Consider the following 57,671-nt stretch of genomic DNA (forward strand, 5'->3'; position numbering starts at 1 on the left):
TACGAGTGCGCCTGTTCCGATTTGGCTTCGGCGACGACGTCGCCATGCCAATCCTCGGTGAAGCGGTAGATCATCACGCGGTCGAAGCCGGTGATCATCCTTACCTGCTCGGCGGTGCGCTGGCACAGGTCAAGCAGGCTGCTCGCGGCGAATACCACGTGAACGGCGCTGCGGATCGAACGTTGCAGCGAGGTGGACAGCGCCTCCTGCGGCGCCAGGGCCTCGCACTCGAGGATCAGCACGCCGTGCCGCAGGTGGGCCGTCAGCTCCCATTCCCGCTCGCATTGCGTGGCCAGATCGAGAATGGGAATGACCAGGGGCGCCGCCTCGACCAGATCGTCGGCGCTGATATACGCCCGCAACGAGGCCAGCGCGGTGGCCGACAGATGCTCGGCCAGCGAACGGTTGACCAGCGAAACGGCATTGACGCCAAAGACCTCGGCGCAGTTGACGCTGGCGTTGGTGATCTTCAGTGAAGGAATGTCGATACTGACCAGGATGCCGAACGGCTGGATCGCGCCCGGGATGTGGATCGGTTCGTTCTCGCACTCGACCAGGGTGGCTTGCGAAATCGTCTGGCTCATGTGTATCAGATACTCGGGATGTTGCGGGATGTTGAGAAAACCCGCTTCCACTCGATACTAAAGCCAAACGATTAAATACGCGGAGTCGAAAGTCGGGCACGACTTCACATTCTATCGCCGGCATTCAAGCAAATTTTCACTTGCCAATAATTTAGACGATCGGCAATTTTTTCAAGGCGCAAGAGCAAGTCTTAACCATTGACTTCGATGCGCTTACCTGGCCAGGTCGACCAGGACGGCCGTGTACATCTGCAGGTTCAGCAACAGCTGCTTGGTGGTGATGAATTCGTGTTCCGAGTGACCGGTGTACTTCTGGCCCGGCATCGATGGACCGAAGCTGACCGCGTTCGGGAACAGGCGCGAATTGGTGCCGCCGCCGATCGCCACCGGTTTGGCGTCCTTCATGCCGGTGAAATAGGAGAACGTCGACAGCAGGGTCGGCACCTGCGGCGCATTCTCGAGAATCCAGGGGTCGCGTACGCCGACCCTGACGTTCGCCAGCGGCAGGCGGCGCGCCTGCCACTCGGCCAGGGCGGCGTCGATCTCGGACGTCAGCTGCTCGGTCGTCTTGCCGCGCGGCCGGCGCACATTGATCGCGACCTCGATGCCTTCGTCCAGCTGGCGGATCACGGTCGGCTTGAAGGTCATCGGGCCCATGAAGCTGTCGCGGTAGGCGATCTTGCCGAACTTCTCGCCGTAATAACCGGTGCCGACCAGGTCGTTCAGGTAGTTCACCACGCCGCCGGCCACCGTGTTCGGCCAGTCGCGCACCGCCAGCGCGTCGGCCAGCATGCTGACCGCGTTCACGCCTTCCTGCGGCTTGGACGAGTGGGCCGACACGCCTTTCGCGACCACCTTCAGGTTCGCGCCCTGGCGCTCGAAGGTGTAGCGCATGTCGTCCTGCGCCGCGGCGCGCGCGCGGATCTGCCGCTCGATCTCCGGCGTGGCATTGGCCACCAGCGCCTCGGCGTCTTCGGGAATCTGGGTATTGAAGGAGCCGCCCCTGAATTCGGCGATATGGGCGTCGCCGGCCGCCGGGAGCGCGGCGCCCGCCTTCGGGATCGTCACGGCCACGGTGCCGCCGCCCTTCTCCGCCGTCACCACCGGATACTCGGCGTCGAGCGTGATGCTCATTTGCGGCGGCACGTGGGTCTTGAGGAATTCGGTCAAGGGTTCCCAGTCCGACTCCTCGCCCATGTACACATACAGTTCGATGCGCTTGTTCAAGGGGATCTGGCGGTCGCGGATCGTCTTCATCGCATACAGCGCGGTGGCGATCGGTCCCTTGTCGTCCTCGGCGCCGCGCGCGATCAGCTTGCCCGGCTCGCTGGTGCGGTCCAGCACGAAGGGCGACTTCTTCCATTTGCCCGGGTCGACCGGCTGCACGTCGCCATGGGTCACGATGCCGACCCGCTCGCTGCCCTTGCCGAGACCGACGATGACGGTCCAGCCATGGTCCTCGTAATCGAGGCCGAGACGCTCGGCCTCCTCTTTCAACGCGGCCTTGAACGCGATATGGACCGGATTCAGGTCGGACGGGTAGCGCGCATCGACCACCGTATTGAAGCTGACCAGCCTGGCCAGGGTATCGACCACGTCGTTGCGGTAGGTCTGGACCGCATACTTGGCGGCGCTGACGGCGGCGTCGCTCGGCGCCGTCGCCGGCGCGGAAGATGCGGCAGGCGCTGCTGTTGCAGTGGCGGCGCCGGTGGCGGCGGTCCACGCCAGCACCAGGCTGGCAATCAAGGCTTTCTTGTACATACAACTCCAGGAAACGGCGCAGGAATACGGCGCGGGATTGCAAATGCGCAAGGAGTCTAGCACAGGCATGTGTGCACCCGATCCGCGTTTTCCGCGTATCGTTAGGCGCTTCGCACCAAGAGAAAACGCCCATGACCGACAAGACCATCCGCCGCCTGCACCCCGCCCTGCGCGACGACATCGGCGACCTGCTGACGCAGCGCCCCGTGCCCTCGCACCACCTCGAGCAGATCGACCCGTTCCTGTTCCTGAACCATCACGGCCCGCAGGTCTACGGACCGCACAACCGCGGCCTGCCGTTCGGACCGCATCCGCACCGCGGCTTCGAGACCGTCACCTTCATCGTCGACGGCATGCTGGCGCATCGCGACAGCGCCGGCCACGAGAGCGTGATCCACGCCGGCGGCATCCAGTGGATGACGGCCGGCAGCGGCATCGTGCACGCCGAGGTCTCGCCGCGCGATTTTCTGGAACGCGGCGGCCCGCTCGAGATCCTGCAGCTGTGGGTGAACCTGCCGTCGCGCCTGAAGATGAGCGCGCCCGCCTATACCGGCCTGCAGCGCGACCAGATCCCCGCCCTGCCGCTCGATGGCGGCAAGGTGACGCTGCACCTGATCGCCGGCGAGTGGGAGACGAGCACGGGACCGGTGCAGTCATTGACCGGCGTGTTCATGAGCACGGTCGCGATGCAGGCCGGAGGACGCTTGAAGGTCGCCGGCCTGCAGGGACGCAACGTGCTGCTGTACGTGGTGCGTGGACGTATCGGCGTGGGCGACCCCGGCGATCTCGTCGACGCTTACCAACTCGTGGAACTGGACGACGACGGCGACGCCCTGCACATCCGGGCCGAGGCCGATTCGCTGCTGCTGTTCGGCCATGCCGAACCGATCCGCGAACCGGTGGTGGCGCACGGTCCCTTCGTCATGACCACCCGCGAAGAGATCGTGCAGGCAATCGCCGACTACCAGGCCGGGCGCTTCGGTTCGACGCAGGCTTGAGACCACCCGAGGTTCGCGCCGGGTTCAGCGCTGGGTCGACGCCACGGCGCGCCTGTCGCCCTCGCGCACGAAGACGGTTTCCGGAATCCGGTCGCCCTGGAAGCGCAGGCTCAGCTCCCTGTCCACGGCGACAAAGCGCTTGCTGCCGACGTGGACCAGTTCGACCGGCCCGTCGCCCAGGTCGGCATACAGGGCCCGCTGACTGCCATTGAGCTTGCCGCTCACCTGCAGCACGCGGCCGTCCTCGAGCGCATATTCACCCTGCACACGGTCATACATGAACGGCGCCATCCTTACCTGCTTGACGTTGGGGGCGCGGACTTTGACCACTTCGTTGTCGGTCGTTTGCGGCGCCGCGCCGCTGGAGAACGAAACGGCGGCGACGGCGGCGAACAGGGCGATGTGCTTGATGCGCATGATGCTTTTCCTTTCAGGTCGAATGCGAGAGAAGAACCTGTGCGGCAAGCGTTCGGTCGCTCGTGAAGAGGCCGCATGGTCCACGTGTTTCGTCGTCGCCAGGGCTGCTGTTTTTGTCTGGCGATGAAGCCAGTCTAGCCAGACTTCGCGAACGCTCAAGCGGCAGTGGGATGAAGCGCCGAAACGCGCGATGAAACGCTGAAAACGTGAGGTGAATGGGAGGTGCATATGGGCCCCGTTCGAGCACGTCTGCACCCCGTCTGCATGCCTGTTTCCTCCTGCGGCGCAGGCGCTGTCAAGCGTGTGTCTGCATTGCGTGCAGATGCCGTACATTAGCGCCATCGACAACGAAACAGACCCAACCCATGCAAGCGATTCCCCTCGTCGCGACCACGCGCGGCTATCCCGACTCCGGCAATGTGATCGAAAACGTCCACTGGGGTTCGGTCGCCGTGGTCGACACCCGCGGCCGGCTGTTGTGGTCGGCGGGCGACCCGGACTATCCGACCTTCACCCGCTCCGCCCTGAAACCCTTCCAGGCCCTGCCCTTCATCCTGTCCGACGGTCCGGCGCGCTTCGGCCTCACGCAGGACGAAGTGGCGCTGCTGTGCGCCAGCCATTCGGGCGAGGACATCCACCTCGAGGGCGTGCGCGCCATCCTGGACAAGATCGGCCTCGAACCCGGCCATCTCGAATGCGGTTGCGCGCAGCCGCTGCACTACGAGTTCACCGGAACGAAGCCGCCGCAGGATGCGCAGTGGACGCCGCTGCACCACAACTGTTCCGGCAAGCACAGCGGCTTCCTGGCCTGGTGCAGGCTGCACGACGTGCCGACCGCCAACTACGTCGAGCGCGGCCACCCGCTGCAGCAGGCGATCCGCGCCACGCTGGCCGACACGGCCGGCGTGCCGGCGAACGCCATGCCGACCGGGATCGACGGTTGCTCGGCGCCGAACTATGCGCTGCCGCTGTCGCGCCTGGCGCACCTGTATGCGCGCCTGGCGCATGGTCCCAACGACCCGCAGCTGGGCGGCGCGATGGGCGTCCTGTGTGACGCCATGACGGCTCGGCCCGACATGGTCTCGGGCTTGGCGCGCACCGACCTGCACTGGATGACGGCCGGCGGCGGCGACTGGGTGGCCAAGATCGGCGCCGACGCGGTGCAGGCGATCGGCGTGCGCTCGGCCGGGATCGGCATCGCGATCAAGATTGCGGACGGCAACAGCCGCGCGCTGCATCCGGCCGTGTACGCCGTGCTCGACCAGCTCGGCCTGCTCGACGCCGAGCGCAAGGCCGCGCTCGAGCGCTACCGCCAGCCCGCCATCAAGAATGCGCGCGGCGCGGTGGCGGGCGACATCCGTCCCATCTTCACGCTGGAGGGGCGGCCGGTGAACGGGTGACTTCACCGAAATAACACGCGATGCGTCCATACAACAGCCAGCACATCGGGAGATTTCATTTTAGGTTTAAACAGGTGATACTTTCCTGGCGGAATTTTCCGTTTCTACGGGTTACTGACATCGTGTTAAAAAATCTACGCATCGGCTCGCGCCTGACGCTCGCGTTCGCCACGATCCTCGTTCTCTCCCTGGCCGGCACCGCTTTCGCGCTGTATACCACGCGCAGCAGTGCCGAAGCCACCCACCAGATGATGCAGAAGCCCCTGACCAAGGAACGCCTGGTCTCGGACTGGTATGTCATGACGTATTCGGCGATTGCCCGCACCTCGCTGATCGCGCGCAGCACCGACAGCACCTTGTCGACCGTGTTCGCCAAGCCGATCAAGGACAGCGTCGCCGACACCACCGCGATCCTCAAGAAGGTCGAAGTCCTGCTCGACTCACCCGAAGAAAAACAGACGCTGCAAGAGATCCTGGGCCTGCGCAAACAATACCAGGCGGCCAAGGAAGTGGTGATGAACGCCCGCACCGCAGGCGACGCCGCCGGCGCGGAGCAAGCCTATGAGACGGTCTTTTCCCCGGCCGCTGCGGCCTATGGCGCGCGGGTGCTGAGCCTGCTGCAGATCCAGCGCAAGTCGATCGACCAGATCGCGCTCGACATCGAGGTCGCGAACGAGCGCAGCACGCGCCTGGTGATCCTGCTGACCGTGCTGGCCACGGCGCTCGGCTCGGTCGCCGCCGTCATGATCACGCGCAGCATCACCCGGCCGCTCGACACCGCGGTGGACGTGGCCAGGACGGTGGCGGCGGGCAACCTCGGCAATACCTTCGCCACCTACCCGAAGGACGAAGTGGGCGACCTGATGCGGGCCCTGGAAACCATGAACGGCGCCCTGGCCCGGGTCGTGGCCGAAGTCCAGCAAGGCACCACCGCCATCTCCACCGCGTCGAGCGAGATCGCGGCCGGCAACCTCGACCTGTCGAGCCGCACCGAGCAGCAGGCCAGCTCGCTCGAGGAGACGGCGGCCTCGATGGAAGAACTGACGGCGACCGTGCGCCAGAACGCCGACAATGCGGTGCAGGCCAATGGCCTGGCGCAGGCGGCGTCCGAGGTGGCGGCGCGCGGCGGCGCCATCGTCGGCCAGGTGGTCGACACCATGGGCTCGATCGACGCCTCGGCACGCAAGATCGTCGACATCATCGGCGTGATCGACGGCATCGCCTTCCAGACCAATATCCTGGCGCTCAACGCCGCCGTGGAAGCGGCGCGCGCCGGCGAACAGGGCCGCGGCTTCGCCGTGGTGGCGAGCGAAGTGCGCAACCTGGCGCAGCGCTCGGCCAGCGCGGCCAGGGAAATCAAGGGCCTGATCGGCGACTCGATGACCCAGGTGAATGCCGGCACCGCCCTGGTGCAGCAGGCCGGCACCACCATGCACGACGTGGTGAGCAGCGTGGCGCGCGTGACCGACATGATGTCCGAGATCACCTCGGCCACCCAGGAACAGCGCACCGGCATCCACCAGGTGAACGAGGCGATCACGCAGATGGACCAGGTGACGCAGCAGAACGCGGCGCTGGTGGAACAGGCCGCCGCGGCCGCGGCCAGCATGCAGGAACAGGCGGCGCGCCTGGCCGAGGTGGCGGCCGGCTTCAGGTTGGGCGATGCGGATGCCCGGCCGCGCCTGGCGCTGCGCAAGAGTCCGGCGCTGGCGATGTAAGCGATGCCGGCGGCGGCAGGCCGAAACTCAGGCCGCCAGCCGGCGCAGCATGGCGGCGATCGCGTCCAGCACCGCGGCGTCTTCCCAATAGCTCTCGTGCGACAGCGGGTTCCAGCTGCGCGCCAGCAGGCTGCCAATGCCGCCGCTGGCATTGATCGCGCGGTCCTCGACCAGCGCCCGGTAACCGCCCGACAGCGGCTGCAGCGGCCAGCCCAGCACGTCGTCCGGATCGTAGAAATTGATCCACTTGAACAGCGAAGTGGGCGGCGCGATCGGGATGATGTCCATCTCCTTGTGCGCGGCGACGAAGATCGGGATATTGCAGCCGGTGGTGACCAGGCCGGCGCAGGTGCCGCCGCCCAGGAACACGCGCTCGCTCGCGGTCAATGGCCGGCCCAGCGCGCTGGAGGCCCAGGCGTCGATATTGCGCCAGACGCCGGCGCCCACCGGCCGCCCGGCGGCCGCCTTCTGGGCGTCGTACAGATAGCTCGACAGCACCTGGCCGCCCAGCGACTGGGCCACGAACACCACCGGCATGTCGGGACGCACCGCATGGGCCGACAACAAGGCGCCCGCGATTTCTCCTTGGGCCAGCTCATAGACCGAGCCGGGGATTTCCTTGCGGTTTTCCAGTCCGGCGGCGTCGCCCAGCCCGTACAGCACGAATTTGCGCAAGGCGTCGTAGCGCACCTTGCCGGCGGCGGCGGTGCGCTCCCAGACCTGGCGCTGGTTCTCGTGCAAGATGCCCTGATAATAGACCGAGCGCATCGTCACCTGGCCCGCCAGCCCGCCCAGGCGGCTGCGCAGCTGCGCCATCAGGCCGTCCGCATACGCGGGCAGCGTCTCTCCCATGCCGTGCACGGCGATCAATGCAACTTGCGACATGAAAACCTCCGCTCGATCTGGCGCAAAGTGCGTCGTTATCGCTAGCGTATCAGTTCATGCGCACTGACGCATCTCAATGCATTGAGCAGGACATGGGTATATAGGCCGGGCCCGTGTTGGCTCAGCGGGCGGCACTCCTGGCGGTCAGGAAATCGTCGATCAGCTCGACGGTGGCGTCCGGATTTTCTTCCATCATCCAGTGACCGGCGCCGGGCACGACGGCTTGCCGCACATCGAGCGCGGCATTGCGCATCACCGTGGCCATCATCGGGCCGAACGATTTTTCGCCGCCCACCGCGAGCACCGGCATCGTGAGCTTGACCTTCGATGCGGCGCGGTTGTCGGCCACGTCGTGCGTGGCGATCGTGTTGAATTGCGCGAACGAGGCCCGCATGGCGCCGGGTTGCGCATACAGCCTGGTGTAGTAGGCCCGGGTGGCCTCGTCGACCTTCGCCGGGTCGGCGGCGAACTGGTTCCACAGGCGGTCCAGGAAGATGCGTTCGCGCCCGGCCACCAGGCGTTCGGCCTCCTTGCCGCCGAAATTGAAGTGCCACAGGCGCGGGTCGAGCACCAGTTCGTCCCACGGCGCCACCCCGGGCACGGGGGCATCCATCACGACCAGCCGCGTCACCTTGTCCGGATAGCGCACCGCGTAGGCATAGGCCACCATGGTGCCGATATCGTGGCCGACCACGTCGGCCCGGTCCTGGCCGAAGCGCTCGAGCACGGCGCGGATGTCGGCCGCCTGTGATTTCTTGTCATAGCCCGCGGGCGCCTTCGACGACAGGCCCAGGCCGCGCAGGTCGGGCACGATGACGGTGTGGCGCCTGACCAGGCGCGCGGCCAGCGGACCCCACATGTCGCCGGTGTCGCCGAAGCCGTGGATCAGCACGACCGCCGGCCCCTTGCCGCCGCTGCGTACATGGATGGTGGCGCCGTCGGCGGTCTGGACACTAGCCGTCTTGAAGCCCGCGGGCATCGACGGCTCGGCGGCCTGGGCCGCCAGCGCCGCCAGCGCCAGAAGGCAGCCGGCAACGGTGACTGAGCGGTACATTTTCATGATCGGCTCCTCGTATGCGACACCGCCAGCGTAGCGCATTTATCCCGGCTTCACGCCTCCCGAAAGACTGGCACAATGCCCAGCTCGTCGCATTCGCACAACCTGTCTCATGGAAATTCTTTTCGACCACTACGCCGACGCCATTGCCCGACTGGACCTGGATGCCGTCGCCGCGCCAGCCGGCATTCCAGAACACTTCCTGTTGGCACATGAAGGGCGTTACCGCAGCTATTACATCCCGTTCGAGTCGGTGAACCGCGCGGCGCGCGTGGTGGTGGTCGGCATCTCGCCCGGTTTCGTGCAGTGGAAGAATGCGATGCGCGAGGCGCAGCACCAGATGGCCACGGGCGCGTCACGCGACGCGGTGCTGGTGGCGGCGCGCCAGGCCGGCGCCTTCAGCGGCGCGATCCGGCCCAACTTCGTGGCCCTGCTCGATGCGATCGGGGTGCAGCGCTGGCTCGGCATCGCCAGCTGCGCCACGCTGTTCGGCCCGGATGCCGGGTTGGTCCATATCGGCGCCATCCTGCGCCATCCTGTGTTCGTCGACGGCAAGAACTACAGCGGCACGCCCGCCATGCCGCGCCACGCTTTTCTGCGCGAGGAAACACTGCGCTACTTCGCGCATGAAGCGGCGATGCTGCCCGATGCCGTGTACATCCCGATGGGGGCCAGCGTCGGCGCAGGTCTGGACTGGCTGGCGGCGCAAGGCGTGCTGACGGCGAGCCGCATCCTGCACGGCCTGCCCCACCCTTCCGGCGCGAACGCCGAGCGGGTCGCCTACTTCCTGGGCCGCAAGGAGCGTGCCGCGCTATCGGCCAAGACCAATGGCGCGCAGCTCGACGCGGCGCGCCAGGCCTTGCAGGCGCAGATGGCGGGGTTGATGGAAGGTCAGCGGATCTCGAGTTCGAAGGTGTCGACGCCGTCGACGCCGCCGCGCACGCGGTCGCCGGGCTTGAGCGCCGCCACGCCCGACGGCGTGCCCGAGTAAATCAGGTCGCCCGGCGCCAGCGTCACGAAGCGCGACAGGTAGGCGATCACGTCGGCGATCGGCCAGATCAGCTCATTGAGGTTGCCTTCCTGGCGCAGGGCGCCGTTCACCTCCAGCCAGATACGGCCTTCGGCCGGATGGCCCACCGCGCTCACCGGATGCAGGGCGCTGCAGGGCGCCGAGGCGTCGAAGCCCTTGGCCATGTCCCAGGGACGGCCGGTGTCCTTGGCTGCCGCCTGCAGGTCGCGCCGGGTCAGGTCCAGGCCCACGCCATAGCCCCATACCAGGTCGAGCGCATTGGCCGGGTCGATGTCGGCGCCGCCCGCGCCCAGCGCCACCACCAGTTCGATCTCGTGGTGCAGGTCACCGGTCGACGGCGGATACGGCACCGCGCCGCCGGCGGGCACCACGGCATCGGCCGGCTTGGAGAAGAAGAACGGCGGTTCGCGGTTCGGATCGCTCCCCATCTCGCGCGCGTGCGAGGCATAGTTGCGGCCGACGCAGAACACGCGGCGCACCGGGAAACGGCTGCTCGAACCGCTGACGGCCACCGAAGGCGTGGCGGGAGCGGTGAAGACGAATTCGGACATGCTCATCCTTTCATTGAGGGAAGCATGATCATACTACCGCCATCGCTGGCCGTGGCCCCAGGAAACACTCAGGCCGGCGCCATCGTCTCTTCGGATTCGGACGCCGAAGCCGGCTTGGGCGTCACCGGAGTCGATGCCGCCTCCGCCACCGCCGCGAGCGCCGCGCTCGATTCCAGGATGCGCACCAGCGCCGTCATGTCGACCGGCTTGACCAGGTGGTGGGCGAAGCCCGCCTGCAGCGCCCGCTCGCGGTCCTTGGCCTGGCCGTAGCCGGTCACCGCGACCGGCACCGTGGCCGCCGTCTCGGGCAGGGACCGCAGCGCCGAGGCCAGCTGGTAGCCGTCGACGTCGGGCAACCCGATATCGATCAGCATCACGTCGGGCCGCTCGGCGCGCGCGCGGCGCAGGGCCGATTCGGCGTCGTACTCGACCGAGGTGGCGTGGCCCTGCACCTGCAGCAGGTTGGCCAGGCTGTCGGCGGCGTCGCTGTTGTCGTCCACGATCAGCACCCGCAGCTTGCGCTGCAGGACCGCGCGCGCGGCCTCGGGGTCGCCCGGCTGCATGTCGCCGCCGTCGCAGGCGCCCGTCACGCAGGGCAAGGTGAGCGTGAAGGTGCTGCCCAAGCCGACGCCGTCGCTGTGCGCGGCCACCTCGCCCTCGTGCAGGTCGATCAGGCGCTTGACCAGGGTCAGGCCCAGCCCGAGCCCGCCCTGCGAGCGCGCCAGCGTGCGCGCGCCCTGCGTGAACAGGTCGAACACGCTCGGCACCAGGTCGGGCGGCATGCCGGAGCCGTTGTCGCGCACGCGCAAGACCATGCGGCCATCGACCGCCTCGAGGGCGAGCACGAGCTGGCCGCCTTTTTGCGTGTACTTGGCGGCGTTGTTGACGATATTGGCCACGCTCTGCACCAGGCGTGTCTGGTCGCCGCGCACCCAGACCGGGGTCTCCGGCAGCTCCACCCGCACCTGGTGCGCTTTTTCCAGCACCAGCGGACGGGTCTGGTCGAGCGCCCCGGTCACCACCTCGCGGAAGTCGACCGTCGCCAGCTTGAGCTTGACCAGGCCGCGCGTCACGCGCGAGACGTCCAGCAGGTCGTCGATCAGGCGGCTCATGTGCTTGACCTGGCGGCTGATGATGGAACTGGTCTGGCAGATGCGCGGCTCGCTGGAGAACTGCATGCTCAGCAGGCTGGCCGAGCTGCTGATCGGCGCCAGGGGATTGCGCAGCTCGTGCGCCAGCATGGCCAGGAATTCGTCCTTGGCGTGGCTGAGGCGCTCGGCCTGCACCCGCGCCGCGCGCTCGCTCTGCAGCAGCGCATCGCGCTCGAGCGCCGACTTCTGGGCGACTTCGTACAGCTGGGCGTTGTCCATCGCCACCGCGGCCTGGGCCGCGACGCCGGACACGATGCGTTCGGTGCGCTCGCTGAACACGCCGGCGTCGGGGTGGCCGAAGAACAGGCCGCCCAGCACCCGGCCCGAATGCGAGACCACCGGCACCGCCAGGAAGCTGCGCACCTTGAGGTGGCCCGGCTGCATGCCGTAGGCCACCAGGGCGGCATAGCGCGGGTCCTGGCCGATATCGCTGCTGCGCAGCGAACCCTGCCCCTGCATCACCAGGCGGAAGATCTCGGCCGACGGCGGCGGCCCGATCTGCTCGAAATGCTCGCGCGCGGCGCCCGACAGCGCGTACAGGCGCATGCGTTCGCGCTCGCCGTCGGCATTGTGGAAGAAAGCGCCGTAGCGCGCGCCGCTCAGCTCCGTGCCGGCGTCGGTGATCGCCTGCGACAGCGTTGCCAGGTCGAGCGTCGAGGCCAGCACCTGGCCGGTGCGATTCACCGCCTCGAGCACCCGCGACTCGTCGCGCAGGGTTTCCTCGAGGCGCGAGCGGCGCACCACTTCGCGCGTGTGGCGCGCCACGTCCTCGGCCATCGCCGTTTCTTGCTCGGTCCAGTGGCGCGCGGACGGCTCGTGCAGGTAGAACACGGCCGACAGGCGCGCTTCCTCGATGATCGGCACGATCACCACCGCGCGCGCGCCGATGCCGGCATACGCCGCAGCGCACGGCGCCGAGCGGGGGTCGGCCGCGACGTCGTCGATGCGCACGGTGCGGCCCTGGCGCAGCATGGCGGCGATCTCGGGCCCGAAATCGTCCAGCACATGCGACATGCCGCCCAGGCTGGCCATGCGGCCGTCGGTCCAGTCGCGGTCGACGTTCACGGTGCGGCCGGCGGGATCGATCTCGCCATAGCCGACGCGCGCCGCGCCCAGGGTCTGCCCGGTCATGGCGCTGGTGGCCTTGATGATGTGGATGGCGTCGTCCAGGCCTTCGAGGGTCTCGCCCAGCTTCTGGTGAAAAGCGTGGCGGTGCTCGGACAATACGTCGGACGTGGTCTCGGTGAGCACGCAATAGACGCCGGCCACCTGCCCCGCATGGCGCACCGGCGACAGCGAGACGGAAAAGAAACGCCGCTCGCGCTTGCCGTTGCGCTCGAACTCCATCAGGGCGTGCTGGAGCTGGGTCGCTTCGCCGGCCAGCACGAGGTCGAAATACGGACGCATGCGCTCCCACAGCTCGGGCCGGACGCTGGCGTACGGCGCGCCATGCGCGCCAGGGTGCTTGTCGCCCAGCAGGTCGGAATAGGCGTCGTTGTAGAACAGGCGCAGGTCGTGGCCCATGGCCAGGAACATCGGAAAGCGCGATGCCAGGATCAGGTCGAAGATGGCGCGCAGGCCTTCGGGCCAGGAGTTTGGCTCCAACTGCGCAGGCTCGGACTGCGCTGGATCGGACTGCGCCGGCTCTCCCAGCGCCAAGCCGCCGACGGCCGCCGGCGGGAAACTGCTCAGATTGCTCATCAGGATTGCCCAGTATGGTTCTCGCGAAGCTGGCTGGGCTTAATACATTGGAACGTTTCCCCTCACGTTCTTATTGCCCCGCCGCCAACATTTTCTTATTGTCGGCGATTATAACGAGCAAACAGAATGGGCTGCGCCCGTTACACATCCGTGACTTTTGGTGGTTGCATCTACGACACAATTCAATAGATCTCGGCGGCGGCGGCCCGCACGGCCGTCAAGAGCAGGTCGGCGCCCGGCGACAGCAGGTGGTCTTGCTGGCGGATGATGCCGAAAGCATCCATCTTGCATGGCAGCTCGATGGGCAGGATGCGCATCACGTTCAGCGAGGCGTAGTACTGCGCCACCTCCTGCGGCATCACGTGCAGGGCGTCGGTCTGCTGCAGCAGCGCCGTCACCACCAGGATCGCGGTGGTGTCGACCACGTTGCCGGGCGGCGGCAACCCAACGCGCCGGAACATCATGTCGAAGCGGTGGCGCAGGATGCTGCCGGGCGACGGCAGGATCCACGGCCGGGCGGCGATGTCCTCGAGCGTCAGGCCGCGCCGCTCCAGCAGCGGATGGCCGGGGCGGACGACGGCGCAGGCCGGCTCCTCGCTCAGCTCCTCGTAGATCAGGCCCGTCGACTCCTCCTTGTCCAGGATGCGGCCGATCATGAAGTCGAGGGCGCCGTGCTTGAGCTTGTCGAGCAATACGTTACTGGATTCGAGCTGCACGCCAATGCGCAGCAATGGCGCCTGCTCCTTGATGCGCGCGATCGCGCGCGGCAGCAGCGCCATCGCCGGCGCCATGATCACGCCCACCTCGACCTGCCCCGCCAGCCCGGCCTTGAGCGCGACGATGTCGTCGTGCGCCAGCGCCAGGCTGGTGAGCGCCATGCGCGCGTGGCGGATCATGGTCTCGCCGTAGATGGTCGGCTCCATCCCGCGCGGCAGGCGCTCGAACAGGCGCACGTCGAGCATCTCTTCCAGGTCCTTGACCTGCTTGGACGCCGCCGGCTGCGTCATGTGCAGTTCCTCGGCCGCGCGGTGGATATTGCGGTAATCGTCCAGCGCGATCAGCAGCAGCAGCTGGCGCGTCTTGAGGCGCGCCTTCAGGAACCAGTTCGGGTTTGTCGTATCCATCAGGAAATCATATCAGCGTGCTCACTTGCAGCCCGGCGCAGGATTCGCGGCCGGGCCTTCTGCCGTCTGCGGCACGGGCAGAATGGCGCCGTCCGGGCCGTAGCGCAGCTCTTCGACCGCGACCGAGCGCCGGTATTCGCCGCCCGTGGGTAGCTTGCCGTTATGGTAGAAGATGTACGACTTGTTGTTGAACTCGACGATGGCCTGGTGGATCGTGTTGACGTTGGTGTTCTTTTCCATGATCACCCCGCCCATGGTCCAGGGCCCGGTGGCCGTGGGGCCGGTCATGGCCACCGTCTCTTCCGGGAAGTGGCGCGAGTAGGTCAGGTAATAGGTGCCCTTGCGCTTGTGCAGGTAGGCCGCCTCGACGAAGTGTTCGAGGCCGACGGTGTGGATCGGGCCATCCAGTTCGATCATATTGGCTTTCAGCTTCGCGTACTTCATGACGGTGTTGCCCCAGTACAGATAGGCCTGGCCGTCGTCGTCGATGAACACGGCCGGGTCGATGTCGTCCCACAGGATCTTCGTCTGTTTCGTCATGTCGTTCGAGACCAGGGCCTTGCCGAGGGCGTCGACGAAAGGACCGGTCGGGCTGTCGGAGACGGCGACGCCGATCGCCTTGCCGGGGATGGTGGCGTGATCGACGGTCGAATAGAAATAGTACTTGCCGTCGCGCTTGACGATGTCCGAGGCCCAGGCATCGCGCCCGGCCCACTTGAAGGTCGAGTAGCGCAGCGGCGAGCCGTGATCAAGCCAGCGCTTCATGTCGCAGCTCGAATACACACGCCACTCGTTCATCACGTAGTCCTTGCCGCCGACCGGTGCTTCGTCCTTGCCGACGTAGACGTAGACGCGGCCGTTATCGACCAGCGCCGCGGGATCGGCGGTGAAGATGTCCTTCACGATCGGGTTGCTGGCGTGCGCGCAACTGGCGGCGCACAGCGCCGCGGCAAGGATGGTGTTCATCAACATGGTGTCTCCTTGATTCTTATTTTGATTTGAACGCCATCACGCGCTGCACCACGCAGAACACGAACAGCAGGCCGCCGATCACGATCCTGGTCCACCACGAGCTGAGCGTGCCGTCGAAGGCGATCAGGGTCTGGATCGTGCCCAGCACCAGCACGCCCGACAGCGCGCCCAGGATGTAGCCGTAGCCGCCGGTGAGCAGCGTGCCGCCGATGACGACGGCGGCGATCGCATCGAGTTCCGTGCCCTGCGCATGCAGGCCGTAGCCGGACAGCATGTAGAAGGCGAACAGCAGGCCCGCCAGCGAGGCGCAGAAGCCGCTGAAGGCATACACCAGGATCTTGGTGCGGCCGACCGACAGGCCCATCATCGCGGCCGACTGCTCGTTGCCGCCGACCGCATACACGGCGCGCCCGAAGCCGCTGTAGTGGGCCAGCCAGACGGCGAAGCCCAGCATGGCGAGCGCGATCAGGGCGCCGGGAGAAAGAAAGCCGCCGAAGAACGGGATTTGCGTCTGCGACATCGCCACGAACAGCGGATCCTCGATCGTGATCGACTCGATGCTGATCAGGTAGCACAGGCCGCGCGCCAGGAACATGCCGGCCAGGGTGACGATGAAGGGCTGCAGGCGGAAATAGTGAATGACGGCCCCCATGCCGCCGCCGAACAGGAAGCCCAGCGCCAGCACGGTGGCGACCACCGCCAGCGGCGGCCAATGCGCCACCTGCAGCAGCCAGGCCGCGATCATGGTCGACAGCGCCAGCACGGCCCCGACCGACAGGTCGATCCCGCCCGAGAGGATGACGAAGCCCATGCCGATCGCGATCAACAGCAGGAAGGCGTTGTCGATCAGGAGGTTGAGCATCACCTGCAGCGACAGAAATCCTTCGTACAAGGCGCCGCCGATCAGCAGCATCGCGGCCAGCAGGACCACCGTGACCAGCGAGGTGAAGGACGGCGCTTTCGTCAGCTGCCGCATATTGCCGAGGACCGCGTTCATGCCGCCCTCCGCTTCCACAGGCGCTTGAACTGGTCCGACTGCGACATACAGACCAGGAACACGACGACCGACTTGACGACCATATTGACCTCGGGCGGCACGCCCAGCGAATAGATGGTGTAGGTGAGCGTCTGGATGATCAGCGCACCGATGATGGAGCCGGCCAGGCTGAACTTGCCGCCGGCAAGCGAGGTGCCGCCCAGGGTCACGGCCAGGATGGCGTCGAGTTCGAGCATCAGGCCGGCGTTGTTGGCGTCCGCGCTCTTGACGTTGGAGCTGATCATTAGCCCCGCCATGCCGGCGCAGGCGGCGGCGAACACGTAGACGAACACGATCAGGGCCGCGGTGCGGATGCCGGCCAGGCGTGCGGCCACCGGATTGATGCCGACCGCCTGGATGAACAGCCCGAGCGCGGTATGGCGCAGCAGCAGCGCGGTGATGCCGGCTACCGCAGCCACCACGAACAGCGCGAACGGCAGGCCGAAGAGGTAGCCGCTGCCGAGGAAGAAGAACGGCTGATAGTAGACGGTGACGATCTGGCCGTCGGTCAGCAACTGCGCCAGGCCGCGGCCCGCCACCATCAGGATCAGGGTCGCGACGATGGGCTGCAGCCCCAGGCCGGCGACGAGCAGACCATTCCACAGGCCGCACAGCAGCGCGACGCCGAGGGCGGCGGCCATCGCCAGCAGCATCGGCGTCTCGGCCACATAGACCGGCACGCCGTCCTGGATCACCATCGTCCCGCCAATCAGCATCGATGCCACGGTGCCGGACAAGGCCACCACGGCGCCGACCGAGATGTCGATGCCGCGCGTGGCGATCACCAAGGTCATGCCGATCGCCGCCAGCATCAACGGTGCGGCGCGGTTGACGATGTCGACCAGGGAACCGTACAGGTGACCGTCCTTGATCTCCAGGCGGAAGAAACCGGGGATGAGAAGAAAATCGATCAGCAGCAGCGCGGCCAGCGCGGCCAGGGGGCGGAACAGGTGGTGCGCCAGCGCCCGGGCGAGCAGCGAGGCGCGCACCGGCGGTACTGGCTTTGCAGCTGGCGTGGCCGCCGCCACGGACGCTTGTTCCTTGACGATCATCGGCAGCCCTCCCCTGCAATCACGTGCAGCACCGAGCTCTCGTCCAGCTCGCCACGGCGGTACTCGCCGCAGGCCTTGCGGTCGCGCATGACGACGATGCGGTCGGAGACGCGCAGCACCTCGGGCAGCTCGGACGAGATGAACAGGATGGCCATGCCCTTGCGGCACAGCGTGGTGACGTAATCCATGATTTCCTGCTTTGCCCGCACATCGATGCCGCGGGTTGGTTCGTCGAGGATCATCAGCCTGGGCTCAGTGGCCAGCCAGCGCGCCAGCAACACTTTTTGCTGGTTGCCGCCCGAGAGCGTGCCGATCGGCGTCTCGATACTCGCCGTCTTGATCCCCAGTTGTTTGACGTAATAGTCGGCCAGCGCCTGCTGGCGACGCAGCGGGATCGCGCGCAGCAATCCCTGGCGCGCCTGCAGGGCCAGGATCAGGTTTTCGCGCACCGACAGGTCGAGGATCGCGCCCTCGTGCTTGCGGTCTTCGGAGCAGAAGCCGATGCCCTCGCGGATCGCGTCGCGCGGGGTGGCGAAGGTGGTCGAACGGCCGCCGATCTCGATCGCGCCATCGTCCGCCTTGTCGGCGCCGAACAGCAGGCGCGCGGTCTCGGTGCGGCCGGAACCCAGCAGGCCGGCAAGGCCCAGCAGTTCGCCCTGCTTGATGGTCAGGTCGAGCGGGGCCAGCACGCCGCGGCGTGCGAGTTCTTTTGTGCGCAGCAGGGTCGGGCCGGCCTGGTGGCCCTCTTCGATGCAGGTCTGCGGCTGCTCCCTGGTGTCGGCGGCCACGCCGATCATCTTGTTCACCAGCGCCAGGCGCGACAGCTCGCTGCACAGGTACTCGCCTTCGCGCTCGCCATTGCGCATTACCGTGATGCGGTCCGAGATCGCATAGGTCTGGTCGAGGAAGTGGGTGACGAACAGGATCGCCATGCCCTGCGCGCGCAGGTTTTTCAGCACCGAGAACAGCAACTGCACCTCGGCCTCGTCGAGGCTGGACGTGGGTTCGTCGAGGATCAGCACCTTGGCCGAGATGTTCAGGGCACGGGCAATGGCCACCATCTGCTGGATCGCCAGCGGATAGCTGGCCAGCGGCTGCTTGACGTCGACGTTCACCTGCAAACGCGCCAGCAGCTCGGCGGCGTCGCGGCGCATGCGGCGCCAGTCGATCATGCCGAAGCGGCGCGGATAGCGGCCGATGAAGATGTTCTCTGCGACCGACAGGTTCGGGCACAGGTTCACTTCCTGGTACACCGTGCTGATGCCGAGTTCCTGGGCGTGCTGGGTCGAGCGCGGCTCGATGCGCTCGCCACCGAGCACGATACTGCCGCGCTCCGGCTGGTAGACGCCCGTCAGCACCTTGATCAGGGTGGACTTGCCGGCCCCGTTCTGGCCCATCAGGGTATGGACTTCGCCCGGATACAGGCGCAGGCCCGCATCCGACAGCGCTTTCACGCCCGGGAACTGTTTGTGGATGCCGGTGACGTCGAGCACCGGCAGCGCCGCGGTCGAGGCGAGCATGGCCGCCTCAATACTTACGGTTCGGGAATTCCTTGGCTGCGACTTCGGCCGGGAAGACGCCTTCTTGCACCACGATGCGCTTCGGCACCGGCTTGCCGGCCTTGACCGCCTTGGCCGCTTCCATCAGCTGCGGACCGAGCAGCGGGTTGCATTCGACGGTGACGTTCAGCTTGCCCTGCAACATGGCCTCGAACGCGCCGCGCACGCCGTCGATCGACACGACCAGGATGTCCTTGCCCGGCTTGAAGCCCGCTTCCTCGATCGCCTGGATGGCGCCGATCGCCATGTCGTCGTTGTGCGCGTACAGCACGGTGATGTTCTTGCCCTCGGACTTGAGGAAGGCTTCCATCACCTCCTTGCCCTTGGCGCGGGTGAAGTCGCCGGTCTGGGAGCGGATGATCTTCAGCCGTGGCTCGGTCTTCATGATTTCCGCGAAGCCGGCCTTGCGGTCGATGGCCGGCGCCGAACCCACGGTGCCCTGCAGCTCGACGATGTTATAGGCGCGGTTCGGGTTCTTCTTCGCGTGCTCGACCAGCCAGCGCGCGGCGCGGCGGCCCTCTTCCACGAAGTCGGAACCGAGAAAGGTGACGTACAGCGACTCGTCGCTGACCTTGACGCCGCGGTCGGTCAGGATGACGGGGATATTGGCGCGCTTGGCTTCGCGCAGCACGGTGTCCCAGCCGGATTCCACGACCGGGGAGAAGGCGATGACGTCGACGCGCTGGGCGATGAAGGAGCGGATCGCTTTCACCTGGTTTTCCTGGCGTTGCTGGGCGTCGGCGAACTTGAGGTTGATGCCGGCCTTTTTGGCGGCGTCCTTGATGGAGGCGGTGTTGGCGGTGCGCCATTCGCTTTCGGCGCCGACTTGCGAGAAGCCGATGGTGAGGGGCTTGGCGGCGAAGGCGGTGGCTGGCGCGATTGCGGTAGCCACGGCCACGCCCAGGAGGTTCCTGCGGGTGAGTCTCATCACTTTGTCTCCGGTATTGTTGTTCTGCAATCCTAGGCCAAAGCGAGATACTGATCCAATCAATTTTTTGAGAGTTGCGATATGTTTTTGAATATCGTTCGTGACCTGCCCCCTTCACCGGCAGGCAGGTCCTCCGATCGCCGCTCAGGAATATGCCGAGCTCATATTCAACACCCCATTCGCCCCGCGCGGGAAGAACCCGCCCATGGTAACGGACTCCCTGGTCAGATAAACGATATTGAGCACATCGCCCGGCGTGCGGCTGAAGGCGATGCCGTCCTTGTCCAGCGGTACGATGTTCGACACGGTCGCATCCGACGCGTGGACGATGCCCTGGTCCACATCGCTCGTCCCATCGAGGCTGTCGCGCGCATCCGAGATCGCACCGGCCGCGGTGCGCAGCGACGGCGTGCTCAATCCTTTCGAGTACAGCACCGTGCGCACCAGCCCCGCGTGATAAGCCTCAGCCGCCAGGATGCCGGCCGCCGCCTCCAGGAAGGTCTTGTTCTGGATGAGCGGCGAAGCGCCCTTGTAGGCGGTCACGCCGACGTCTTCGAAGATGAAGGCGCCGAGCAGGAAGTTTTCGTCGCTGGCATACGGGTCGAAAGCGACGCCCGGGCCGACCAGGCCGGCGGCGCGCGCCGCGCTCGAGAACGCGCCGTTCGGATCGGTGCCGCCGATGTCCAGCGTCGGCTGGGCTACCGCCGCAGCGCCGAGCGCGCCGCGCAGAAAGGCGACGTGAGCGATCTCGTCTTGCGCGATTTCCTTCGCATACTGGGCCACCAGTGGATCCTTGAACTGCACCTGGCGGCCGCCGGTCACAGCGCCTTGCGTGCCGGCGCCGGTCAGCAGATTGGCCGGAAGGCCGACGCCCAGCGCCGCATAAGAATAGAACTGTGCTTCCAGGTATTCGAGATTGAGCGCGAAATTGAGGATGTCGACGTCGGTCGGCGCCGCAGCCTGGGCGATGGCGTCCTTGACCGAGCCGCCGCAGGCGCTCAGGAAGGTACCGCCCACCATGCCGACGCTGATGCCGCCGACGTTCTTGAAGAAGGAACGCCGTTTTTCGAGCTTCTGCTTGCGTGATTCGAGTAGCGCCAAGGTCACATTCGTATCTGTCATGGTAGTTCTCCTGTTGGAATAGCATCAAGAAACCGGGCCAGCGCATGCTCGAAAGTTTCAACCGGGAAAGTTACCTGAAACCGGCGACACAGCGCATGCAGCTTGTACTCGCGCCGGCCGCGTTCGGTTTCAACTATTTGACGACGCGCGCGGCCGCTCGCGTGCGCGTGCTCGGCGATATCGCGTGATATTGTCGAAACAAGCAGATTTCTTTCCCACGCGCTAACGTCAAGGTGCCCGGTGCCAGACTTCCACCCGATCGATCCCGAACAGCTGAGGGCCTGGCTGCAAGCGGCAGCGCGGCACGACGCGCCCGCGTTTCGCCTGCTCTACGACGCCACATCGCCAAAACTGTTTGGCTTCGCGCTGCGTATACTGGGTAAACGCGAACTGGCGGAGGAAGCCCTGCAGGATGGTTTCGTCGCGATCTGGCACGGCGCCGCCAGTTACCAGGCCCAGCTGGCCGCACCCATGACGTGGATGACGACCATCGTGCGCAACAAGGCGCTCGATCTGCTGCGCAGGCATGCGCACGACGCCGTTATCGACGGTCCGGTGTTCGACGAGCGCATCATGGCCGCGCTGCACGATCCGCGCGCGACGCCGATCGATGCGCTGCTCATCAGCCGCGACGCCAAGACGCTGGCCTACTGCATGTCGACGCTCGAGGGAGAGCACCGGCAAGTCGTGGGGCTGGCATTCTTCCATGACCTGTCGCACAGCGAGGTAGCGCAACACATGGCCATCCCCATCGGCACCGTCAAGACCTGGATCCGGCGCAGCCTGGAACGTCTCAAGGCCTGCCTGGCGAAAGGCGACCGGCCATGAAGCTGCGCGACCATCCCGCCCTGTGCGACAAACTGGCCGCCGAGTATGTCCTGGGCACGCTCAAGGGCGGCGCGCGGCGCCGCTTCGAGGCGCATCTGCGCGACGACGCGGCCTTGCGCCGCCTTGTGCACGAATGGGAAGAGCGTCTGGCGCCGATGGCCGAGTTCTCGTCCCCGCAGCCCGCACCCGAGCGGGTCTGGCTGGCGATCGAACGGCGGCTCGGATTGCGGCGCCGCCACGCAGCATGGCAGTTCTGGCGCAGCGAATCGCTGGTCTTCTGGCGCACGCTGGGTCTGGCCTCGACGGCCTGCGCGCTGCTTCTGGTGGGTGTGCTCGGTGCGTCGCTGCTGGACCGCTCACGGGTCGACTACCTCGCCACGCTGCAGGACGACAAGGCCCGCACCGCGCTGCTGCTGACCGGCGACAGTCGGCGCCAGGTATTGACCGTGCGTCTGGTCGAGCCGGCCCCAGTTGCCGCCGACCGCAGCCTGCAGCTCTGGGCCGTGCCGAAGCAGGGCAATCCGCGTTCGCTCGGCGTGCTGTCCGACAGCGGCGTGATCGAACTCGAATTGAACCGGGCGGCGATCGGCGACGACGTGGCACTGCTTGCCGTGTCGCTGGAACCGCGCGGAGGCTCGCCGAACCCGGACGGGCCGACCGGGCCGATCCTGTACAAGGGCAACTGGGTGCGGATGCTGTAACTGCTGCCTAGCGCAGCAAGCGTAATCCAAACAGCCGGCCGGTCACCGATCCCGGCCTGGCGACGAAGCGCACGCTCAGCTTGCCCTGGGCGGCCTGGCGCATCGCCGCGGGAACCGGATAATCCACGGTGTAGATCTGCTCTTGCGCATCCGCCGCCAGGGTGACGCTCGCCAACAGCTGGCCATCGAGCAGCACATCGAACCGCCGCCCCGCATCCTCGCTGGAAAACGCCAGCCGCAACACGCTGGCCTCTCCCTTCGGATCGTTCAGCTCATAGCTGAACCACCCGGTCGCATGCCGCCAGTGCCGACCATCGTCGATCCCGGCCTCACTGCCCTCCCCCTTGAAGAAGTGATCCGACTCCGGCTGCTGCTCTCCCGGCGCCACCTGGTCGATGGTCCTGGCATTGAGCGCGATCCGGTCCGCCTCGCGCGCCCCGTTCGCGGCCTGCTGCGCCTTCAGGCCATCCGGCGTCGCATGCTGCCAGTACATCGTGTAGCGCGATTCGTGCAGGCGGAAGAAGGGAATGAATTCGGTGCGCGGCCCAGCCGCGCCATGCACCAGGCCCGGGGCCATGAAGGTCAGCGGCTTGCCGGCCACCGGCTTGAAGCGGGCGATGAAATCGGTCGAATCGCTGACGAACATCGGCGCTGACGCCAAAGGGCAGCTCGGTCCCGAGGCGATATGGCCCATGCGTGAGTCGTCGGCCAGGTAATTCAGCTTGTCGTCGCCGACCATACGCGTGCGCGCCGCCAGCACGACCGGTCCATGCAGCACGGCGTAGTAATTCGACTTGCCCGGCATCTGTTCGAGATGCGTCGTCATCGGCAGCCGCACGTCGACCCGGTCGCCCCTGCGCCAGGCGCGCTCGATCGACGCATAGCCGCCCGACCGGGCGTCGATCTTCACCTCTGCGCCGTTGACCCGCACTTCCATCCGGCCAGGTGCTACCCATGCCGGGTAGCGGATCCTCATCGTGAACCGGCCCTCGCCGTCGACCGTCAGGCGCGTGGTCTCGGCATCCGGGAACGTCGTGGCCTGGACGATCCTGACGTCCTTCTTCTTCCAGTCCAGGGTCGAGGCGACGAACAGGTTGACGAATAGCGTATCCCTGTCGTGCGCGTAGATGAACTCACCGTATTTGGCGTGGCTCTCGATGCCCGAGCCGACGCAGCACCACATGCCCTTGTCCACCTGCGAATACACGCGGTAGTGGTTCGGCCGCATCGGCGTGAAGTAGACGAAGCCGCCTTCCGGCCGCTGCGAGGACAGGATGTGGTTGTACAGCGCCCGCTCGTAGTAGTCGCCGTATGCGCCCTTCTGCTCCGACTGGAACAGCATCCCGGTCAGCTTCAGCATGTTATAGGTGTTGCAGGTCTCCGGGCCTTCGACCTCGTGCATCATGGGATCGAAATCGTCGGTGCCGTGGAAGTGTTCCTTGACGCTGTTGCCGCCGATCGCCACCGTGCGCTTGTCGACCACGGTCTGCCAGAAGAAGCGCGCAGCTTCTCCCATGTCCTGCCGTCCCGTCATGTCGGCGATGCGCTTGAAGCCGATCACCTTCGGGATCTGGGTGTTCGCGTGCAGGCCGGTCAACTGGTCTTGCCTTCGCGCCAGCGGCTGCAACACAGCCTGGTGCGAGAAGGCCAGCGCCAGGTCGAGGTATTTGCGCTCGCCCGTCATCTCGGCCACGTCGACGAACACCTCGTTCATGCCGCCATGCTCGCTGCGCAGCATGGTCTGCATCTGCTCCGGGGACAGCTTCGAGGTCAAGGCCAGCGCCCAGTCGGACAGCAGCACCAGCATGGTCTTCGCATCCTCGTTGCCGGCGTAACGGTAGGCGTCGCGCAGGCCTGCATACACTTTATGCAGGTTATACCAGGGCACCCACTTGCCGTTGACCGAGAAGTTGTCGGCTTCCAGCTTGCCGGCCGCGATGTCGCGCCAGGCCTGGCGTCCGCCGGGAATGCCGCCGAGATAGCCGTCGCCGTTGGCCTGCTGCGCGCGTTTGAGCTCGGCCACGAAATAGTTCAGGCGGCGCAGGGCTTCCTGGTCGCCGGTCGAGGCATGCATGAGCGCCAGCGCCGACAGGTAGTGGCCGCCCATATGGCCATCCAGTCCGGTCGACTCCCAGTTGCCGTAGCTGGGCTGGCGCGGCTGCAAGCCGGCCTCGCGCAGGAACGGCGCCAGCAGGCGGTCGGGCTCCATCGCCATCAGGTAGTTCAGGTTGGTGGTCTGGGCGTCGAGGAAGGGACCAGGGCCCAGGCGCACGGCGGACAGCGGAAACAGCTCGGCCGCCTGCGCCCAGGCGCCGGCGACCATCAGGCTCAAGGCGGCGAGTTGGATTTTCATTGTTGCAGCACGCTCTGGTAGCGGTTCAGGTCCTTCTGGTCGAGCACGGGCCAGCCTTCCCCGTCCCAGGTCATCTCCAGCACCTTCAGCTTTTGCCGGTACTTATCAAAGGTCTCGTAGGCGTGCAGCACCATGTAGTCCTTGCCGTCGAAGGTATAGGCGCTGTTGTGGCCTAGCGCCTGCCAATCGCCGTCGCCCTGGATCACGAGCGAGCCGCCGCCCCTGGCCATGTCGACGCCGTTGCGGTCGAGGTAGGGACCGGTGACGCTCTTTGACCGCCCCACCACCACCTTGTAGGTGCTCTCCTTGCCCTTGCAGCACAGGTCCCACGACGCGAACAGGTAGTACCAGCCGTTTTTCGGGAAGATGAACGGGGCCTCGATCTGCGCCGGCGCGGCTTCTTCGTCCGGCGTGAAGGCCGGACGCTCGCGGCGCGCGATCGTATGCCACACTTGCGGTTCGGCCAGGCGGGTGCGGCTGGCGTCGAGCTTCACCAGTTTGAGGCCGCCCCAGAACGAGCCGAACGACATCCACGGCGTGCCCTTGTCGTCGTCGATCACGTGCGAGTCGATCGCATTCCACAGGTCGCGGCCCGGCACCGACTGCACCACCAGACCCTGGTCTTCCCATTTGTAGCCAGGCGCACGCGGGTCCAGCGTGCTGTTGACGGTCACGCCGATGGCCGAGGTATTCTTGCCGAAGCCGGACACCGAGTAGTACAGATAGTACTTGCCGTCATGGTGATAAATGTCGGGCGCCCAGACATGGCCGTTGAAGCTCGGCGCCGCCTTGGTCGCCCACGCCGGGCCTTCCGGGAATACGCGTCCTTCCGGCTTCCAGGTCTTCATGTCGCCCGAGCTGTAAAAGGTGATGCCCGGGCCGGTGCTGAACAGGTAGTAACGATCGCCCTGTTTTGCCATGACCGGATCGTGCACGCCAACCTGGGCGGCGTATGCCGCACCGGTCAGCGCGGCCAGTGAAGAAAATACCGCCATCGCTACAGCCGCGATTGCGCGCGCGGCCTTCACGTCACGCCTCGACGGCGAAGACCATCACGGCCTTGGCCGGCACCTTGATCGTCAGCTTGCCGTCGGCCGCCTTCGCGCTGAACGGCGCCGGCTTGACCGCCTGCGGCTGCTCGAAGGTGTTGTGGGCGTCCATCTTCTCGGCCGTCAGCACCTGGCCCGAGACGCTGCCCACGTTCAGGCCGGCCACGTTCAGCGCCACGTCGCTGGCGCGTGTCGGATGCGTGTTGACCAGGGCGACATAGACCTTGCCATCCTTGCCGCGCGCCGCGGTCGCGCTGATGCCCGGCACCGCCTTGCCATTGCTCGAATAGGCCACGTCGTTGTCGACGGCCACCGGCAGCTTGGTCGCGTCCTGGAACGGGATGTACATCTTGTAGGCGTGGTAGGTCGGCGTGAGCAGCATCTTGTCCTTGTCGGTGATGATCATCGCCTGCAGCACGTTGACCATCTGCGCGATATTCGTCATGCGCACCCGCTCGGCGTACTCATGGAAGATGTTGAAGTTGAGCGCCGCCACCACCGCATCGCGGATCGTGTTGCGCTGGAACAGGAAGCCCGGATTGGTGCCCGGCTCCACGTCGTACCAGGTGCCCCACTCGTCGACATAGAAGCCGATCTTCTTCTGCGGATCGTTCTTGTCGAGGACGGCGATGTTCTGTTTGATCTGCTGGTCGATGCGCAGGGTCTGCTGGATGGTCGAGAACCATTCGGATTCCGGGAAACCCGTCGCGGCGCCCTTCTTCTCCCAGACGCCGGTCGGCAAGGTGTAGTAGTGGTAGCTGATGCCGTCGGTGCCGCGCGCGGCTTCCCGGCTCAACACGTCGGTCCATTTGGTGTCGTTGTCGTTGCCGCCGCTGGCCACGATCTTCGGCCGCGCGCCCGGCGGCGTCTTCAGGAAGGTGGCGTAGTGGTTGTACAGGTGGGCGTAGTATTCCGGCTTCATGTTGCCGCCGCAGCCCCAGGCCTCGTTGCCGATGCCGAAATAGGCGACCTTGTAAGGCTCCTTGCGGCCGTTCTTGCGCCGCAGCTCGGCCAGCGACGACTTGGTATCCGAGGTCATGTACTCGAGCCACTCGGCCATCTCTTGCGGGGTGCCGGAACCGAGATTGCCGTTGACGTAGGCCTCGGTGCCCAGCAGCTCGACCAGGTCGAAGAACTCATGGGTGCCGACCGCGTTGTCCTCGGCCACGCCGCCCCAGTGGGTGTTGACCTTGACTGGACGCTTGTTGCGCGCGCCGATGCCGTCGCGCCAGTGGTACTCGTCGGCGAAGCAGCCGCCCGGCCAGCGCACCAGCGGCACCTTCAGTTCCTTCAGCGCCCCCACCACGTCGTTGCGCCAGCCACGGGTGTTCGGAATCCTGGAATCCGGCCCCACCCACAGCCCCTCATAGATGCCGGTGCCGAGGTGCTCGGCGAACTGGCCGTACACGTTCTTGTTGATGACCGGGCCCGGCTTGGTGGTGTCGACCGACACGCTCACCTGGGCAAATGTCAGAACCGGCAAGGCGGCAAGGCTGCATGCGAGGATGAGGGGCTTGAGTGCTTTCACTGATGTCTCCTGGTTTTAGTCAGTCTTATTTGAATACCGCGACGAAGCCGCCGCGCGGTTTGATGCGGATGCTGGTCTTGCCGGCCCTGATCGTGGCCTGGCTGAATGACCGCTCGCCGTCGCCGTCGGCGACCAGCGTTCCGCTGCGTCCCTCGATGAACGAGAGGTCGAGGTCGACGCTGCGCGCTTCATTGTCGGCATTGAATCCGGCCACATACCAGCTGTCGCCGCTCTTTCTCGCGATGACAGCGTGGCGGCCCGGGTAGCCATCGATGAAGCGCACGTCGTCCCAGCTGCGCGGCAGGTCGCGCAGCAGCTGTTTCACGTAGTCGGGAACGCCGTCCATGCCTTCGGGCCGCTCAGCGAAGTGCTGGATCCCGGACAGGAACAGCACCGCCTCGGCCAGCTCGAAGCCGTTGCGCGTGACGCGCTTGATCTTCGGGATGTCGCCGAACACCAGCGGCGTGTAGTCCATCGGGTCGAACAGGTTGCGGCTGAACGGCAGCATGGCGGCGTGCGGCGGCATCGCATCCTGGTCCTTCTGGTCGAAGGTGGTGAACTCGAAGCCCTTCACCGCCTCCACCGTCATCAGGTTCGGGTAGGTGCGCGACCAGCCGCGCGGCAAGGTGGCGCCGTGGAAGTTCACCAAGAGGCCGGCATCGGCCGCGTCCTGGAGCAGGTCGACGTTATAGGCGATCATCGACTTGCCGTCGCCGGCGAAGAAATCGATCTTGACGCCCTTGACGCCCATATCGCGCAGGCGTGCGAACTCGCGCACGCGCGACGCGCGGGTGAGCAGCGCGCCCTTCGGGCTGTACGGCGTCTTGTTCCAGGCGCCGGACGAGTTGTACCAGGCCAGGATGCCGATCTTCCTGGCGCCTGCGTAGTCCACCAGCTCGCGCATGCGTTCGAGCCCGATCTTGCGGTCCCAGTCGGCATCGACCAGCGTGTAATCCCATCCCATGTCGGCGGCGTAGTCGACGAAGCGCTTCTGGATATCGAGATAGGTGCCGTCGTCCTTGAGCAGTGCCCAGCTCCAGGATGCGTGGCCGGGCTGGACCTTCGCCTTGTCGAAGGCGATCGCAGGCGCCGCGAGATCGGTGCCGAGCGTCGATTCCACCAGCGTGCGCAGGCTGCCCAGTGCGATGATGCGCCACGGCGTGACCAGATCGCCCTTTGACTCGGCCAGCAGCGCGCCGTCCGTGAACACCTCGGGCGCGGCCGGGACGTCGAGACGGTAGACGCCGCCGCGCGAGTCGGTGTGCAGGCGCGAGGCATGGAAGCTGCCGTCCAGGTTCGCCTCCGTGAGCGCGACCCAGGTCTCGCCGGTACGGAACAGCGCCGGGAACACCCAGCCGGCGCCCAGGGTCGACGGCGTGCCGACCGGGATCTCGCGCTGGTAGTGCTCTTCGTAGGAGGGATTCGTGTTCGACCAGCCGGTCTGGGCGACCGACATCGGCTGCAGCCAGGCTTTCGTGGATTGATCGAAGGCGAAGGCCGAAGTTTCGCGGACGAATTTCAGGTTCTTGCCGGCGATCCGGTAACGGAAGGCGACGCCGTCGTTCGAGACGCGGAAGGTCACGTCCATCGTCTGGCCTTGCGCGTTGCGCACGGTATGGGTCTGCTCGTTGGCGCGGTAAGTGATGTGGCGCTTCTTGGCGGTGGCCAGTTCGTAGCGGTCTTCGATCGGCTTGACCGGCGAGCTGGCGGCCAGCCTCAAGCCCGTGGTCAGGTCGGCGCCCTGCACCGCCAGGCCGAGGCCTGAGCGCAGGATGACGGGCTTGCCGTCGCGGGCGACGGAGTAGGTCAGCGCGCCGTCCGCCGAGACGCCGACGTCGACCGCGATGTGGCGGTCTGGGCTGCTGAGAGGCGCGGCGTGCGCATGCGCGCAGAGTGTTCCAACGACGAGCAATGCGGTGAAGCGGAATGCGGTCATGGCGGACTCCAATGATCCATCGTCGCGATGCGCGCGGCAACGATGGTGAGGGGTGGACGACTGGGGCGTGAAGGGAATCGTGCGGCCGTGCGGATCGATCAGGTCCAGCCGGCATCCACGACGAAATCCTGCGCCGTGCACATCCTGCTGTCGTCGGCGCCGAGGAACAGCACCATGCGCGCGACGTCGTCGGGCATCAGCTTGCCCGGCAGGCACTGCGCCTTCTTGATCTCCACTTCCGCCGCGGCGTCTACCCATAGCTCGACCTGGCGCTGGGTCATGACCCAGCCCGGCGTGACCGTGTTGACCCGCACGCCGAACGGCCCCAGGTCGCGCGCCAGGCTGCGCGTGAGCCCGATCACGGCCGCCTTGGTGGTGGCGTACACCGGATACCCGGCGCCCTTGGCATGCCACGACATCGAGCTGAAATTGATGATGGAGCCGCCGCCCTTCTTCTTCATCCCCGGCAGGACCGCCTGGCAGGTGAAGAACATGGGGCGCTGGTTGATGGCGATGCGCTCGTTCCAGTAGTCGAGCGAGACGTCCTGGATGTCGTGGCGCTGGTCGTTCGCCGCATTGTTGACCAGCACGTCGAAGTCGCCCAGCTGCGCGGCCAGTTCCGCCATCGTGCGCTGCAGCGCCGGGATGTCGGTGATGTCGCAGTAACGGTAGACCGGGGCATGCGGCCCCGCATCCGCCAGCCGCGCGCACAGCGCCTCGCTGGCCTGCTGCGCGATGTCGACGAAGGCGACGGTCGCGCCCTGCTTCACGAAAGCCTGCACGATCGCTTCGCCGATGCCGCTGCCGCCTCCCGTCACGAATACCCGCTTGTCCCGCAGGCTGGGGTAGTTCCCCATCTGTTCCATGCTTGTCTCCATCTCTTATTATCTTGCCGAGGCCTCTGCGGGCCTGTTTACAGCTCAACCTTCGGCATCATAAGCGCTTGACCTTCACATACGGGGCATCGTGTACGGCAAGGCGGTTGCGCAGGGCCGGACCGAAGGCCGGCGCCTCAATCTCGAAGGTTTCCCCTGCCTTGACCTGGACGCCATCGGCGAAACTAAGCGTCGCGGTGCCGAAGAAGTGGACGTGCACGTCGCCGGCACGCTTGAACAGACCATACTTGAAGTGGTGGTACTCGAGGTTTTCCAGCGTGTGCGACATATTGTCTTCGCCGCTGACGAAGGTCTTCTCCCAGCGCACCTGGCCGTCGATGCCGATGACGCGCGACGTTCCGGCCACGTGGGCCGGCAGCTCGCCGACCAGCAGCGCGGGACCGACGCCGCAGTTGCGCAACTTGGAATGCGCCAGGTAGAGATAGTTCTGGCGTTCGGTGACGTGGTCCGAGAACTCGTTGCCGATCGCATAGCCCAAGCGCCAGGGCTGGCCGTCGTCGCCGATCAGGTACAGGCCGGCGATTTCCGGCTCCTCGCCGCCGTCGAGCGAGAACGCCGGCATGTCGAGGGCCTGGCCGCTGCCACGCAGGATCGAGCCGTCGCCCTTGTAGAACCATTCCGGCTGCACGCCGGGCGTGCCGGGCGCCGGCTTGCCGCCTTCCACGCCCAGGCGGAACATCTTCATGCTGTCGCTCAGGGCCTCGATGTCGCCGCCGATCTTCTTGTGCATGCTGTCGCGCGTGTCGGCGCTGCCCAGGTGGGTCAGGCCGGTGCCGGTGACGTAGCAGTGGGCGGGGTCGGGATGGTCGACCGGCGGTAGGATACGGCCGGCCCTGGCCAGGTCGTCGTAGTCGACGTAACTGCCGCCGGCCGCCGCGTCGGCGAGTGCGGCCAGGCCCTGGCCCTGCGCGATCGCGGCGCGCGCCAGTTCCAGGGTGGTGGCATAGCCGTCGATGATGCGGATGGTGGCGTCGTTCAGGATGCCGACGCGGCGTTCATTCGATTCGGTCAGAAATTGGACGAGCAGCATGGTTCGGGTCTCCTATGTTGTATGGTTCCCATCGGCTCAGTGGGAATGCTTCGGCACCGCCGACCCGCGACACCCGACGAGAAAGTCAAAGTCGCATCCCTCATCGGCCTGCATCACGTGGTCCAGGTACAGCCGCTGGTAACCGCTATGCTGCACGGGCGCGGCTTTCTCGGCCCGATCCGCCAGCCGCGCGCGGATCTGTTCATCGCTCAGTTCCACATTGAGCAGGCCGGCATGGCAATCGAGCTGGATCATGTCGCCGTCCTGCACGATGCCCAGCGGGCCGCCGGCCATCGCTTCCGGCGCCACGTGCAGCACCACGGTGCCGTAGGCGGTGCCGCTCATGCGCGCGTCCGAGATGCGCACCATATCGGTGATGCCCTTGGCCAGCAGCTTGGGCGGCAGGCCCATATTGCCCACTTCGGCCATGCCCGGATAGCCCTTCGGCCCGCAGTTCTTCATCAGCAGCACGCAGTTCTCGTCCACGTCCAGGTCGGGATCGAGGATGCGCTCCTTGTAGTGGTCGAAATCCTCGAACACCACCGCGCGGCCGCGGTGCCGCATCAGGTGGGGCGACGCCGCCGACGGCTTCAGCACCGCGCCGCGCGGCGCCAGGTTGCCGCGCAAGATGCAGATGCCGCCGTCGGCGATCAGCGGATTGTCCAGCTGGCGCACCACCTCGTCGTTGTAGATCGGCGCGTCGACGCAGTTCTCCCACAGCGACTTGCCGTTGACGGTCAATGCGTCCCGGTGCGGAATCAGGCCGCCCTCGCCCAGGCGCCGGATCACCGCCGGCAGGCCGCCGGCGTAATAGAACTCTTCCATCAGGTAGCGGCCCGACGGCAGCAGGTCGACCACGGTCGGGGTGCCCTTGCCGATGCGGGTCCAGTCCTCGAGTTCGAGCGGCACGCCGACGCGGCCGGCGATCGCCTTCAGGTGGATCACGGCGTTGGTCGAGCCGCCAATCGCCGCGTTCACGCGGATCGCGTTCTCGAAATTCTCGCGCTTGAGGATCTTCGAGATGCGCAGGTCTTCGTGCACCATCTCGACGATGCGGATGCCCGACATATGGGCCAGCACGTAGCGCCGCGCATCCACGGCGGGGATCGCCGCGTTGTGCGGCAGCGAGGTGCCCAGCGCCTCGGCCATGCAGGCCATCGTGGACGCCGTGCCCATGGTGTTGCAGGTGCCGGCCGAACGCGAGTGCCCCGCTTCGGCCGACAGGAATTCGTGCATCGTGATGGCGCCGGCCTTGGCCTGCTCGTGCAGCTGCCAGACGGCGGTGCCGGAACCGATGTCCTTGCCGTTCAGTTTACCGTTGAGCATCGGGCCGCCGGTGACGACGATGGTCGGCAGGTCGACGCTGGCCGCGCCCATCAGCAGGGCCGGCGTGGTCTTGTCGCAGCCGACCAGCAGCACCACGGCGTCCATCGGATTGCCGCGGATCGACTCCTCGACGTCCATCGACGCCAGGTTACGGGTCAGCATGGCGGTTGGCCGCAGGTTCGATTCGCCGTTCGAGAACACGGGGAATTCGACCGGGAAGCCGCCGGCTTCCAGGATGCCGCGCTTGACGTGTTCGGCCAGCTTGCGGAAATGGGCGTTGCAGGGAGTGAGTTCGGACCAGGTATTGCAGATGCCGATGATGGGTTTGCCCTGGAATTCGTGGTCGGGAATGCCCTGATTCTTCATCCAGCTGCGGTACATGAAACCGTTCTTGTCTTGCGTCCCGAACCACGCCGCCGAGCGTAGCGGCGTCTTTTTCTTTTCCCCGGACATGCAAATCTCCTGTTTATTCTTGGCCGAGCGAGGCGTCGAGCCTGGCCCATGTCTCCTGATGAGAGCAATGGTAAAGACCAGCCAGATAACTTTCCAATCACATTTTTGGCGACGTCGATACCGTTTTCAGTATCGATCAGCACGTGGATTAGCAGGAGATGGGGCGGCGCTGGCCGCCCGGATCGAAAGTCAGCGGTGCAGGAAGCGTGCTTCAGGCAGGCCGCGCACGTCCAGGGGCAGCTGGAACACCGCGCCCGACAGCGGCGCCGCATCCCGGTCGCGCGCCGTCATGCCCACATGGGCGCTGGTGACGAACAAGGTCGATAGACCTGGCCCGCCGAACGCCGGGCAGCTCGGCTGCGGCGCGGCGAGCGGGATCACCCGATCCAGCTTGCCGCTTGGTGCGAAGCGCAGCACCTGCCCCGCGCCCCAGCGCGTGCTCCACAGGAAGCCCTCGGCATCGACCGTGGAGCCGTCCGGCTCGCCCGGCGCGGCATCGGCCGCGACGAAGGTGTGCACCCGCCCGACCTCCGCGCTGCAGGGGTTGTAGTCGGCGTACAGGATGGCCTTCTCTTGCGAGTCGGCGAAATACATGCGCCGGCCGTCGGGGCTGAAGCAGATGCTGTTGGCGATCGCCGCCTTCGGCAGCGGCAGCGATTCCAGCGACAGGTCGAGGTTCAGGCGATAGAAGCCGCCCACCGCGCGTTTCGGGTTCTCGTCCTGGTTGAACATGCCGAACACGAAGCGTCCCTGGCGGTCGCAACGCCCATCGTTCAGGCGCGTCGATGGATTGTCCGCTTCGACGTCGACGATGCGCGTGACCTTGCCGGTCGAGAAAGTGAAGAAGGCCAGGCGGGAGGCAAGCCCCAGCAGCAGGCGATCGTCGCTGCCGGTGAGCGCGAAGCTGCACAGGCGCTCGGGCATGCGCCAGGAGACGGTGCGCCCGCTGGACGGCGAATGCGACCACAGGGTGGCGGCCGGGATGTCGGTCCACAGCAGCCGGCCCGTGCGCTCGCACCACAGCACGCATTCGCCGAGCTCGTGCCCGGCGTCGAGCAGCACTTCCATCATGCGCCCGGCTCCACCAGGAAACGGAAGCGCGACTCGGTCTGGTACACCTGGCCCGGACGCAGGATCACGTTCGGGAATGGCGGCTGGTTCGGCGAATCCGGGAAGTGCTGCGGCTCCAGGCAGAAGCCGCTGCGGTGCTGGTAGGTCCTGCCCTTGCCCGCCAGTGAACCGTCGAGGAAGTTCCCGCTGTAGAACTGCACGCCCGGCTCCTCGGTCCACAATTCCAGCACGCGCCCCGAACCCGGATCGACCACGCGCGCGGCGCGGCTCAATGCCTTGCCCTGCGGCTTGTTGAGCACGAAGTTGTGGTCGTATCCGCCGCCATGGCGCAGCTGCTTGTCCGGCTGGCCGATGCGTTCGCCGATCGGGCGCGGCATGCGGAAGTCGAACGGCGTACCCGTTACCGGCGTCAGTTCTCCGGTCGGGATCGATTCGGCGTCGATGGCCACGAAAGCGTCGGCCTCGATGCTCAATACGTGGCCGAGGATGTCGCCATCGCCGGCCAGGTTGAAGTAGCTGTGCTGGGTCAGGTTGACCGGCGTCGCCTTGTCGGTGACGGCGTGGAAGGACACCACCAGCTCGTTCGTATCCAGCAGCGTGTAGGTGACCGTCGCATCGAGGTTGCCGGGATAGCCCATCTCGCCATCGACGCTGCGGTACTGCAGGCGCAGGCTGGCGCCGTCGATCGTGGCCTCCCACTTGACGCGGTCGAAGCCATCCGGCCCGCCATGCAGGTGGTTGCTGCCGTTATTGACCGGCAGCTGGACTTCCTGGCCGTCGAGCGTGAAGCGTCCGTGCCGGATGCGGTTGCCGTAGCGGCCGATCAGTGCGCCGAAATATGGGCTGTCTGTTCGATACGGTTCGAGCGTGTCGAAACCCAGCACCACGTCGGCGAAGTTGCCGTCACGGTCAGGCGCGTGCAGCTCGGTGATGATGCCGCCATAGTCGATGATCTTCGCCACCATGCCCCCGGCATTGGTCAGCGTGAACTGGGTGATGGCCCTGCCGTCGGGCAGCTGGCCGAATGGCGCTTGCGTGATACCGGTTTGCACGTTGTATCGATCTCCAGATGTCATCAGTAAGTGGAAGGACGCCCGAACAGCGGCATGCCCTGTTCGTCCCAGCGCAGCGGTTTCACGAAGGTGTGACGGTCCGGATTCCAGAGCGGATCGCCGACGATCTCGGTATGGGTGCGCGCGTGGTAGACCAGCATGACGGTGTCGTCGTCTTCGGCATAGGTGAAGCTGTTGTGGCCCGGGCCATAGACGCCGTGATCGTAGCACGTACATAAAACGGGCTGCGCCGACTTGGTCCACGCTGCCGGGTCGAGCAGGTCGGCATCCTCGTCGGCCCACAGCAGGCCCATCGCGTAATTGTGGTCGGTTGCGCTGGCCGAGTAGCTGATGAAGATCCTGCCGTTGCGGCGTAGCACCGACGGCCCCTCGTTGACGCGGAATCCGATGGTCTCCCAGTCGTGTTCCGGCTTGCTGAGCAGGACCGGCTTACCGTCGATCTGCCACGGCGTCTTCATCGGCGCAATGTAGAGGTTCGAATTGCCCTCGATCCCGTAGTCCTTCTGCGCCCACAGGTAGTACAGCCGGCCCTTGTGGGTGAAGGTGGTGGCGTCCAGGCAGAAGCTGTCGATGCCGGTGTCGACTTGGCCCATGAACTCCCATTCGCCTTCCAGCGGATTGGCATTCGTGTTGCGGATCGCGTACATGCGGTGCTGGAACAGCTGGTGCTTGATCTCGCGGCTGGGGGCGGCGGCGAAGTAGACGTACCAGGCGCCCTGGTTGAAGTGCAGCTCGGGCGCCCACACCAGTTCGGAATACGGGCCGGTGTCGGGCTTGATCCAGGCGTCGACCGTCGGCACGCTCGCCAGGCCGTCGATCGTGGTGGCGCGGCGCAGTTCGATGCGGTCGTACAGCGGGACCGAGGCCGTAAAGTAATAGTACCCGTCGCTGTGCTTGTAGATATAGGGATCGGCGCGTTGCTCGATCAGGGGTCTCAGGATCGTTTCTTGCATCTCGTGTCTCGTTTCGTGGTTCAGGTGGTCGCGTAGCCCTGCGCGCGCATGTCTTCCTTGACGCTGCTGTAATAGTCGTCGCTGATCCGGTACTTGAACATCAGGAGTCCCATCAGGAAGTGAAAGAACCCCGGGATCACCGACAGCATCAGCGCGATGCCCTGCAGCGCCAGCGCCGATTGCGCCTGGTTCGGCTGGTACTGGAAGACGTCGAGCAGCACGCCGACCATGCCGCCGGCGATGGCCATGCCGGCCTTCTGGCACACCGAGATGCCGCCGAAGGCGAAGCCCGAGACGCGCTTGCCGGTCTTGACCTGGCCATAGTCGATCGTTTCGGCGATCGCCGACCAGAACACCGGCGCATGCAGGTCGACCACCAGCGACAGCAGGAAGTACAGCGCGAAGGCCAGCGCCATGTCGCCCGGCTGCACCATGAAGTAGAGCATCAGGCTGAGCACCGCGACCATGATCTGCGAATTGCGGAACAGCTTGACCTTGCAATAGAACTTGGTGGTCCAGGTGGACACCACCATGGCCAGGATCGCCGCCGCCACACCGGTCGAGAGAAACGCCGACACGGTGGCGGTGTCGCCGTGCAAATAGTATTTGGCGTAGTAGATCGCCACCGAGCCGCGGATCACGTAGCCGATGGTGCCGGTCACGCACACGGCGCACAGGATCAGCCACTGGTCGTTCTTGAGCAGCACCCGCACCTGTTCCATCAGCGGCTGCTTCTCGACCCTGTGCACCACGCGCTCGGTGGTGGTGAAGAAGCAGAATGCAAAGAGCAGGACGCCCACCGCCGCCATCAGCGCCATCGCGGCCTGGTAGCCGGCCGCCGGATTCGCGCCGCCCCAGGCATCGGCCAGGATCGGCACCACGATGGTCACCATGAAGGCGCCGACCTTGGCGAAGAACAGGCGGTAGCCGTTGGCCGACAGGCGCTGCTGCGGGTCGGACGTCAGGCCGCTGATCAGCGAGATATAGGGAATGCCCACGCCGGCCGTCATCAGGGTCATCAGGATGTAGCTGGCGTAGGCCCAGACCAGCTTGGCGTCATAGCCCCAGTCGGGCGTACTGAACACCAGGAACACCGACAGGCCATAGGGCAGCGCGAGCAGCAGCAGCCAGGGGCGGTAGCGCCCCCAGCGCGTCAGCACCGCATCGTTGACCTGCCCCATCGCCAGGTCGGCCAGCGCCCCCACCACCTTGACCGCGACGAACAGCGCCGCCAGGTCGGCCGTGCGCAGGCCGTAGATGTCGGTGTAGAAGAAGGTGATGATCAACATCATCGACGAGATCACCACATTGAGCGCCATGTCGCCGGCGCCGAAGCCGACTTTTTCGAGGGTCGAGAGCTTTTGCGTGTGCACGACTCATGCTCCTTCAGTTACGCCACCTGAGCGCCAGCCCCACCACCCGGTCATAGCGGCGCACGTCGCGCGGCAGCTGCGGCACGCTGTGGTAGTCGTGGTAGGCCTGGTCCAGCAGGTTGCTGCCGTCCAGGGTCAGGGTCAGGCTGTCGGTCAGCTTGTACGACACCGAAGCGTCCAGGGTCTTGAGCGGGTCGACGACGATGTTGTACGGCAGCGCGCGGTAGTTGTACTCGGCGGTGAACTTGTCGCGCCAGCTGTAGGCCAGGCGCGCCGACCACTTGCCGTACTCGTACAGGGCGACCACGTTGGCCGACAGCTTCGACATGCCGGCGAAGGTGTTGATGGTGCCGTCCGCCTCGGCCAGGCCGCCATCCATCCAGGTCACGTTGGCCTGCATGCCCAGCCCGCCCAGCCAGCCCGGGAGCTGCGTGTAGAACTGCTGGTAGGCCAGTTCGGCGCCCTTCAGCTTGCCCTCGACCGCGTTATACGGGCGGCTGACGTTATAGGTGTCGCCATCGTGCACCTCGGGCCGCGCGCTGCGGCGCAGGTAGTTGTCGTAGTCGTGCTGGAACAGCGTGCCGGTGATCGAGCCGGCCGGCGCGAAATACCATTCCAGGGCCAGGTCGACGTTGCGCGCCTCTTGCGGCTTGAGGTCCGGGTTGCCTGCGGTGCCGGTCGCCAGGGTGGTCGTGGTCGACGGGAACAGCGCCAGGCCCGGGTTATAGTCGGCGAACGGCGCGCGCTCGATCGCCTTGCTGGCCGACAGGCGGCCGATCAGGTCCTGGCGAAAGTGAACCCGCAGCGACAGGCTCGGGAGCACGTCGCTGGTGGTGGACGAGACCGTGGTCGGCGACACCACGCCCTCGCGCGCCGAGAAGCCACTGATGCGCTGCTTCGTCTTCACGTAGCGCAGGCCGGCGGTGCCGTCGATCGGCAGCGACCAGGCGTCGAAGCCGAAATTGGCCTTCAGGTAGATGGCGCTGGTCTGTTCGCGGTCGGCATAGAACGATTGCGGATTGTCCGGCCGCGGATCGCGGTCGCCACGGATCGCCTGGCGGATGTCGCCGGTGTGGTCCAGCAGGTAATCCATGCAGGGCGCGTAGAACTGGTTCATGCCATAGTTGCCGCCGGTCTCGGGGCTGGTGCAGTTCAGGCCCGGGAAGTCGGTGACGCGGATGGCGTTCGGCGACCACAGATTGGGAGCCGGCGAGTGGCCATTGAGCTCGTGGACGAAAGTGGCGTCGCGTTCCGCGTAGCGCACCCCGGCGCTGAGTTCCCTGAAGAAGCCGTCATTCTCAGGCGTCCAGGCCACGTCGCCGCGCCAGTCGTTGGCCGCGCCGCGCGAGCGGTTGTGGTTGTCGAACAGGGCGAACATGGTCCAGTTGGCAGGGTCCGTCATATCGGTGCCCGGGTACTCGAGGTAGCCGCCGCCGTCGCGCACCTCGGCGTGGATGGCCTTGGAGCGGTCCATCACGGTGTCCAGGATCGGGTTCTTCATGCCGTGCTTGCTGATCGTGCGAACCAACTCGGTGCTCACGCGTACCCCGGGCATCGCCTTCCAGATCGCGCCGACCGCCGCCTGGTGGGTCTCGGCGACCTCGCGCCGCGCCTGGGTCGAGCTCAGGGTGAAGGTATTCACGTCCGGGTGGCTGATCGAGCCCAGGTAGTTCGAGCCGGGCATGGTGGTGACCGTCGCTCCCGGGTTGTTGATCGGCAGGTCGCCAACAAAAAAGATGCTCTGCGAATCGTGCTCGATCCTGGTCGAGAAGCTCTCGGCATAGACCTCGAGGTCTCTCGTCGGCCGCCACTGGACCGACAGGTTGCCGGCCAGGCGTTCGCGGTCGCCGCCGGTCATCACCCGCCCCATCGACGGCGCGCCGATCACGCCGCTGTCGAGGGTGCGCGGCTCGCCGACGAAGGCGGTTTCGTCGTGGTAGCGTCCGCGCTGGTAGGACAGGCCGCCCAGCACCCCGATCTCGCCGATGCCGCTCTTCCAGCGGTTCGACAGCAGGCCGGAGACGTTCGGGTCGACCTTGTCGGCCTTGTCGCGGTGTTCGCCGCGCACGTTGAAGGCGGCCTGGGACCCCTTGAAGTCGAACGGACGGTTAGTGCGCACGTCGATCACGCCCGAGGTGCCGCCTTCGACCATGTCGGCGCCCTGCGACTTATAGACGTCGACCCGCTGCAGCATCGCCACGGGCACGTCGGCCAGGAACAGGCTGCGGCCGGCGGCGGTGAACATCTCGCGGCCGTTGTACAGGGTGACGATGCCGCCCAGGCCACGAATGACGACGTTGCCCGCTTCGCCGTTCTGGCGGATCACCTGCACGCCCGGCACCCGGCCCAGGATCTCGGCCACGTTCTTGTCGGGGAACTTGCCGATGTCGTCGGCGACGATGGAGTCGAGCAGCTGCTCGGCGTCGCGCTTGATGGCCTGGGCGCTCTGGGCGGCCTGGCGGGTGCCGGTGACGGTCACCACGGCGTCGGGCGGGACGGCTTCTTGGGCGCCCGCGGTGGCGCACGTCAGGCCGAGGCCGGCGCCGGCCAGGGCGGCGACGGTGGCGCGCAGGGCGAAGCGGCGGGAAGAAGGACGAGAAGCAGGACGAGAAGCAGGCCGAGAGGCAGGGGAAAGTACGGGCGTGACGAAGCCCGGTGCATACCGTTTCATATGTCTCCTTTGTCGTTATATGCCGGTATCCGGCTGTATTTATGTACTACTCGACAATGATGGTAGGCGGCCCATCGAGAACGTTCCAATCAATTTTTCTGGCGCTCCGATACCGATTTAAGTATCGAGGCTTCTGTCAAGCTCCTCGTGAAAGATGACGCTGGAACTGCAAACCGCGATGCACTACCGCGGTGCAAAAAAACGCATAAGCATAGTGCGATGACAACGATATGAACTGCCATTTTATCTTCGGCAATAGCGTAAGCCGCTATCCATGCACGCTTCGGCGGCGGCTGCCGTTTACCGCTCCGCATCGAGCCCGCACCGTTATTGCGCACTGCAACAGATGTCAAGGGCGAAAATGTGGCGTTATTGCAACGCAATAAGTTGATTATTGGCAATTATTTGAAAGTGCGCGGCGCGCCTGCGCTAGGCTCACAGAAAGCCCGCCAATACAGGGTTCTCCTATGAAAAGCGGTGTCAAACAAGGGCAATTTTCGCTTGTCAATGAGGGGTTTCGACCCTGTTCCGATTGGACCGTGCCCGATGACAAATGTCCACTTGGCATGTCATGATGGATAGGCTATTTCACAAACAAACACTGGAGAGACATCCATGAAGCACAAAATTCTTGCCATCGCCATCGTGTCGGCACTGCCGCTGGTCGCCCAAGCACAAACCAGCGTCACCATGTACGGCTTGATCGACGCTTCGATCGGCGTCGAGAACAACGATGCGCCAGGCGAAAGCAGCCGCACCGTCGTGTCGTCGGGCACCCAGTCGGCAAGCCGTCTCGGCTTCCGTGGCACCGAAGACCTGGGCAATGGCCTGAAAGCCCTGTTCAACATCGAAGCCGCGATCGCCGCCGACACCGGCGCGACCAACTCGCGCATGTTCGACCGCCGCGCCGTGGTCGGCCTGCAAGGCGCCTTCGGCACCGTGACCGTCGGCCGTGAATACGGTCCGATCGCCGCCGTCGCCAGCGCTTCGGACACCCTGGGCCAGGGCTTCTACGGCTCGAACCTGGCATCGTTCGGCACCAACCGCCTGACCCGCCGCCTGGACAACTCGGTCAACTACCAGAGCAATGCCCTGAACGGCTTCACCCTGCGCGCAGCCTACGGCGCGGGCGAGCGTAACGAGACCGACCTGCAGGATACCGGCGACATCACCGGTGTGGCGCTGGAATACGCGAACGCGGGCTTCTACGTCGGCGCCGGCTACCAGAATCGTGAAGACCTGCCGAGCGGCGACAGCAAGGAATACGGCGTCGGCCTGGGCTACAAGTTCGGCAACTTCGAACTGCGCGGCGGCTACCTGGCGGCCGATCCTGAATTCGCCAACGGCATCGACAACAAGTACGAGCAGATGAACGCCGGCGTGTCGTACGGCTTCGGCGCCAGCCGCGTCTACCTGAACTACCAGCAGCAAGAGCAGGAACTGGGCGATGCGGAAGGCAAGGCAGTCACCCTGGCCTACACCTACACCCTGTCGAAGCGCACCAACGTGTACGCTTCGTACGCCAAACTGCGCAACAACGGCACCGGCGTGTTCACGCTGGCTGGCTCGGGCAACGCGATCGCCCTGCCTGCAACCGCCTTCGGCGCGGACCCACAGGTCTACAACATCGGCGTGCGTCACTCGTTCTAAGCGACTCTGCCTCAAGCCGGGTGCCCGTCACCCGGTGCGGGTTGCAAAGAAATACGCCAACAAAAACGGCAAGCCTTGCGGCTTGCCGTTTTTGTTTGGCCTGTCGATTTCTTTGTCGTTCGATTTCTTCAGAACGCCGGCGCCGCCGCAGGACCGGCAACCGCAGGGCGCCTGGACGCCGGCGCCCGGACGACGGGCCGTGGCGCTTCCACGGCCGGGCCGGCAGCGATCCGGAACACCGCCACCGCCTGCGCCAGCCGCGCCGCCTGCTCCTGCATCGCATTCGATGCGGCGGCGGTTTCCTCGACCAGGGCCGCGTTCTGCTGCGTGCCTTCGTCCATCTGCGCCACCGCCCCGTTGATCTGCTCGATGCCGGCGGTCTGCTCCAGGCTGGCCGCGCTGATCTCGGCCATGATGTCGGTCACGCGGCGCACGCTGTCGACGATCTCCTCCATCGTGGCGCCGGCCTGAGCCACCAGCCGGCTGCCGTTGGCCACCTTGTCGCTCGAGTCGCCGATGAGCTCCTTGATTTCCTTGGCCGCCGCCGCCGAGCGCTGGGCCAGGTTGCGCACCTCGGTCGCCACCACGGCGAAGCCGCGGCCCTGCTCGCCGGCACGCGCCGCTTCGACCGCCGCGTTCAGCGCCAGGATATTGGTCTGGAAGGCGATGCCGTCGATGACGCCGATGATGTCGCCGATCTTGCTGGAAGACGCCTGGATCTCGTCCATCGTGCCGACCACCTGGTGGATGACTTCGCCGCCGCGCGCGGCCACGCCGGACGCCGATTCGGCCAGCTTGTTGGCCTGGCGCGCATTGTCGGCGTTCTGGCGCACGGTCGAGGTCAGCTCTTCCATCGACGACGCGGTTTCTTCCAGCGCGCCCGCCTGCTGTTCGGTGCGGCTCGACAGATCCAGGCTGCCGGCGGCGACCTGCTCGGCCGCGACCGCGATGGTGTCGGTGCCGGCGCGCACGGCGCCGACGGTGCGCGCCAGGCTGTCGTTCATGGTCTTCAGGGCCTGCAGCAGCTGGCCCGTTTCGTCGCGGGTGGTGACCTCGATGCGGCTGGTCAGGTCGCCCGCGGCGACGGTATTGGCCACTTCCAGCGCCTGGCCGAGCGGGCGCGTGATCGAGCGCGTGATCCAGACGGCGATGCCCGCGCCCAGCGCCAGCGCGAACAGGCCCAGGCCCCAGGTCTGGCGGATGGTGCTGCCGTAGGTCGCGGCCGCGTCCTGCGCCGCCGCCGCGCTGAACTGCTTTTGCAGCGCCAGCTCGGCGCCGGTGGCTTCCTTCAGGATGCCCAGGCGCGGACGCAGCTCGTTGACCAGGTATGCCCTGGCCTGCGCGTCCTCGCTGGCCTGGATCAGCTTGACCAGCTGGTCGGCGCCGGCCAGGTAGCTGGCGCTGGCCGTTTCCATGCGGCGCAGGATGCCGATCGATTCGGCGTGCGCCATCAGGGTCGGCTCGATCTCGACCAGGGTCGCGGTCATCACCTTGCGCGCGTCCTCGATCGCCTGGACCTGCCGCTGGCGGTCGGCCGGATCGTCGTTGAGCATCATGTTGCGCACGGCGATGGCGATGATGCTGATCTGGGCCTCGACCCGGTTGCTCATCTCGATGGCCGGGATGCGGTGCTCGACGATCTCCCTGGTGCCGTTGTTCAGGCGCAGGATGGAGGCGTTGCTCAGGGCGCTGATCAGCACCAGCATCAGGCTGACGGCGCCGAAACCCAGCGCCAGGCGCTTGCCAATACTCAGGTTTGCTAACTTCATGGTCGTACTCCTCATTTCCAGTCTAATAATAGATATTGCCAATCGGAAATTAGAGTAAGTTCCAGTTCGTACTATGACGATGTGTGCACGCTAACAAAACGGGAATATTGGACTGAAAGCCAGGTTTTTTGGACGATATGCAAAGTTTCTGACAATGTTTGATGTCAAGAATTACAAAAAAAACGGCAAGCCTGGGCTTGCCGTTTTTTGTTGGACGTCCTGGAATCAGAACTCTTCCCACTCTCCCGCAGTAACGGGCGTCCTGGCCTTGGCAGTTGCCGGCTGCACGGCCGTCCGTGCCGGCGCCACCCGTGGCGCCGGCTTCGTCTGCGTCGTCACCAGGACACGCTGCGGGGTTGCCGCCACGCCAGGCGCCATGTCCGCCGCCGCCCGCGCCTGCTCGCCATCGATCCGGAACACCGCCACCGCCTGCGCCAGCCTGGCCGCCTGCTCCTGCATCGAGGCCGACGCCGCAGCGGCTTCTTCCACCAGGGCGGCGTTCTGCTGCGTGCCTTCGTCCATCTGCGCCACCGCGCCGTTGATCTGTTCGATGCCGGCCGTCTGTTCCTGGCTGGCCGCGCTGATCTCGGCCATGATGTCGGTGACGCGGCGCACGCTCTCGACGATCTCCTGCATCGTCGCGCCCGCCTCGGCCACCAGGCGGCTGCCGTCGGCGACCTTGCCGCTCGAGTCGCCGATGAGCCCCTTGATTTCCTTGGCCGCCGCCGCCGAGCGCTGGGCCAGGTTGCGCACCTCGGTCGCCACCACGGCGAAGCCCCTGCCCTGCTCGCCGGCGCGCGCCGCCTCCACCGCCGCGTTCAGCGCCAGGATATTGGTCTGGAAGGCGATGCCGTCGATGACGCCGATGATGTCGTTGATCTTGCTGGACGATGCATTGATCGCGTCCATCGTATTGACGACCTGGTGAATGACTTCACCGCCGCGCGCGGCGACGTTCGACGCCGACTCGGCCAGCTTGTTGGCCTGGCGCGCATTGTCGGCGTTCTGCTTGACGGTCGAGGTCAGCTCTTCCATCGACGATGCCGTCTCTTCCAGCGCCGACGCCTGCTGTTCGGTGCGGCTGGACAGGTCGCGGCTGCCCGCCGCCACCTGGCCGGCGGCGACCGCGATGGTGTCGGTGCCCACGCGCACGGTGCCCACGGTGCGCGCCAGGCTTTCGTTCATGCTCTTGAGGGCCTGCAGCAATTGGCCGGTCTCGTCACGGCTGGTGACGTCGATACGGCTGGTCAGGTCGCCCGCGGCCACGGTATTGGCCACGTCCAGCGCGCGCACCAGGGGACGCGTGATCGAGCGCGTGATCCACCACGCGACCACGGCGGCCAGCGCCAGCGCCAGCGCGCCCACGATCGACATCAGCCAGGTCGTGCTGCGATAGGTCGCCTCGGCCTCATTCCCGGCGCGCACGCTGAGCTCCTTCTGCAGCTTGGTCTGCTCGGCGGTGGCGCCCTTGAGTTGCGCCAGGCGCGGACGCAGTTCGCGCACCAGATAGTTGCGCGCACCCTCGTCGTCGCCGGCGGCGATCAGCTTGAGCAGCCCATCCTGGCCCGCCAGGTAGCCGGTGTTCGCAGCCGCCATCCGCTCCAGGATCTCGCGTCCTTGCGGCGTGGTGATGGTCGTGCGCAGCGCGGCCAGCATCTCGTCCATGATCTTGCGCGAGGCCATGATCTGGTCGACCTGCTTCTGGCGGTCGGCCGCATCGGCGTTGAGCATCATGTTGCGCAGCGCGAGCGCGATATTGTTGTTTTCGGACTCGAGACGCGCGGTCGCGTCGATCGCGGGAATGCGGTTGGTGACGAGCATGCGGGTGCCGTCGTTGACGCGGGCGAGCATGACGTTGCTCAGGCCGAGCATCACGACCAGCATCAGGCCGACGGCGCCGAATCCAAGGCCCAGGCGCTTGCCGATATGAAGGTTCTCCAGTTTCATGTAGGTGTTCAGTCCTTACAAAGTTGAATAAATATTTTCCAGTTCAAAAAAGAGTGGGTGGCGCGTGGATCGCCACCGCCAGGCGAAAACAAGGCAGGCCGCGGCCTGCCTCCTCGTGGGCCGGTGACGACGTCAGAATTCTTCCCACGCTCCCGCGTCCGCCGTCGCTTTTCCTCGCGTGGAGACCGGCCTCGGGGCTGGCTTCCGCACGGTCAGCGCTGGACGGACCGGAGCCGGCGATGCGTCCACCGCGGCGGTCGACGCCGCCAGCATCTGCTCGCCATCGATCCGGAACACCGACACCGCCTGCGCCAGCCGGGTCGACTGCTCGCGCAGTGCCGCCGCAGCGGCCGCCGCTTCCTCGACCAGGGCCGCATTCTGCTGCGTGCCCTCGTCCATCTGCGCCACCGCCGCGTTGATCTGCTCGATGCCCTCGGTCTGCTCCAGGCTGGCGGAACTGATCTCGCCCATGATGTCGGTCACGCGGCGCACGCTGTCGACGATCTCCGCCATCGTGGCGCCGGCTTCGGCCACCAGGCGGCTGCCGTCGGCCACCTTGCCGCTCGAGTCGCCGATGAGCCCCTTGATCTCCTTGGCCGCCGCCGCCGAACGCTGGGCCAGGTTGCGCACCTCGCTCGCCACCACGGCGAAACCTCGGCCCTGCTCGCCCGCGCGCGCCGCTTCGACCGCCGCGTTCAGCGCCAGGATATTGGTCTGGAAGGCGATGCCGTCGATGACGCCGATGATGTCGTTGATCTTGGCCGAGGAAGCATTGATGGCGTCCATGGTGCCCACCACCTGCGCGATCACGGCGCCGCCACGGGCCGCCACGTTCGATGCGGCGTCGGCCAGCATATTGGCCTGGCGCGCATTGTCGGCGTTCTGGCGCACGGTCGAGGTCAGCTCTTCCATCGAGGACGCCGCTTCTTCCAGCGCCGAGGCCTGCTGCTCGGTGCGGCTCGACAGGTCCTGGCTGCCCACCGCCACCTGGCCGGCGGCCACCGCGATGGTGTCGGTGCCCACGCGCACGGTGCCGACGGTGCGCGCCAGGCTCTCGTTCATGGTCTTGAGGGCCTGCAGCAGCTGGCCGGTCTCGTCGCGCGTGGTGACCTCGATGCGGCTGGTCAGGTCGCCCGCGGCCACGGTATTGGCCACTTCCAGCGCGCGGCCGAGCGGACGCGTGATCGAGCGGGTGATCCACCAGGCCACCAGGGTGGCCAGGACCAGCGCCGCGGCGCCGAGGCCCCACATCATCGCGCTGGTGTTGCGGTAGGTGGCTTCGGCATCGCGCGCCGCGGCGTCGGCGATCTCGTTCTGCAGGGCGGTCTGCTCCCTGGTCGCCCCCTTCAGCCGCACCAGCAGCGGACGCAGCTCTTCGCTCAGCAGCGTGCGCGCCGCCTCCGCGTCGCCGGCGGCGACGTGGCGGATGATGGCGTCCTGCCCCGTTTTGTATTGCGCGGTCTCGTTGCGCATCTGCTCGAGCAGCGCCAGCGCCTGCGGGTTGTGCAGCGCGTCCTTCAGCTTGGCCAGGATGTCGTCCATCGCCGCGCGCGACGCCATGATGTCGCGCACCTGGCGCTCGTGGTCGGCCGCATCGTCGCTCAGCAGCATATTGCGCAGCGCGATCGCGATGTCGTTGATCTCGGCCTGCATCTGGTTGGTCAGCGCGATGCGCGGCATGCGACCATGGACGATCTCGTCGGTGCCGGCATTGATCCGGCCCAGCATCGCATTGCTCATCACGATCATCACCACCAGCATGGCGCAGATCACGCCATAGCCCAGCGCCAGGCGCTTGCCGATGTTCAGGTTTGCCAGTTTCATGTTCGTGCCTTCCTCAAGCCGCGCGCGGCAGCGCCGCCACCAGTCCGAGCTCGTCGGACTGCATCAGTTTGTCGATATCGAGCAGGATCAGCATCCGCTCGTCCACGGTGCCCAGGCCGAGCAGGCAGTTGCCGTCCAGCGTGGCCTGCATCTCGGGGGCGGGCCGCACCTGCTCCGGGGTCAGGGTCACCACGTCCGAAACGCTGTCGACCACCATGCCGATCACGTGATGCTCGATGTTCAGGATGATCACCACGGTAAAAGCGTCATACATCGCCTCGCCGATGCCGAACTTCAGGCGCATGTCGACGATCGGAACAATGGCGCCGCGCAGATTGATGATGCCCTTCAGGTAATCCGGCGCGCTGGCGACGCGGGTCGGCGTGTCGTATCCGCGAATCTCCTGCACCTTGAGGATGCTGATCGCGTACTCTTCCTTTCCAAGGCGGAAAGACAGCACTTCATTGTCGCTATTTGTTTCCATATCGTGTCCCATGGCTCAACTCACCGGTTTTACTGAATTTCCCAAAGGAAACACGCTACCTTTTTCGTGTTTGACTGTCGATGGACAAGTGTTAAGAACTGTAAATTTTCATTCGATTTCGCTTCAGTTATGACGTCGCTGCAACGGTTTTGACCCGCCGATGCGCCATGCACGAGTTGTGTATGGCATAAATTGTGCTTAGGAAATTGCTATCCGTCGCGCCAGCCCCGGCGCCCCATCCACCCGACAGGAGCCCCTCATGATCATCCGCCGACTCGACCCGCGCGCCATCGCCGAACGCAAGCCGCAACTGGCCACGCTGCTGCTCGATGCCGTCGCCGATGGCCATTCGCTCGGCTTTCTCAACGGTCTCGACCAGGACGGGCTCGACGCCTATTGGCAGGGCGTGGCGGACGAGGTCGGGGCCGGGCGGCGCGTGCTGCTGGCGGCCGAGCGCGACGGCAACCTGGTCGGCAGCGCCCAGCTCGACCTGTGCCTGAAACCCAACGGCAACAACCGCGCCGAGGTGCAGAAGGTGCTGGTGCATTGCACCGAGCGCCGCAAGGGCATCGGCACCGCCCTGATGCAGGCGCTCGAGATCGAGGCGCTGGCGCTGCGCCGCGGCCTGCTGTTCCTCGACACGGCGGCCGGATCCGACGCCGAGCAGCTGTACCGCAAGACCGGCTACCAGCGGGTCGGCGAACTGCCCGAGTACGCCTGCACCCCGAATGGCCGCTGGCACGCGACGGCGATCTACTACAAGACGCTGTTCACCCGCAGCCGCGCCTGAGCCGCGGCAGCCGCGCGCCGCGATGTCGCGCCATCGTGGCGACTGCCGCACGCGACCGCGCCGACAGTGTGTTCCGGGACGATTGCGCGTAGAATCGCCGGTTCAAACGTTCTGGAAAGCAATGTGACTGGCGCCTCCTCCACCATGACCCGCAGGCCGCTGCGGGCCTACCTGCTCTGGCTCGTCCTGGCGACCCTGCTGCCGGGCGTGGTCGGCGCCTCGCTATTGTTCATCGATCAATACCGCAAGAGCCGCGCCCAGTACGAACGCAACACCATGCAGACCGTGCGCGCGCTGGTGCATACGGTCGACAGCAAGCTGCTGCAGGCGCAGGCGATCGCCCAGACCCTGTCGACCTTCGACGCGCTGCAAAGCGCCGACCTCTCGCGCGCGCACCGCCAGGCGCGCGAAGCCCTGCGGCTGGCCGACTCCGGCATGAGCGCCGTCCTGCGGGACCGCAGCGGACAGCAGATCTTCAACACCAGCCGTCCGTATGGCGCCCCGCTCCCGGTCGAACACACGCAGCAGCTCGAAAACGTGTTCGCCAGCGGCAGACCCTCGATCTCGAACGTCTTCACCAGCGCGGTGCTCCAGCGCCCCACCGTCAGCGTCAACGTCCCGGTCCTGGTCGACGGCCGCATCGCCTACGTGCTGAGCATCGGCGTGCGGCCCGACTACTTCGACGACATGCTGTCGCCCAAGGCGGTGTCGGACGGCGCGCGCGCCTCGGTGATCGACGCCGCCGGCACCATCTTCGCGCGCAACCTCAGCCCCGAACTGTTCGTCGGCAAGCGCGTCACCGATCCCCTGTACCGCGCCATCCTGCGCGCGCGCGAAGGCGTCGTGCCCTCGGTGTCGCAGGAAGGCACCACCCTGCTGACCTTCTACTCGCGCTCGCGCGTCACCGGCTGGCACGTGGCGATCGGCGTGCCGCGCGAGAACCTGAATCAGGCCATGTTCGAGCCGCTGGCGGCGCTCCTGACCGGCATTACCCTGCTGTTCGCGATCGGCCTGTGGCTGGCGTGGCAGATCGGCGGCCGGCTGGCCAGCTCGGTCCAGGGCCTGACGGCGCCGGCGGTGGCGCTGGGCAAGGGCGAGGATTCCCCGCGCTTCACGCAGACCTACGTCAAGGAGACGGCCGAGGTAGCCGAGGCGATCGGCGCGGCATCCCGGCTGCTGGGCGAACGCGCCCAGGCGCTGGCGGTCAAGGAAGCCGAGCTGCGCGACGCGCACCGGATGGCGCGCTTCGGCACCTGGCACCTGACGCTGGCGACCGGCGCGGTCGAGACCTCGGACTCGGTTCCCTTTATCTACGGGCGCGAGTTGCCGCCCTTCGCGCAGCAGCGCGGCGCCGTGCTGCCCGAGGAATCGTGGGAACGCGTCGAAGCCCTGCTGCGCGAGCTCGAACGCGACGGCGGCAACGGCCGCCTGCAGATTCAGGTGCTGCACGGCGAGGGCCACCGCATCTGGATCGACCTGCATTGCGAAGCGGTGCACGATGCCGAGGGCCGGGTGACGGCCGTGCGCGGCACCATCCAGGACGTCACCGACCGCGTCAACGCCGAGGAAGGCTTGCGCGAGGCCGACCGCCGCAAGAACGAATTCCTGGCCATGCTGGCGCACGAACTGAGGAATCCCCTGGCCCCGATCGCCTCGGGCGCCCAGCTGCTGGGCCAGGACGGCCTGGATCCGGGGCGCACGCGCCAGATCAGCGGCATCATCGCGCGCCAGGCGCGTCACATGGCCGGCCTGGTCGACGACCTGCTGGACGTCTCGCGCGTGACGCGCGGCCTGGTGGCGCTGTCGAAGGCCCGCATCGACGTCAACGAGGTGGTGCTCGAGGCGCTGGAACAGGTAGGCGAACCGCTGCACCAGAAGCGGCACCACCTGGAGACCGCGCTGCTGCCGGCGCCGGCCTGGGTGATGGGCGACCGCAAGCGCCTGGTGCAGGTGATCGGCAACCTGCTGCACAACGCGGTCAAGTTCACCGCCTCCGGCGGCCACGTCAAGGTGGCGCTCGAACTCGAGGAAAAAACGCTGCGCATCGTCGTCGCCGACAACGGCATCGGCATGCTGCCGCACGAGCTGGAGCGCGCCTTCGAGATGTTCGTGCAGGGCGAGCGCACCCCGGACCGCACCCAGGGCGGCCTGGGCATCGGGCTGGCGCTGGTGCGCAGCCTGGTCCAGCTGCACGGCGGCAGCGTGGCGGTGGAGAGCCCCGGCCAGGGCCAGGGCAGCACCTTCACCGTGACCCTGCCGCGCTGCGCCGAGCGCAGCGCGGGCGCGCCCGGCGCCGGAGCCGGCGTGGCGCAGGCAGCTTCCGCGCATGCCCTGAAGGTATTGGTGGTGGACGACAACGTCGACGCGGCCCAGGTGCTGGCGATGTACGTCGGCGCCGCCGGCCACGAAGTCGCGGTCGAGCACGACCCGTTCGCGGCGCTGGCGCGCGCCGGGACGTTCGCGCCCGACGCCTGCCTGCTCGACATCGGCCTGCCCGGCATGGACGGGCACGAACTGGCGCGCCGCCTGCGCGCGCTGCCGGCCACCTCCGGAACGCTGCTGGTGGCGGTCACCGGCTATGGCCAGGCCCAGGACCGCGAGGCCAGCCGCAGCGCCGGTTTCGACCATCACCTGGTGAAACCGGTCGACATGGGCGAGCTGGAACGCATCCTGGCGGCCGCCAACGCCGCCAATGGCGGCGCGGCGGCCTAGGAACGACCGATCAGCGTTTCACGCTGCCGAAGGCTTCGCCCTTCTTCCAGGTCGGCATGGTCGGCGCATTGGCGACGGCGTAGCCGAGGTTGAGCGTGAACTGGGCCTGCTGCACCATGCCCGACAGATCCCATTCCGGACGATATTCATCGCTGACCTGGTGGTAGTGGTCCTTGAAGCCCTTGATGTTGGCGCTCGATGCGTGCTGGTGGTGCTCGAACTCGAAGTGGCCGTCGCCCGAGAACACGGCCGAGCCGACGTTGAAGGCCGGGACGCCTGCCTTGGCGAAGGCGAAGTGGTCGGCGCGGAAGTACGCGCCCGACAGGTCGGGAACGGCCGGCGCGATCTTCAGGCCCATCGATTTGGCCACCTGCTGCGAGGTCTCGTACAGCGAGCTGCGCTCGGCGCCGGCCACGCCGATGTCCCTGGTGCGGCCCACGAAGTTCAGGCTGTCCAGGTTCAGGTCGGCGGCGGTCTGCGCCAGCGGCCACACCGGCTTGGCGACGTAGGCGGCGGCGCCCAGCAGGCCCTGCTCCTCGGCCGCCGGCCACAGGAAGATCTGGGTGCGCTTGGCCGGCTTCTTGACGGCTTCGGCCGCCATCGCCAGCAGCGCGGCGGTGCCCGAGGCGTTGTCGATCGCGCCGTTGTAGATGCGGTCGGCCTTCGGATCGTCACCCGGTTTCGCTTCCGCCATGCCCATGTGATCCCAGTGCGAAGAATAGACCACGGCCTGCTCCTTCAGCTTCGGGTCGCTGCCGGGCACGATGCCGACCACGTTGAACTGTTCGACCGGGCGGATGGTCGAGCGCAGCGCGACCTTGGCGGCCACCTTCAGGTCGACCGGACGGAAATCGCGCCGCTCGGCCTGGGCGCGCAACTGGTCGAGGTCATGGCCGCCGGCGGCGAACAGTTCGCGCGCGGTGTCTTCGTGCAGCCAGCCTTCCATCGGATTGCCGTTGCCCTTGAGGCCGAAGCGCTCGTTGCCGAAGCCGTTGGCCGGCACGCTCCACGGGTACGAGGCGGAGCGCGTGGTGTGGATCAGGAGCACGCCGGCGGCGCCGCGGCGCGCGGCTTCCTCGAATTTATAGACCCAGCGGCCGTACCAGGTGTAGGCCTTGCCGGCGAAGCGGTTCGGTTCCTCGGCAGTGGGCTGCGGATCGTCGACCATCATGACCAGGATCTTGCCCTTGGCGTCCAGGCCCTTGTAGTCGTCCCAGTTCTCCTCGGGCGCGGCGGCGCCGTAGCCGACGAAGACCAGCGGCGCATCGAAGGCCACGTTCTGCTTGCCGCTCTTGGTGCCCATCACGATGTCCTTGCCGAGTTCCGGCTTGATGGTCTTGCCGCCGGCCGTGAAGGTGGCGCTGCCCTCGACCAGCTTGCTGCCCTCGATCTCGACCTTCTGGCGATAGCCGCCGCCGGGGATCGGCTGCAAGCCGATCAGGGCGGCCTGGGTCTCGAGGTAGCGCACCGTCAGGTCGCCGCCGCGCTGGCCGGTGCCGCGGCCTTCGAGCAGGTCATCGGCCAGGAACGACAGATGCGCGCGCAGCGCGGTTTCCGAGATGGCGGACGGCTGCTGGGCGTGCGCTGCCTGTGACAGGGTGAGGACGACGGCGCTGGCGGCCAGGGCAAGGGGATGAAGTCGCATCGATGTTCCGTGACAGTGTGGTGAAAAAGACCATCTTAAACCAACAGGGCCTTATACTGTCGGTCACTCTGCAATGACGCCAGGAGGAACCACATGCCCGTATCCCGACGCACGGCCGTCGCCGCCCTGGCCCTCACGCCGCTGGCGGGCGCGCACGCCGGTCCCGCCACCACCACCATCGATATGGAGAAGCCCAGGATGTACGGTTTGATTGGAAAAATGCGCGCCCAGCCAGGCCAGCGCGACGCACTCATCGCCATCCTGCTGGATGGCACCGCCGGCATGCCGGGCTGCCTGGCCTACGTGATCGCGAAGGATGCGCAAGATGCCGACGCCATCTGGATCACCGAGACCTGGAACGACCAGGCCAGCCACAAGGCTTCGCTGTCGCTGCCGTCGGTGCAGGCCGCCATCGCGAAGGGCCGGCCGCTGATCGCCGGCTTCGGCGAGCGCTTCGAAACCGAACCGGTCGGCGGCCACGGCCTGGCGCGCTAGGCAGTCTTCAACCGCTCACTGTCCCAGCCAGAGCCGGTAACCCACGCCGGTTTCGGTCAGCAGGTGGCGCGGCTGGGCCGGATCGGCTTCGAGCTTGTGGCGCAGATGGCCCATGTAGATGCGCAGGTAATGGCCGCTCTCGACGTGCCCCGGCCCCCACACCGCGCGCAGCAGCTGGGGATTGGTCATCACCCGGCCGGCGTTGGCGGCCAGCACCGACAGCAGGCGGTACTCGGTCGGCGTCAGGTGCACGTGCTCGCCGTTGCGGGTGACCGCGCGCGCCTGCGGGTCGACCGTCACGTCGCCGAAATGAACCGTGCCGTCGCCGGCGGCGCCGCCCTGGCGCTGGCGGCGCAAGGTGGCGCGCACGCGCGCCAGCAGTTCGCCGGTGCCAAAGGGCTTGGTCAGATAGTCGTCGGCGCCGGCGTCGAGCGCGCGGATCTTTTCGCCCTCGGCCACGCGCGCCGACAGCACGATGATAGGCACCGTCGACCATTTGCGCACGTCCTGGATGAACTCGATGCCGTCGCCGTCGGGCAGGCCGAGATCCAGCACCACCAGGTCGGGCCGGCGCGTGCCGGCGTCGATCAGGCCCCGCCCCATGCTCGCCGACTCGTGCACCTGCCAGCCTTCCTGCTCCAGGGCGGCGCGCACGAAGCGGCGGATGTGGGGTTCGTCCTCGACCAGCAAGGCGCAGGGGGAATCAGTCATCGTCTCTTTCCATCGAAGGCGCGTCAAGCGCGGGCGGCGTGCCGGCCGGCAGCGAGAACACGAAGCCGGCGCCGCCCAGGGGCGACGCGCAGGCCCGGATCGCGCCGCCATGCGCCTCCACGATCGCGCGGCAGATCGCCAGGCCTAATCCCACGCCGGGCAAGGCCGACTCGCGTTCGCCGCGCGTGAACTTCTCGAAGATCGCTTCTTCGCTGCCCGGACGCAGGCCGGGACCGTCGTCGACCACCGTGACGTCGATCCAGGCGCCGCGCCGGCCGGCCGCGATCTCGATGCGCGAGCCGCCAGGCGTGTATTTTGCGGCATTCTCGACCAGGTTGCACAGCACCCGCTCGATCAGCACCGCATCGAATCTCACCAACGGCAGATCGGGGGGCAGCCGCACCGCGACCGTGTGATTGCGCAAGGCGGCGCCGCAGGCGCGCAGCGCGCTGCCGACCACTTCTTCGAGCGCCTGCCATTCCAGGTTGAAGCGCACTTCCCCGCTCTCGATGCGCGCCATGTCGAGCAGGTTGGCGACCAGGGCGCCCATGCGCACCGCTTCGTCGTGCAGCGACTGCGCCAGCGCGCGCGGCGTCTCCGGCAGCGCCTCGCCCCGCAGCAGCGATTCGGACAGCCCGACCAGGGCCGTGAGCGGCGTGCGCAGGTCGTGCGACAGGGCCGCCAGCAGCGAATTGCGCAGGCGCTCGGACGCCATGTCCACCAGCGCCGCCTGGGCCACCTCGACATAGTGCACGCGCTCGAGCGCGATCGCGGCCAGCGCCGCCAGCGCGTCGAGCTGGCGCCGCTGCTCGGGCGCCAGCACCCAGCGCCCGCCTTCCGGCGCGATCGCCAGCACGCCGCGGGTGCGCATCGGCGCCACCAGCGGCAGGTAGAACAGGGGACTGGCCGGCAAGGTGTCGGTGCCCAGGCCCGCCGGCTGCGCATGGTCGAAGGCCCACTGCGCCACGCCCGGATCGACGTCGGGCGGCAGCGGCGGGCCCAAGCCGCCATCGTCCGCCGGCGGCATGCCGAGCCGCCCTTCGGCGTCCGGCACCAGCAGGGTGGCGCGGGCGCCGAAGGCGTTCTGGATCACGGCGCGGCTCGATTCGAACACCTGCGAGGCCGCCAGCACGCCGGACAGTTCGCGCGCGAACTCGTACAGCGCGCGCACCCGCCGCTCGCGCTCGCCGGCGGCGCGCGCCTGGAAGCGCAGGCCGGCCGTCAGGTGTCCGGTGATCAGCCCCACGGCCAGCATCACGCCGAAGGTGACCACGTACTGGAAGTCGGACACCGCGAAGGTGAAGCGCGGCGGCACGTAGATGAAATCGAAGCAGGCCACGCCGACGCAGGTGGCGGTGACCGACGGCGCCCGGCCGAAGCGCACCGCCACCAGCAGCACCACCAGCAGGAACATCATGGCGATGTTGACCAGGTCGAAGCGGCCGCTCAGCGGCGCGGCCAGCGCCGCCGCCAGCAGGCTGGCCCCGGCCGCCCAGGCGTGCGAGGACAGCGGCTGGCGCCGCGGCGGCGCCGGGCGCGCGGCGGTCGCCGCCGGCGGCGCCACCGCCGGCTGGCCGATCTCGATCAGGTCGACGCCCGGGGCCTGGCGCGCCAGGCGGCGCGCGGTGCGGCGGCGCCAGGGCCGGCGCGAGCCGCTGCGCCCGAGGGCGATGCGCGACAGGTTGTGGTCGCGCGCATACTCGACGGTCTGGACGGCGACGTCGTCGCCCGACAGCATGGCGGTGGTGGCGCCCAGGTCCCCGGCCAGCGCCAGCGTGTCCATGATGCGCTGGCGCGCGGCGTCCGGCAGCCGCGCCAGGCGCGGCGTCTCGACGTACACCGCGTGCCAGCCGGTGCCGAGCTGGGACGCCATGCGCGCGCCGCTCCTGACCACGTGTTCGGCCAGCCCGCCCGGCCCGACGCACACCAGCAGCCCGGCGCCGGTCTTCCAGATCGCGTCGATCGACTGCTGCTCGCGCCAGGCGCGCACATCGCCCTCGACCCGGTCGGCGGTGCGGCGCAGCGCCAGCTCGCGCAGCGCGATCAGGTTGCCCTTCCTGAAAAAATTGCCGGCCGCGCGCTCGGCCTGCTGCGGCTGGTAGACCTTGCCCTCCTTCAGGCGCGCCAGCAGCGCGTCGGCCGGCAGGTCGACCATGATCACCTCGTCGGCCGCGTCGAACACCCGGTCCGGCACCGTCTCGGCCACGCGGATGCCGGCGATGCCGCCGACCACGTCGTTCAGGCTCTCCAGGTGCTGCACGTTGACGGTGGTGAGCACGTCGATGCCGGCGTCGAGCAGTTCCTCGACGTCCTGCCAGCGCTTGGGATGACGCGAGCCGGGCGCGTTGGAGTGCGCCAGCTCGTCGACCAGGATGATGCCGGGCGCACGTTCGAGCGCGGCGTCGAGGTCGAACTCGTCGAGCTGCCGGCCGCGATGGTCGACGCGCCTGCGCGGCAGCATGTCGAGGCCGTCGAGCAGGCGCGCCGTCTCCACCCGGCCGTGGGTCTCGATCACGCCGACCAGCGGCGCCTTGCCTTCCGCCCGCAGCTTGCGCGCTTCCTGCAGCATGGCGTAGGTCTTGCCGACGCCGGCCGAGGCGCCGAAATAGATGCAGAGGCGCCCGCGCGCGGCGCGCCGCTCGTCCTCGCGCATCTGGGCGAGCAAGGCGTCGGGGTCGGGTCGCTGTTGGTCGTGCGGCATGGTTCAGCGAGTATGCACGCTTTCGGCGTCCAAGGCCATGTTCAGGGCCAGCACGTTGACGCGCGCCGCGCCGAACAGGCCCAGGAAAGGCCGCTCGGTGTGCGCCTCGACCAGGGCGTCGACCTGCTGCACCGGCAGTTGGCGCGCACGCGCCACCCGCGCCGTTTGATAGCGCGCGGCGGCCACGCTGATCTCGGGATCGAGGCCGCTGGCCGAGCTGGTGACCAGGTCGACCGGCACCGGGGCCGTATTGCCCGGATCGAGCGCGCGCAGCGCCGCGATCCGGCCCTTGACGGCTTCTTGCAGGGCCGGGTTGAGCGGCCCCTGGTTCGAGCCGCTTGATCCGCCGCCGTTATTGGCCATCGGCGCGGTGGCCGAGGGACGGCCCCAGAAATAGCCGGGCGCACTGAACGACTGGCCGATCAGGCGCGAGCCGACCACCTGGCCGTCCTGCTCGACCAGGCTGCCATTGGCCTGGACCGGAAACGCGGCCTGGGCCACGCCGGTGACCAGGAGCGGATACAGCACGCCGCAGGCCAGGGTGAGCGCCGCGAACAGCGCCAGCGCGGGGCGAAGAATCGATTGCATGACAACTCCTTACGTCAGGTTGAAGGCGGCGAGCGCCAGGTCGATCAGCTTGATGCCGGCGAACGGCA

General features: G+C 66.8%; 46 protein-coding genes (2 of these 46 only partly in view). 11 read left to right on the top strand and 35 right to left on the bottom strand.

Going from position 1 to position 57,671, the window contains the following annotated elements; translation table 11 throughout:
* Together LO55_RS00790 and LO55_RS00795 are read right to left on the bottom strand one after the other, a co-directional pair.
* Window positions 1-584, bottom strand: the start of a protein-coding gene (locus tag LO55_RS00790; RefSeq protein WP_071360061.1) for an ATP-binding protein. The gene continues 1,669 nt to the left of window position 1, outside the view; the window shows 584 of its 2,253 coding nt (coding positions 1-584); the start codon lies at window positions 582-584; its stop codon lies off the left edge, out of view.
* Between the two features lie 213 nt (window positions 585-797).
* Window positions 798-2,345, bottom strand: a complete 1,548-nt coding sequence (locus LO55_RS00795) for a dipeptidase (RefSeq protein ID WP_071360062.1) — start codon at window positions 2,343-2,345, stop codon at window positions 798-800.
* A 131-nt stretch (window positions 2,346-2,476) separates the two neighbouring features.
* Between LO55_RS00795 and LO55_RS00800 the strand changes: the two genes are divergently transcribed.
* Entirely contained in the window at window positions 2,477-3,343 is an 867-nt protein-coding gene (locus tag LO55_RS00800) for a pirin family protein (RefSeq protein WP_071360063.1), read from the top strand.
* A gap of 24 nt (window positions 3,344-3,367) precedes the next feature.
* On the opposite strand, the gene LO55_RS00805 is transcribed toward LO55_RS00800, so the two are convergent.
* Window positions 3,368-3,760, bottom strand: a complete 393-nt coding sequence (locus LO55_RS00805) for a hypothetical protein (protein WP_071360064.1) — start codon at window positions 3,758-3,760, stop codon at window positions 3,368-3,370.
* Window positions 3,761-4,125: 365 nt separating this feature from the next.
* On the opposite strand from LO55_RS00805, the gene LO55_RS00810 reads away from it, so the two are divergent.
* On the top strand, window positions 4,126-5,160 hold the full coding sequence (locus LO55_RS00810) for an asparaginase (protein WP_071360065.1): 1,035 nt from the start codon (window positions 4,126-4,128) through the stop codon (window positions 5,158-5,160).
* A gap of 20 nt (window positions 5,161-5,180) precedes the next feature.
* Window positions 5,181-6,878 (top strand): methyl-accepting chemotaxis protein, encoded by a 1,698-nt coding sequence (locus LO55_RS00815; RefSeq protein WP_307188238.1) that lies wholly within the window; start codon window positions 5,181-5,183, stop codon window positions 6,876-6,878.
* 27 nt (window positions 6,879-6,905) lie between these two features.
* On the opposite strand, the gene LO55_RS00820 is transcribed toward LO55_RS00815, so the two are convergent.
* Together LO55_RS00820 and LO55_RS00825 are read right to left on the bottom strand one after the other, a co-directional pair.
* Window positions 6,906-7,763 (bottom strand): hypothetical protein, encoded by an 858-nt coding sequence (locus LO55_RS00820; protein ID WP_071360067.1) that lies wholly within the window; start codon window positions 7,761-7,763, stop codon window positions 6,906-6,908.
* Between the two features lie 121 nt (window positions 7,764-7,884).
* Window positions 7,885-8,817, bottom strand: a complete 933-nt coding sequence (locus LO55_RS00825; RefSeq protein WP_071363643.1) for an alpha/beta fold hydrolase — start codon at window positions 8,815-8,817, stop codon at window positions 7,885-7,887.
* Between the two features lie 115 nt (window positions 8,818-8,932).
* Between LO55_RS00825 and LO55_RS00830 the strand changes: the two genes are divergently transcribed.
* Entirely contained in the window at window positions 8,933-9,811 is an 879-nt protein-coding gene (locus tag LO55_RS00830) for a hypothetical protein (protein ID WP_071360068.1), read from the top strand.
* Here LO55_RS00830 and LO55_RS00835 read toward each other — a convergent pair.
* The 9 genes from LO55_RS00835 to LO55_RS00875 form a co-directional block, all read right to left on the bottom strand.
* On the bottom strand, window positions 9,712-10,401 hold the full coding sequence (locus LO55_RS00835) for a fumarylacetoacetate hydrolase family protein (RefSeq protein WP_071363644.1): 690 nt from the start codon (window positions 10,399-10,401) through the stop codon (window positions 9,712-9,714). The two genes, LO55_RS00830 and LO55_RS00835, sit on opposite strands and share 100 nt — an antisense overlap.
* A gap of 68 nt (window positions 10,402-10,469) precedes the next feature.
* Window positions 10,470-13,253 carry a GAF domain-containing protein gene (locus tag LO55_RS00840; protein WP_071360069.1) on the bottom strand — a complete coding sequence of 928 codons (2,784 nt, stop codon included), beginning with the start codon at window positions 13,251-13,253 and terminating at the stop codon, window positions 10,470-10,472.
* A gap of 182 nt (window positions 13,254-13,435) precedes the next feature.
* Complete coding sequence (locus LO55_RS00845) at window positions 13,436-14,377, bottom strand: LysR family transcriptional regulator (protein ID WP_071360070.1); 942 nt, start codon at window positions 14,375-14,377, stop codon at window positions 13,436-13,438.
* Window positions 14,378-14,398: 21 nt separating this feature from the next.
* A complete protein-coding gene (locus LO55_RS00850; RefSeq protein WP_071360071.1) occupies window positions 14,399-15,349 on the bottom strand; it encodes a glycoside hydrolase family 43 protein in 951 nt (316 codons plus the stop codon).
* Window positions 15,350-15,365: 16 nt separating this feature from the next.
* Window positions 15,366-16,346, bottom strand: a complete 981-nt coding sequence (gene yjfF, locus LO55_RS00855; RefSeq protein WP_071363645.1) for a galactofuranose ABC transporter, permease protein YjfF — start codon at window positions 16,344-16,346, stop codon at window positions 15,366-15,368.
* On the bottom strand, window positions 16,343-17,437 hold the full coding sequence (locus LO55_RS00860) for an ABC transporter permease (RefSeq protein ID WP_071360072.1): 1,095 nt from the start codon (window positions 17,435-17,437) through the stop codon (window positions 16,343-16,345). The genes yjfF and LO55_RS00860 overlap by 4 nt, the downstream gene beginning before the upstream one ends.
* On the bottom strand, window positions 17,434-18,957 hold the full coding sequence (locus LO55_RS00865; RefSeq protein ID WP_071360073.1) for a sugar ABC transporter ATP-binding protein: 1,524 nt from the start codon (window positions 18,955-18,957) through the stop codon (window positions 17,434-17,436). Before LO55_RS00865 ends, LO55_RS00860 begins: the two co-directional genes overlap by 4 nt.
* Before the next feature lie 7 nt (window positions 18,958-18,964).
* Window positions 18,965-19,924, bottom strand: coding sequence for an ABC transporter substrate-binding protein (locus tag LO55_RS00870; protein ID WP_071363646.1), 960 nt, complete (start codon window positions 19,922-19,924; stop codon window positions 18,965-18,967).
* A 144-nt stretch (window positions 19,925-20,068) separates the two neighbouring features.
* Complete coding sequence (locus tag LO55_RS00875; RefSeq protein ID WP_071360074.1) at window positions 20,069-21,046, bottom strand: ferritin-like domain-containing protein; 978 nt, start codon at window positions 21,044-21,046, stop codon at window positions 20,069-20,071.
* Between the two features lie 44 nt (window positions 21,047-21,090).
* On the opposite strand from LO55_RS00875, the gene LO55_RS26610 reads away from it, so the two are divergent.
* The 3 genes from LO55_RS26610 to LO55_RS00885 are packed head-to-tail and all read left to right on the top strand — an operon-like array spanning window position 21,091 to window position 22,575.
* Window positions 21,091-21,234 (top strand): hypothetical protein, encoded by a 144-nt coding sequence (locus LO55_RS26610; RefSeq protein WP_177185489.1) that lies wholly within the window; start codon window positions 21,091-21,093, stop codon window positions 21,232-21,234.
* A 52-nt stretch (window positions 21,235-21,286) separates the two neighbouring features.
* On the top strand, window positions 21,287-21,874 hold the full coding sequence (locus LO55_RS00880) for a sigma-70 family RNA polymerase sigma factor (RefSeq protein WP_071360075.1): 588 nt from the start codon (window positions 21,287-21,289) through the stop codon (window positions 21,872-21,874).
* Window positions 21,871-22,575, top strand: coding sequence for an anti-sigma factor (locus tag LO55_RS00885; protein WP_071360076.1), 705 nt, complete (start codon window positions 21,871-21,873; stop codon window positions 22,573-22,575). Before LO55_RS00880 ends, LO55_RS00885 begins: the two co-directional genes overlap by 4 nt.
* 7 nt (window positions 22,576-22,582) lie before the next feature.
* On the opposite strand, the gene LO55_RS00890 is transcribed toward LO55_RS00885, so the two are convergent.
* The 12 genes from LO55_RS00890 to LO55_RS00945 form a co-directional block, all read right to left on the bottom strand.
* The gene (locus LO55_RS00890; RefSeq protein ID WP_071360077.1) at window positions 22,583-24,928 is read right to left on the bottom strand and encodes a glycoside hydrolase family 127 protein; all 2,346 of its coding nucleotides are present in this window, start codon (window positions 24,926-24,928) and stop codon (window positions 22,583-22,585) included.
* Window positions 24,925-25,923 (bottom strand): arabinan endo-1,5-alpha-L-arabinosidase, encoded by a 999-nt coding sequence (locus tag LO55_RS00895; RefSeq protein WP_071360078.1) that lies wholly within the window; start codon window positions 25,921-25,923, stop codon window positions 24,925-24,927. Before LO55_RS00895 ends, LO55_RS00890 begins: the two co-directional genes overlap by 4 nt.
* A gap of 34 nt (window positions 25,924-25,957) precedes the next feature.
* Window positions 25,958-27,505: an alpha-N-arabinofuranosidase gene (locus tag LO55_RS00900; protein WP_071360079.1), complete on the bottom strand. Its 1,548-nt coding sequence runs from the start codon at window positions 27,503-27,505 to the stop codon at window positions 25,958-25,960.
* A 25-nt stretch (window positions 27,506-27,530) separates the two neighbouring features.
* Window positions 27,531-29,441, bottom strand: coding sequence for a glycoside hydrolase family 97 protein (locus LO55_RS00905; RefSeq protein ID WP_071360080.1), 1,911 nt, complete (start codon window positions 29,439-29,441; stop codon window positions 27,531-27,533).
* Window positions 29,442-29,539: 98 nt separating this feature from the next.
* Window positions 29,540-30,307, bottom strand: coding sequence for an SDR family NAD(P)-dependent oxidoreductase (locus LO55_RS00910; RefSeq protein ID WP_071360081.1), 768 nt, complete (start codon window positions 30,305-30,307; stop codon window positions 29,540-29,542).
* Window positions 30,308-30,374: 67 nt separating this feature from the next.
* Entirely contained in the window at window positions 30,375-31,367 is a 993-nt protein-coding gene (gene araD1, locus LO55_RS00915; RefSeq protein WP_071360082.1) for an AraD1 family protein, read from the bottom strand.
* Between the two features lie 36 nt (window positions 31,368-31,403).
* The gene (locus LO55_RS00920) at window positions 31,404-33,146 is read right to left on the bottom strand and encodes an IlvD/Edd family dehydratase (RefSeq protein ID WP_071360083.1); all 1,743 of its coding nucleotides are present in this window, start codon (window positions 33,144-33,146) and stop codon (window positions 31,404-31,406) included.
* A 189-nt stretch (window positions 33,147-33,335) separates the two neighbouring features.
* Window positions 33,336-34,217 (bottom strand): SMP-30/gluconolactonase/LRE family protein, encoded by an 882-nt coding sequence (locus LO55_RS00925; RefSeq protein WP_071360084.1) that lies wholly within the window; start codon window positions 34,215-34,217, stop codon window positions 33,336-33,338.
* Complete coding sequence (locus tag LO55_RS00930; RefSeq protein WP_229410009.1) at window positions 34,214-35,269, bottom strand: aldose epimerase family protein; 1,056 nt, start codon at window positions 35,267-35,269, stop codon at window positions 34,214-34,216. Before LO55_RS00930 ends, LO55_RS00925 begins: the two co-directional genes overlap by 4 nt.
* A gap of 23 nt (window positions 35,270-35,292) precedes the next feature.
* Entirely contained in the window at window positions 35,293-36,243 is a 951-nt protein-coding gene (locus LO55_RS00935; protein ID WP_071360086.1) for a glycoside hydrolase family 43 protein, read from the bottom strand.
* A gap of 20 nt (window positions 36,244-36,263) precedes the next feature.
* Window positions 36,264-37,616: an MFS transporter gene (locus tag LO55_RS00940; RefSeq protein WP_083415075.1), complete on the bottom strand. Its 1,353-nt coding sequence runs from the start codon at window positions 37,614-37,616 to the stop codon at window positions 36,264-36,266.
* 13 nt (window positions 37,617-37,629) lie between these two features.
* Window positions 37,630-40,287, bottom strand: coding sequence for a TonB-dependent receptor (locus tag LO55_RS00945; RefSeq protein ID WP_071360087.1), 2,658 nt, complete (start codon window positions 40,285-40,287; stop codon window positions 37,630-37,632).
* Between the two features lie 615 nt (window positions 40,288-40,902).
* On the opposite strand from LO55_RS00945, the gene LO55_RS00950 reads away from it, so the two are divergent.
* Complete coding sequence (locus LO55_RS00950; protein WP_071360088.1) at window positions 40,903-41,937, top strand: porin; 1,035 nt, start codon at window positions 40,903-40,905, stop codon at window positions 41,935-41,937.
* 128 nt (window positions 41,938-42,065) lie between these two features.
* On the opposite strand, the gene LO55_RS00955 is transcribed toward LO55_RS00950, so the two are convergent.
* From LO55_RS00955 to LO55_RS00970, 4 genes are all read right to left on the bottom strand, one after another.
* Entirely contained in the window at window positions 42,066-43,706 is a 1,641-nt protein-coding gene (locus LO55_RS00955; protein WP_071360089.1) for a methyl-accepting chemotaxis protein, read from the bottom strand.
* A gap of 225 nt (window positions 43,707-43,931) precedes the next feature.
* Complete coding sequence (locus tag LO55_RS00960) at window positions 43,932-45,653, bottom strand: methyl-accepting chemotaxis protein (RefSeq protein WP_071360090.1); 1,722 nt, start codon at window positions 45,651-45,653, stop codon at window positions 43,932-43,934.
* 132 nt (window positions 45,654-45,785) lie between these two features.
* Window positions 45,786-47,477 carry a methyl-accepting chemotaxis protein gene (locus LO55_RS00965; RefSeq protein ID WP_071360091.1) on the bottom strand — a complete coding sequence of 564 codons (1,692 nt, stop codon included), beginning with the start codon at window positions 47,475-47,477 and terminating at the stop codon, window positions 45,786-45,788.
* Window positions 47,478-47,490: 13 nt separating this feature from the next.
* The gene (locus LO55_RS00970) at window positions 47,491-47,961 is read right to left on the bottom strand and encodes a chemotaxis protein CheW (protein ID WP_229410011.1); all 471 of its coding nucleotides are present in this window, start codon (window positions 47,959-47,961) and stop codon (window positions 47,491-47,493) included.
* Between the two features lie 259 nt (window positions 47,962-48,220).
* Here LO55_RS00970 and LO55_RS00975 point away from each other — a divergent pair, with 259 nt between their 5' ends.
* Together LO55_RS00975 and LO55_RS00980 are read left to right on the top strand one after the other, a co-directional pair.
* Window positions 48,221-48,751, top strand: a complete 531-nt coding sequence (locus LO55_RS00975) for a GNAT family N-acetyltransferase (protein WP_071360093.1) — start codon at window positions 48,221-48,223, stop codon at window positions 48,749-48,751.
* A gap of 123 nt (window positions 48,752-48,874) precedes the next feature.
* Complete coding sequence (locus LO55_RS00980; RefSeq protein ID WP_229410013.1) at window positions 48,875-51,463, top strand: hybrid sensor histidine kinase/response regulator; 2,589 nt, start codon at window positions 48,875-48,877, stop codon at window positions 51,461-51,463.
* A gap of 10 nt (window positions 51,464-51,473) precedes the next feature.
* On the opposite strand, the gene LO55_RS00985 is transcribed toward LO55_RS00980, so the two are convergent.
* Window positions 51,474-53,108: a M28 family peptidase gene (locus tag LO55_RS00985; protein WP_071360095.1), complete on the bottom strand. Its 1,635-nt coding sequence runs from the start codon at window positions 53,106-53,108 to the stop codon at window positions 51,474-51,476.
* A 93-nt stretch (window positions 53,109-53,201) separates the two neighbouring features.
* Between LO55_RS00985 and LO55_RS00990 the strand changes: the two genes are divergently transcribed.
* Entirely contained in the window at window positions 53,202-53,603 is a 402-nt protein-coding gene (locus LO55_RS00990) for a putative quinol monooxygenase (RefSeq protein WP_218145964.1), read from the top strand.
* Between the two features lie 15 nt (window positions 53,604-53,618).
* Here the strand turns inward: LO55_RS00990 and kdpE are convergent, their stop codons facing one another.
* The 4 genes in view from kdpE to kdpB are tightly spaced (at most 9 nt apart) and all read right to left on the bottom strand, a layout consistent with a single transcriptional unit that may run on beyond the window.
* Entirely contained in the window at window positions 53,619-54,314 is a 696-nt protein-coding gene (gene kdpE, locus LO55_RS00995; RefSeq protein ID WP_071360096.1) for a two-component system response regulator KdpE, read from the bottom strand.
* Window positions 54,307-57,015 (bottom strand): DUF4118 domain-containing protein, encoded by a 2,709-nt coding sequence (locus LO55_RS01000; protein ID WP_071360097.1) that lies wholly within the window; start codon window positions 57,013-57,015, stop codon window positions 54,307-54,309. The genes kdpE and LO55_RS01000 overlap by 8 nt, the downstream gene beginning before the upstream one ends.
* Window positions 57,016-57,018: 3 nt before the next feature.
* Window positions 57,019-57,603 (bottom strand): potassium-transporting ATPase subunit KdpC, encoded by a 585-nt coding sequence (gene kdpC / locus LO55_RS01005; protein WP_071360098.1) that lies wholly within the window; start codon window positions 57,601-57,603, stop codon window positions 57,019-57,021.
* Between the two features lie 9 nt (window positions 57,604-57,612).
* Window positions 57,613-57,671, bottom strand: partial view of a potassium-transporting ATPase subunit KdpB gene (gene kdpB / locus LO55_RS01010; RefSeq protein WP_071360099.1) — the 3' end only. Its footprint extends 2,050 nt past the window's final position; the window shows 59 of its 2,109 coding nt (coding positions 2,051-2,109); its start codon lies off the right edge, out of view; the stop codon is at window positions 57,613-57,615.

Origin of the sequence: Massilia timonae, assembly GCF_001866515.1 — a bacterium.
In the GTDB taxonomy this organism is placed as follows: domain Bacteria; phylum Pseudomonadota; class Gammaproteobacteria; order Burkholderiales; family Burkholderiaceae_D; genus Telluria; species Telluria timonae.

What these genes read in the sequence shown, in the direction of transcription:
- LO55_RS00925 (WP_071360084.1), bottom strand. Translation starts at nt 34,217, where the DNA reads ATGATGGAAGTGCTGCTCGACGCCGGGCACGAGCTCGGCGAATGCGTG.
- LO55_RS00895 (WP_071360078.1), bottom strand. Translation starts at nt 25,923, where the DNA reads ATGGCGGTATTTTCTTCACTGGCCGCGCTGACCGGTGCGGCATACGCC.
- LO55_RS00885 (WP_071360076.1), top strand. Translation starts at nt 21,871, where the DNA reads ATGAAGCTGCGCGACCATCCCGCCCTGTGCGACAAACTGGCCGCCGAG.
- LO55_RS00865 (WP_071360073.1), bottom strand. Translation starts at nt 18,957, where the DNA reads ATGCTCGCCTCGACCGCGGCGCTGCCGGTGCTCGACGTCACCGGCATC.
- LO55_RS00860 (WP_071360072.1), bottom strand. Translation starts at nt 17,437, where the DNA reads ATGATCGTCAAGGAACAAGCGTCCGTGGCGGCGGCCACGCCAGCTGCA.
- LO55_RS00890 (WP_071360077.1), bottom strand. Translation starts at nt 24,928, where the DNA reads ATGAAAATCCAACTCGCCGCCTTGAGCCTGATGGTCGCCGGCGCCTGG.
- LO55_RS00975 (WP_071360093.1), top strand. Translation starts at nt 48,221, where the DNA reads ATGATCATCCGCCGACTCGACCCGCGCGCCATCGCCGAACGCAAGCCG.
- LO55_RS00815 (WP_307188238.1), top strand. Translation starts at nt 5,181, where the DNA reads ATGCGTCCATACAACAGCCAGCACATCGGGAGATTTCATTTTAGGTTT.
- LO55_RS00965 (WP_071360091.1), bottom strand. Translation starts at nt 47,477, where the DNA reads ATGAAACTGGCAAACCTGAACATCGGCAAGCGCCTGGCGCTGGGCTAT.
- LO55_RS00985 (WP_071360095.1), bottom strand. Translation starts at nt 53,108, where the DNA reads ATGCGACTTCATCCCCTTGCCCTGGCCGCCAGCGCCGTCGTCCTCACC.
- LO55_RS26610 (WP_177185489.1), top strand. Translation starts at nt 21,091, where the DNA reads ATGCTCGAAAGTTTCAACCGGGAAAGTTACCTGAAACCGGCGACACAG.
- LO55_RS00810 (WP_071360065.1), top strand. Translation starts at nt 4,126, where the DNA reads ATGCAAGCGATTCCCCTCGTCGCGACCACGCGCGGCTATCCCGACTCC.
- LO55_RS00910 (WP_071360081.1), bottom strand. Translation starts at nt 30,307, where the DNA reads ATGGAACAGATGGGGAACTACCCCAGCCTGCGGGACAAGCGGGTATTC.
- LO55_RS00960 (WP_071360090.1), bottom strand. Translation starts at nt 45,653, where the DNA reads ATGAAACTGGAGAACCTTCATATCGGCAAGCGCCTGGGCCTTGGATTC.
- LO55_RS00830 (WP_071360068.1), top strand. Translation starts at nt 8,933, where the DNA reads ATGGAAATTCTTTTCGACCACTACGCCGACGCCATTGCCCGACTGGAC.
- LO55_RS00950 (WP_071360088.1), top strand. Translation starts at nt 40,903, where the DNA reads ATGAAGCACAAAATTCTTGCCATCGCCATCGTGTCGGCACTGCCGCTG.
- LO55_RS00875 (WP_071360074.1), bottom strand. Translation starts at nt 21,046, where the DNA reads ATGACAGATACGAATGTGACCTTGGCGCTACTCGAATCACGCAAGCAG.
- araD1 (WP_071360082.1), bottom strand. Translation starts at nt 31,367, where the DNA reads ATGCTGCTCGTCCAATTTCTGACCGAATCGAATGAACGCCGCGTCGGC.
- yjfF (WP_071363645.1), bottom strand. Translation starts at nt 16,346, where the DNA reads ATGAACGCGGTCCTCGGCAATATGCGGCAGCTGACGAAAGCGCCGTCC.
- LO55_RS00870 (WP_071363646.1), bottom strand. Translation starts at nt 19,924, where the DNA reads ATGAGACTCACCCGCAGGAACCTCCTGGGCGTGGCCGTGGCTACCGCA.
- LO55_RS00795 (WP_071360062.1), bottom strand. Translation starts at nt 2,345, where the DNA reads ATGTACAAGAAAGCCTTGATTGCCAGCCTGGTGCTGGCGTGGACCGCC.
- kdpE (WP_071360096.1), bottom strand. Translation starts at nt 54,314, where the DNA reads ATGACTGATTCCCCCTGCGCCTTGCTGGTCGAGGACGAACCCCACATC.
- LO55_RS00820 (WP_071360067.1), bottom strand. Translation starts at nt 7,763, where the DNA reads ATGTCGCAAGTTGCATTGATCGCCGTGCACGGCATGGGAGAGACGCTG.
- LO55_RS00955 (WP_071360089.1), bottom strand. Translation starts at nt 43,706, where the DNA reads ATGAAGTTAGCAAACCTGAGTATTGGCAAGCGCCTGGCGCTGGGTTTC.
- LO55_RS00990 (WP_218145964.1), top strand. Translation starts at nt 53,202, where the DNA reads ATGCCCGTATCCCGACGCACGGCCGTCGCCGCCCTGGCCCTCACGCCG.
- LO55_RS00825 (WP_071363643.1), bottom strand. Translation starts at nt 8,817, where the DNA reads ATGTACCGCTCAGTCACCGTTGCCGGCTGCCTTCTGGCGCTGGCGGCG.
- LO55_RS00905 (WP_071360080.1), bottom strand. Translation starts at nt 29,441, where the DNA reads ATGACCGCATTCCGCTTCACCGCATTGCTCGTCGTTGGAACACTCTGC.
- LO55_RS00935 (WP_071360086.1), bottom strand. Translation starts at nt 36,243, where the DNA reads ATGCAAGAAACGATCCTGAGACCCCTGATCGAGCAACGCGCCGATCCC.
- LO55_RS00805 (WP_071360064.1), bottom strand. Translation starts at nt 3,760, where the DNA reads ATGCGCATCAAGCACATCGCCCTGTTCGCCGCCGTCGCCGCCGTTTCG.
- LO55_RS00800 (WP_071360063.1), top strand. Translation starts at nt 2,477, where the DNA reads ATGACCGACAAGACCATCCGCCGCCTGCACCCCGCCCTGCGCGACGAC.
- LO55_RS00845 (WP_071360070.1), bottom strand. Translation starts at nt 14,377, where the DNA reads ATGGATACGACAAACCCGAACTGGTTCCTGAAGGCGCGCCTCAAGACG.
- LO55_RS00835 (WP_071363644.1), bottom strand. Translation starts at nt 10,401, where the DNA reads ATGTCCGAATTCGTCTTCACCGCTCCCGCCACGCCTTCGGTGGCCGTC.
- LO55_RS00970 (WP_229410011.1), bottom strand. Translation starts at nt 47,961, where the DNA reads ATGGAAACAAATAGCGACAATGAAGTGCTGTCTTTCCGCCTTGGAAAG.
- LO55_RS00945 (WP_071360087.1), bottom strand. Translation starts at nt 40,287, where the DNA reads ATGAAACGGTATGCACCGGGCTTCGTCACGCCCGTACTTTCCCCTGCC.
- LO55_RS01000 (WP_071360097.1), bottom strand. Translation starts at nt 57,015, where the DNA reads ATGCCGCACGACCAACAGCGACCCGACCCCGACGCCTTGCTCGCCCAG.
- LO55_RS00840 (WP_071360069.1), bottom strand. Translation starts at nt 13,253, where the DNA reads ATGAGCAATCTGAGCAGTTTCCCGCCGGCGGCCGTCGGCGGCTTGGCG.
- LO55_RS00920 (WP_071360083.1), bottom strand. Translation starts at nt 33,146, where the DNA reads ATGTCCGGGGAAAAGAAAAAGACGCCGCTACGCTCGGCGGCGTGGTTC.
- LO55_RS00850 (WP_071360071.1), bottom strand. Translation starts at nt 15,349, where the DNA reads ATGTTGATGAACACCATCCTTGCCGCGGCGCTGTGCGCCGCCAGTTGC.
- kdpC (WP_071360098.1), bottom strand. Translation starts at nt 57,603, where the DNA reads ATGCAATCGATTCTTCGCCCCGCGCTGGCGCTGTTCGCGGCGCTCACC.